This is a genomic window from Psychrobacillus sp. FJAT-21963, assembly GCF_001420585.1.
Classification (GTDB): domain Bacteria; phylum Bacillota; class Bacilli; order Bacillales_A; family Planococcaceae; genus Psychrobacillus.
In genome coordinates, this window is record NZ_LJIY01000001.1 from 802,836 (window position 1) to 860,506 (window position 57,671).

At 35.4% G+C, this 57,671-nt stretch carries 52 protein-coding genes, 4 pseudogenes, 1 riboswitch and 1 other annotated feature (1 of these 58 only partly in view); of the genes and pseudogenes, 15 read left to right on the forward strand and 41 right to left on the reverse strand.

All coding sequences use genetic code 11. The features are described 5' to 3' along the window. Positions 1-187: 187 nt before the first annotated feature. A complete protein-coding gene (locus AN959_RS03855) occupies positions 188-685 on the reverse strand; it encodes a flavin reductase family protein (RefSeq protein ID WP_053590673.1) in 498 nt (165 codons plus the stop codon). Positions 686-835: 150 nt separating this feature from the next. On the opposite strand from AN959_RS03855, the gene AN959_RS03860 reads away from it, so the two are divergent. After that, positions 836-1,156 (forward strand): general stress protein, encoded by a 321-nt coding sequence (locus AN959_RS03860; protein WP_056828441.1) that lies wholly within the window; start codon positions 836-838, stop codon positions 1,154-1,156. A gap of 128 nt (positions 1,157-1,284) precedes the next feature. Next, positions 1,285-3,432 carry a type IA DNA topoisomerase gene (locus AN959_RS03865; RefSeq protein ID WP_056828443.1) on the forward strand — a complete coding sequence of 716 codons (2,148 nt, stop codon included), beginning with the start codon at positions 1,285-1,287 and terminating at the stop codon, positions 3,430-3,432. Positions 3,433-4,335: 903 nt separating this feature from the next. On the opposite strand, the gene AN959_RS03875 is transcribed toward AN959_RS03865, so the two are convergent. The 7 genes from AN959_RS03875 to AN959_RS03905 form a co-directional block, all read right to left on the reverse strand. Next, complete coding sequence (locus AN959_RS03875; protein WP_056828447.1) at positions 4,336-4,740, reverse strand: GNAT family N-acetyltransferase; 405 nt, start codon at positions 4,738-4,740, stop codon at positions 4,336-4,338. Positions 4,741-4,948: 208 nt separating this feature from the next. Then, positions 4,949-5,563 (reverse strand): thiamine phosphate synthase, encoded by a 615-nt coding sequence (gene thiE / locus AN959_RS03880; RefSeq protein ID WP_082460751.1) that lies wholly within the window; start codon positions 5,561-5,563, stop codon positions 4,949-4,951. After that, complete coding sequence (locus AN959_RS20525) at positions 5,553-6,029, reverse strand: energy coupling factor transporter S component ThiW (RefSeq protein ID WP_082460753.1); 477 nt, start codon at positions 6,027-6,029, stop codon at positions 5,553-5,555. The genes thiE and AN959_RS20525 overlap by 11 nt, the downstream gene beginning before the upstream one ends. Before the next feature lie 17 nt (positions 6,030-6,046). Continuing rightward, entirely contained in the window at positions 6,047-6,730 is a 684-nt protein-coding gene (gene tenA, locus AN959_RS03890; protein WP_056828449.1) for a thiaminase II, read from the reverse strand. A 21-nt stretch (positions 6,731-6,751) separates the two neighbouring features. Continuing rightward, positions 6,752-8,029 carry an acetylornithine deacetylase gene (locus tag AN959_RS03895; RefSeq protein WP_056828452.1) on the reverse strand — a complete coding sequence of 426 codons (1,278 nt, stop codon included), beginning with the start codon at positions 8,027-8,029 and terminating at the stop codon, positions 6,752-6,754. A gap of 96 nt (positions 8,030-8,125) precedes the next feature. Further along, positions 8,126-8,230: riboswitch (TPP riboswitch) on the reverse strand. 68 nt (positions 8,231-8,298) lie between these two features. Beyond that, the gene (locus tag AN959_RS03900; protein WP_056828454.1) at positions 8,299-9,345 is read right to left on the reverse strand and encodes a P1 family peptidase; all 1,047 of its coding nucleotides are present in this window, start codon (positions 9,343-9,345) and stop codon (positions 8,299-8,301) included. Then, a complete protein-coding gene (locus AN959_RS03905; RefSeq protein WP_056828456.1) occupies positions 9,342-10,736 on the reverse strand; it encodes a bifunctional UDP-sugar hydrolase/5'-nucleotidase in 1,395 nt (464 codons plus the stop codon). The genes AN959_RS03900 and AN959_RS03905 overlap by 4 nt, the downstream gene beginning before the upstream one ends. A gap of 155 nt (positions 10,737-10,891) precedes the next feature. Between AN959_RS03905 and AN959_RS03910 the strand changes: the two genes are divergently transcribed. The 7 genes from AN959_RS03910 to AN959_RS03940 all read left to right on the forward strand — a co-directional run bounded on the left by AN959_RS03910 (position 10,892) and on the right by AN959_RS03940 (position 20,244). Further along, a complete protein-coding gene (locus tag AN959_RS03910) occupies positions 10,892-11,323 on the forward strand; it encodes a hypothetical protein (protein WP_056828458.1) in 432 nt (143 codons plus the stop codon). Between the two features lie 147 nt (positions 11,324-11,470). Then, a complete protein-coding gene (locus AN959_RS03915) occupies positions 11,471-12,016 on the forward strand; it encodes a helix-turn-helix domain-containing protein (protein ID WP_056828460.1) in 546 nt (181 codons plus the stop codon). Between the two features lie 224 nt (positions 12,017-12,240). Continuing rightward, positions 12,241-13,509: a hydroxymethylglutaryl-CoA reductase, degradative gene (locus AN959_RS03920; protein ID WP_056828462.1), complete on the forward strand. Its 1,269-nt coding sequence runs from the start codon at positions 12,241-12,243 to the stop codon at positions 13,507-13,509. A 1-nt stretch (position 13,510) separates the two neighbouring features. Further along, entirely contained in the window at positions 13,511-13,963 is a 453-nt protein-coding gene (locus AN959_RS03925; RefSeq protein ID WP_056828464.1) for a hypothetical protein, read from the forward strand. Continuing rightward, positions 13,960-15,315, forward strand: a complete 1,356-nt coding sequence (locus AN959_RS03930) for a tripartite tricarboxylate transporter permease (protein WP_053590687.1) — start codon at positions 13,960-13,962, stop codon at positions 15,313-15,315. Before AN959_RS03925 ends, AN959_RS03930 begins: the two co-directional genes overlap by 4 nt. A gap of 17 nt (positions 15,316-15,332) precedes the next feature. Continuing rightward, on the forward strand, positions 15,333-16,238 hold the full coding sequence (locus tag AN959_RS03935; RefSeq protein ID WP_056828466.1) for a hydroxymethylglutaryl-CoA lyase: 906 nt from the start codon (positions 15,333-15,335) through the stop codon (positions 16,236-16,238). A gap of 274 nt (positions 16,239-16,512) precedes the next feature. After that, positions 16,513-20,244 carry a DUF6359 domain-containing protein gene (locus AN959_RS03940; protein WP_056828468.1) on the forward strand — a complete coding sequence of 1,244 codons (3,732 nt, stop codon included), beginning with the start codon at positions 16,513-16,515 and terminating at the stop codon, positions 20,242-20,244. Between the two features lie 225 nt (positions 20,245-20,469). On the opposite strand, the gene AN959_RS03945 is transcribed toward AN959_RS03940, so the two are convergent. Next, positions 20,470-21,438, reverse strand: coding sequence for a DMT family transporter (locus tag AN959_RS03945; protein WP_056828471.1), 969 nt, complete (start codon positions 21,436-21,438; stop codon positions 20,470-20,472). Positions 21,439-21,578: 140 nt separating this feature from the next. Between AN959_RS03945 and AN959_RS03950 the strand changes: the two genes are divergently transcribed. Next, positions 21,579-22,436, forward strand: coding sequence for a LysR family transcriptional regulator (locus AN959_RS03950; protein ID WP_056828472.1), 858 nt, complete (start codon positions 21,579-21,581; stop codon positions 22,434-22,436). Positions 22,437-22,803: 367 nt separating this feature from the next. Here AN959_RS03950 and AN959_RS03955 read toward each other — a convergent pair whose 3' ends face one another. The 16 genes and pseudogenes from AN959_RS03955 to AN959_RS04025 all read right to left on the reverse strand — a co-directional run bounded on the left by AN959_RS03955 (position 22,804) and on the right by AN959_RS04025 (position 36,005). Then, entirely contained in the window at positions 22,804-23,175 is a 372-nt protein-coding gene (locus AN959_RS03955) for a VOC family protein (protein ID WP_043931838.1), read from the reverse strand. Between the two features lie 218 nt (positions 23,176-23,393). Then, positions 23,394-24,026, reverse strand: a complete 633-nt coding sequence (locus tag AN959_RS03960; protein WP_082460757.1) for a CatA-like O-acetyltransferase — start codon at positions 24,024-24,026, stop codon at positions 23,394-23,396. A gap of 234 nt (positions 24,027-24,260) precedes the next feature. Then, positions 24,261-24,893, reverse strand: a complete 633-nt coding sequence (locus AN959_RS03965; RefSeq protein ID WP_056828474.1) for a pentapeptide repeat-containing protein — start codon at positions 24,891-24,893, stop codon at positions 24,261-24,263. A gap of 236 nt (positions 24,894-25,129) precedes the next feature. Then, complete coding sequence (locus tag AN959_RS03970) at positions 25,130-25,357, reverse strand: ClbS/DfsB family four-helix bundle protein (protein ID WP_253278865.1); 228 nt, start codon at positions 25,355-25,357, stop codon at positions 25,130-25,132. A 144-nt stretch (positions 25,358-25,501) separates the two neighbouring features. After that, positions 25,502-26,134, reverse strand: a complete 633-nt coding sequence (locus tag AN959_RS03975; protein ID WP_056828476.1) for a type 1 glutamine amidotransferase family protein — start codon at positions 26,132-26,134, stop codon at positions 25,502-25,504. Between the two features lie 75 nt (positions 26,135-26,209). Beyond that, positions 26,210-27,172, reverse strand: a complete 963-nt coding sequence (locus AN959_RS03980) for a YafY family protein (RefSeq protein WP_056828478.1) — start codon at positions 27,170-27,172, stop codon at positions 26,210-26,212. A gap of 63 nt (positions 27,173-27,235) precedes the next feature. Next, positions 27,236-27,471, reverse strand: a pseudogene (locus AN959_RS20530) (helix-turn-helix domain-containing protein); the annotation flags it as partial. 81 nt (positions 27,472-27,552) lie between these two features. Next, positions 27,553-28,323, reverse strand: coding sequence for a GNAT family N-acetyltransferase (locus tag AN959_RS03985; RefSeq protein WP_056828479.1), 771 nt, complete (start codon positions 28,321-28,323; stop codon positions 27,553-27,555). A gap of 87 nt (positions 28,324-28,410) precedes the next feature. Next, positions 28,411-28,695: a hypothetical protein gene (locus AN959_RS03990; protein WP_056828481.1), complete on the reverse strand. Its 285-nt coding sequence runs from the start codon at positions 28,693-28,695 to the stop codon at positions 28,411-28,413. 621 nt (positions 28,696-29,316) lie between these two features. Next, the gene (gene phnX, locus AN959_RS03995) at positions 29,317-30,132 is read right to left on the reverse strand and encodes a phosphonoacetaldehyde hydrolase (RefSeq protein WP_056828482.1); all 816 of its coding nucleotides are present in this window, start codon (positions 30,130-30,132) and stop codon (positions 29,317-29,319) included. Then, positions 30,129-31,223, reverse strand: coding sequence for a 2-aminoethylphosphonate--pyruvate transaminase (gene phnW, locus AN959_RS04000; protein WP_056828484.1), 1,095 nt, complete (start codon positions 31,221-31,223; stop codon positions 30,129-30,131). Before phnW ends, phnX begins: the two co-directional genes overlap by 4 nt. A 29-nt stretch (positions 31,224-31,252) precedes the next feature. Beyond that, entirely contained in the window at positions 31,253-32,095 is an 843-nt protein-coding gene (locus tag AN959_RS04005) for an ABC transporter permease subunit (protein WP_056828486.1), read from the reverse strand. Further along, positions 32,095-32,880: a phosphonate ABC transporter, permease protein PhnE gene (phnE, locus tag AN959_RS04010; protein ID WP_056828488.1), complete on the reverse strand. Its 786-nt coding sequence runs from the start codon at positions 32,878-32,880 to the stop codon at positions 32,095-32,097. The genes AN959_RS04005 and phnE overlap by 1 nt, the downstream gene beginning before the upstream one ends. A 12-nt stretch (positions 32,881-32,892) precedes the next feature. Continuing rightward, on the reverse strand, positions 32,893-33,657 hold the full coding sequence (gene phnC, locus AN959_RS04015) for a phosphonate ABC transporter ATP-binding protein (RefSeq protein ID WP_056828490.1): 765 nt from the start codon (positions 33,655-33,657) through the stop codon (positions 32,893-32,895). A gap of 108 nt (positions 33,658-33,765) precedes the next feature. After that, the gene (locus AN959_RS04020) at positions 33,766-34,794 is read right to left on the reverse strand and encodes a PhnD/SsuA/transferrin family substrate-binding protein (RefSeq protein WP_056828492.1); all 1,029 of its coding nucleotides are present in this window, start codon (positions 34,792-34,794) and stop codon (positions 33,766-33,768) included. Positions 34,795-34,871: 77 nt separating this feature from the next. Continuing rightward, entirely contained in the window at positions 34,872-36,005 is a 1,134-nt protein-coding gene (locus tag AN959_RS04025; protein WP_056828494.1) for a phosphonoacetaldehyde reductase, read from the reverse strand. A gap of 232 nt (positions 36,006-36,237) precedes the next feature. Between AN959_RS04025 and AN959_RS04030 the strand changes: the two genes are divergently transcribed. Beyond that, complete coding sequence (locus AN959_RS04030; protein ID WP_253278882.1) at positions 36,238-37,011, forward strand: DeoR/GlpR family DNA-binding transcription regulator; 774 nt, start codon at positions 36,238-36,240, stop codon at positions 37,009-37,011. A gap of 988 nt (positions 37,012-37,999) precedes the next feature. Here AN959_RS04030 and AN959_RS22010 read toward each other — a convergent pair. The 9 genes and pseudogenes from AN959_RS22010 to AN959_RS04070 form a co-directional block, all read right to left on the reverse strand. Next, positions 38,000-40,642, reverse strand: a pseudogene (locus AN959_RS22010) (LamG-like jellyroll fold domain-containing protein); the annotation flags it as partial. Between the two features lie 502 nt (positions 40,643-41,144). Next, entirely contained in the window at positions 41,145-41,345 is a 201-nt protein-coding gene (locus AN959_RS04040; RefSeq protein WP_056828500.1) for a hypothetical protein, read from the reverse strand. Between the two features lie 477 nt (positions 41,346-41,822). Next, a complete protein-coding gene (locus tag AN959_RS04045) occupies positions 41,823-42,170 on the reverse strand; it encodes a hypothetical protein (protein WP_056828503.1) in 348 nt (115 codons plus the stop codon). Between the two features lie 140 nt (positions 42,171-42,310). Then, the gene (locus tag AN959_RS04050; protein WP_056828506.1) at positions 42,311-42,682 is read right to left on the reverse strand and encodes a VOC family protein; all 372 of its coding nucleotides are present in this window, start codon (positions 42,680-42,682) and stop codon (positions 42,311-42,313) included. 139 nt (positions 42,683-42,821) lie between these two features. Further along, positions 42,822-43,010, reverse strand: coding sequence for a hypothetical protein (locus AN959_RS04055; RefSeq protein WP_056828508.1), 189 nt, complete (start codon positions 43,008-43,010; stop codon positions 42,822-42,824). Between the two features lie 27 nt (positions 43,011-43,037). Then, the gene (locus tag AN959_RS04060) at positions 43,038-43,286 is read right to left on the reverse strand and encodes a hypothetical protein (protein ID WP_056828510.1); all 249 of its coding nucleotides are present in this window, start codon (positions 43,284-43,286) and stop codon (positions 43,038-43,040) included. An 82-nt stretch (positions 43,287-43,368) separates the two neighbouring features. Further along, positions 43,369-44,214 (reverse strand): DUF1028 domain-containing protein, encoded by an 846-nt coding sequence (locus AN959_RS04065; RefSeq protein ID WP_056828511.1) that lies wholly within the window; start codon positions 44,212-44,214, stop codon positions 43,369-43,371. Positions 44,215-44,353: 139 nt separating this feature from the next. Then, positions 44,354-44,722, reverse strand: a pseudogene (locus AN959_RS20535) (transposase); the annotation flags it as partial. 297 nt (positions 44,723-45,019) lie between these two features. Beyond that, entirely contained in the window at positions 45,020-45,865 is an 846-nt protein-coding gene (locus AN959_RS04070) for an MBL fold metallo-hydrolase (RefSeq protein ID WP_371256499.1), read from the reverse strand. Positions 45,866-45,994: 129 nt separating this feature from the next. Next, positions 45,995-46,214 (forward strand) — a binding site (T-box leader). 42 nt (positions 46,215-46,256) lie between these two features. Between AN959_RS04070 and argS the strand changes: the two genes are divergently transcribed. Continuing rightward, positions 46,257-47,921 (forward strand): arginine--tRNA ligase, encoded by a 1,665-nt coding sequence (gene argS, locus AN959_RS04075; protein WP_056828513.1) that lies wholly within the window; start codon positions 46,257-46,259, stop codon positions 47,919-47,921. A 354-nt stretch (positions 47,922-48,275) separates the two neighbouring features. After that, entirely contained in the window at positions 48,276-49,268 is a 993-nt protein-coding gene (locus AN959_RS04080; RefSeq protein WP_056828515.1) for a collagen-like protein, read from the forward strand. Between the two features lie 473 nt (positions 49,269-49,741). Here AN959_RS04080 and AN959_RS04085 read toward each other — a convergent pair whose 3' ends face one another. The 7 genes and pseudogenes from AN959_RS04085 to AN959_RS04110 form a co-directional block, all read right to left on the reverse strand. After that, positions 49,742-50,656 carry an exonuclease domain-containing protein gene (locus AN959_RS04085; protein ID WP_056828517.1) on the reverse strand — a complete coding sequence of 305 codons (915 nt, stop codon included), beginning with the start codon at positions 50,654-50,656 and terminating at the stop codon, positions 49,742-49,744. Positions 50,657-50,754: 98 nt separating this feature from the next. Then, a complete protein-coding gene (locus AN959_RS04090; RefSeq protein WP_056828519.1) occupies positions 50,755-51,588 on the reverse strand; it encodes a general stress protein in 834 nt (277 codons plus the stop codon). Positions 51,589-51,795: 207 nt separating this feature from the next. After that, complete coding sequence (locus AN959_RS04095; protein WP_056828521.1) at positions 51,796-52,794, reverse strand: hypothetical protein; 999 nt, start codon at positions 52,792-52,794, stop codon at positions 51,796-51,798. After that, positions 52,781-53,128: a PadR family transcriptional regulator gene (locus AN959_RS04100; protein ID WP_056828522.1), complete on the reverse strand. Its 348-nt coding sequence runs from the start codon at positions 53,126-53,128 to the stop codon at positions 52,781-52,783. Before AN959_RS04100 ends, AN959_RS04095 begins: the two co-directional genes overlap by 14 nt. A gap of 119 nt (positions 53,129-53,247) precedes the next feature. Next, positions 53,248-53,469 (reverse strand): annotated as a pseudogene (locus AN959_RS20540) (IS5/IS1182 family transposase); the annotation flags it as partial. A 333-nt stretch (positions 53,470-53,802) separates the two neighbouring features. Then, positions 53,803-54,237 (reverse strand): YusW family protein, encoded by a 435-nt coding sequence (locus AN959_RS04105; protein WP_056828524.1) that lies wholly within the window; start codon positions 54,235-54,237, stop codon positions 53,803-53,805. A 72-nt stretch (positions 54,238-54,309) separates the two neighbouring features. Next, entirely contained in the window at positions 54,310-54,531 is a 222-nt protein-coding gene (locus tag AN959_RS04110; protein ID WP_053590736.1) for a hypothetical protein, read from the reverse strand. A 150-nt stretch (positions 54,532-54,681) separates the two neighbouring features. Between AN959_RS04110 and AN959_RS04115 the strand changes: the two genes are divergently transcribed. Together AN959_RS04115 and AN959_RS04120 are read left to right on the forward strand one after the other, a co-directional pair. Continuing rightward, positions 54,682-54,870 (forward strand): hypothetical protein, encoded by a 189-nt coding sequence (locus AN959_RS04115; protein WP_053590737.1) that lies wholly within the window; start codon positions 54,682-54,684, stop codon positions 54,868-54,870. 248 nt (positions 54,871-55,118) lie between these two features. Further along, on the forward strand, positions 55,119-57,671 hold the 5' portion of the coding sequence (locus AN959_RS04120; RefSeq protein WP_056829130.1) for a S8 family serine peptidase. Its footprint extends 1,158 nt past the window's final position; the window shows 2,553 of its 3,711 coding nt (coding positions 1-2,553); it begins with the start codon at positions 55,119-55,121; the stop codon falls past the right edge of the window.

The window sequence follows — 57,671 nt, forward strand, 5'->3', positions numbered from 1 at the left end:
ACAGATAGATAACATCTTTTTGAAATCCTTTTTACAATTAGGTACTGTACTATCACTATTATGTAGAGTACATTTTTAGTACACTTCTAATCGCCTTTAACATCGGTCTTTTCGATACATTCTCACGCAAACTCGGTGACTATAAATTAAACATGAAAAAAGGATATCTCTTTAGATATCCTTTTTCTTATTTATAAAACTCTTTTGGAATAGCTCCAATAGTTCTTCGATGATATAGTAGCGGTTCTTTATTATAATTTTGAATATCAATTACTTCTCCAATCATAATTGTATGATCGCCAGCCTCCACTTGCTTAAATACCTTACATTGCAATACTGCTAGCACATCGGTGAGTATAGGTAATTTTAAATCAGACTCCTGCCAGTCACATTGACCAAATCGGTCCTCTACTTTACTTGAAAATAAATTACATAAATCACTTTGATTCTCAGCTAAAATATTTACACTAAATTTATCTACTTTGAGAAAATCGTTATACGAGTTTACTCTCTTATCTATAGACCATAAAATTAGCAAGGGTTCTAAAGAAACCGATGCAAAGGAATTAACCGTCAATCCCATTGGTTTACCTTCTGGATTAAATGCAGTCACAACCGTAACACCTGTCGGGTAATTTCCCATAGCAGCTTTAAAACTAGCTATTTGTTCCAATTTATTTTCCATTAAGCAACTTCCATTCTCTTTTCTTTTTAGAATATCAAAATCAACCTTTTCTTTCACACATTTAGATTTCTACCCGACTCTTTGTTTAAACAACCCTAATGAAGGGTAAAGATAGATATAGCAAATAATACAACAATGGAGGAATTTAATATGACAATTAAAGTTTCTGTAGAAAATGCCGTTCAAGCTAAACAAGAAATTGAAAAATTTGAAACACAAGGATATTCACGAGATAATATTCATATTTTCGCTCATTTTAAAGAAAGAGCAGACAATATTAACGACGCTTTAGATACAAGTGATGTCGGAATAAAAGAACAAGGCATTTTAGAGTCGATGAAGAACCTATTTACTTCTCGTGGCGATGAGTTACGAAATAAAATGGAAGCAACTGGCTTATCAAAAGAAGAAGCTGCGGCTGCTGAAAAAGAGCTCGATGAAGGTAAATTAGTAATAGTTGCTCATAATTGATTCATGTATATGTAAATCCCATTCCCCTTCATTGGGCGAATGGGATTTTTATTTGTATTTTTTAAAAATTTGATGCACAATTATAAGAACGAGTGTTTTATTTTTTTACAACTGTGAGGTGTACTTGTTTGAAACCAGTTATTCTAGCTGAAAAACCTAGTCAGGCAAAAGCATATGCTGATGCTTTTTCAGTCAAAAAACATGAGGGCTTCTTAGAAATCAACCCATGCCCTATTTTCCCCGAAGGAGCCTATATAACCTGGGGAGTAGGTCATCTTGTTGAACTAAAGGAACCGAAAGCATACGATCCAAAATGGGATAAATGGTCTTTGAATAGTCTTCCCATATTACCAGATCATTATGAATTCCAAGTGGCAAAGGGGAAATACAAGCAGTTCACCATCGTGAAAAAACTTATGAAAACAACGGATACAATCATAAACGCATGTGATGTTGACCGTGAAGGATCAAATATATTCTATAGTATTTACAATCATACTGGAGCAAAAGGAAAGACGATTAAACGATTATGGATTAATTCATTAGAAACTGAAGAAGTTCGTAAAGGTTTTGCTAACTTACAGGATAACCGAAAAGATTTACTTTTATATGATGAAGCAAAGGCACGCCAAATTAGTGATTGGCTTGTTGGAATGAATGGATCTAGGCTGTATTCTCTTTTATTACAATCACAAGGTATTCGAGAAGTCTTTCCTATCGGCCGTGTTCAATCACCAACTATTTACTTAATTTATCAACGTCAATTGGAAATTGAAAACTTTGTATCTGAACCATTTTTTGAAGTAGAAGCAATATTCACTGCAACAAACGGGAACTATAAGGGAAAAGCAAAAGTAAAGGAGCCAAAACGAGAAATCATTCAGGAGCTTCTTGCTAAACATGCTATTCAACGGAATTCACCTGGAGAAATAACTTCTGTAGAAAAGCAGGAAAAACGTATTCCTCCACCCCAACTCCATTCATTGTCGACGCTACAAGCTACAGCGAATCGATTATGGAAAATGAGTCCTGCTAATGCTTTAAAGACAATGCAGGGATTGTATGAGAAAAAACTTGTTACCTATCCTCGTACGGATTCGCGTTATATTACACCAAGTGAATTCTCTTATTTATCATCTAAAGTATCAGAATATCAACAGCTAATTGGACATTCCTTCCCTATTACTTCACTCGCTCCTAAAAAGCGATATGTGGACAGTTCAAAAGTACAGGAGCACTACGCAATTATACCGACGAAGAAAATCCCTTCTCAGGCTGTACTTGCTGGCATGTCTAGTATGGAAAGAAATCTTTATGAGGAAATTGTCCGTACAACCCTTGCGATGTTTCATAGTGATTATTTGTATACAGAAACTAAAGTGACGACAGATGTTAATGGGCTTTCCTTTTTCACAACTGGAAAAACGGAAAGAGACAAAGGCTGGAAAGCGTTATTTATTCGTTCTGATAAAGAAAGTGAAAAAGAAGAACCAACACTCCCCCCTCTATATAATCAGGAAAAAGTAGAAAGTGATATTAGTATTAAAGAAGGAAAAACAATGCCTCCCAAACCTTATACAGAAGGTCAACTTATTGCTATGATGAAAACCTGCGGTAAATTGGTAGAAGACAAAGAGGAAACAGAAATATTAAAAGAAGTAGAAGGACTGGGAACAGAAGCAACCCGAAGTGGTATCATTGAAACAATTAAGAAACACGGATATATTGATGTTACAAAAAATATCGTTTCTATCACAAATAAAGGACGAGTTCTATGCCAAGCAATTGAAGGAAATCTTCTAGCAAGCCCATCCATGACAGCAAAGTGGGAAACCTATTTACGGAAGATTGGTAATGGCGAAGGTTCTCAGGAACGTTTCCTAAATAGCATTGGAAAGTTCATAAATAGTTTATTACAAGAAGTCCCTAATCAACTAAAATCTAAAAATATTGATATCAAACTCATTCCGTCTAAAACATCAAGTTCTAAATATACTAAATATAAACAAGAACCGATTACTCCATGCCCAAAATGTAAAGAAGGTTCTATCGTTGCACGAAAAGGTTTTTACGGCTGTACCAATTATAAACAAGGTTGCACCCAAACCTTTAATGGATTCTTTTTAAAAAAGAAGATTACGCCAAGTCAGATTAAACTGCTCTGTACAAAAGGAAAAACAAATATTATCAAAGGATTTGTTGCAGAAAACGGGCAAACCTTTAATGCTAGCCTTATGCTAGTCGAAGGCAAGTTAAAACTAGACTTCAAGGAATAAATGGTTAAGAGTGGCCATTTTTTTATATAATACAATTTTCAAAACGCTTGGACAAATATCCAAGCCCAGATTGTCGACAAAAGTTATCAAGAGGTCGTCCTCTCGATACCTTTTGTCATTATAATATTTTACCGGGGGAAATCTTAACTTATATCATATATGTAATTATTCAATATATTAATCGGAGCGGAGGAGGCAACTCCAACGGCAAAAGCGGGACTGTCGAGATCCTGGATTGAGCTTTGTAGGGCACTGAAAAAGTCCATAGAATTTGACTTTACTAAATAATGTCGTCCGATAAATAAGGAAATCGTTGAAACGGCTCCCTTTCCGCAGGCGTTGCCTTTGCCTCCTCGCTGCGCTGCGGGGTCTTCAGCTAACGCTATTCCCACAGGAGTGTCGCCTTTTTCAACGATTTTCTATAAATACTAATTGAAAAAATGTAAGTGATAAAAACTCGCTCTATTAATGGCATGATGATTTCCTAATTGAAAAGCGGATAATAGTTAATTGGAGTGGAAGGCGGCGACTCCAGCCGGAAGAGCATGAGCTGAAGACCCTGGACTGAGCATAGCGAGGGAAGCGGCTGAAGCCATGCCGGCGGAACGCGTCCGCCTGGAACGTAAATTAACGGATTCAAAATAAAAACGAGTATGTGAACAATTTGTCGTTCACATACCGTTATGAAATCTCATGGAGGACTTTTTCAGTGCCCTAGAGCTTTGCGAAGGAAGCGGCTCGGCCCCGCCCGCGGAAAGCGTCCGCCGGAAGCGGAATCCCAATTCTATTTATCATATTTTTATCTTAAAAGAAAAAAGACTATAGATAAACTCAAAATCCAGAGTCTACCTAAAGTCTGACGCTTGGACAAATAGCCAAGCGCTTTTTCTTGCATAAATTATTTTATCTTCCAGATTGCATTTTATAGTTCCTGAAACTCATACCATTCGATTTCAGCATTCCAAACTTTTTATAATAAGGAACTAAGTCATCGTCACAGCATAAATCAATCATATATATGTCTTCAAGCTCTATGAGCATTTGATTTACTAATTCCTTACCTATACCTATACTTTTATACTCTGGTAAAACTTCAAGAAAAGGAATGTAGGCAGAAAGAACCCCATCGCTTATCGCGGTAACAAATCCAACTACTTGATTAGTATTTTCATCAATAGCAATAATCACTTTACTGCTCTTTTTTAACAGCTTTAAGTGAGTTTGTGGATTTGGCGGATTCGGCCAATCTACAAAAAAACCCTTTAACATATCAGATGAGATACCCTCGAGCGAATTCTTGTAAATCATTATATATCAGCTCCTAATTTAAATTAAATTATTAGACAGATGATATATATCAAAAGTAAAGTAACAAAAGTATTACCTCCAAGCTTTATAAGAAATACTTATATGTTATTCTACTTAAAGTATAGAATTCCTTTCATTTATAACAATTTATTTAGTAATTCTATTGTTTCTCAACGATACCTGATCTACTTAACTTCAATGGAGATTCTTATTTTAGTTTCAGTCTAAACTGCTGAGCAGCATAAAAGGGATCCGCCGCTTTCATTATCGCTGAAACTACAGCGACTCCAGCAATTCCTCTATCTTGCAACGAGGATACATTTTCAAGTGTTATACCCCCTATTGCAACTACAGGAATGGAAACAGTTTTCGTTATTTCTTCTAGGATACCCTTACTTAAAAGCTTTGCATCACTTTTTGTACCAGTAGGAAAAGCAGAGCCGACGCCTATATAATTAGCGCCTTCAAGCTCAGCATTTTTTGCTTCTTCGAGCGTTGCCACGGAAACTCCAATTATAAACGAAGAAGGTACAATTTCTTTCACTATCCAAATCGGTAAGTCTGTCTGACCTACATGGACCCCAGCCGCTTTCACTGCAATTGCTATATCTATACGGTCATTAATGATAAGGGGTATTTGATAATAATCTAGTAATCTCTTTAATGCCTTTGCTTTTTCATAAAAGTCTCTTCTAGAGCTATTTTTTTCCCGGAGTTGAACAATTGTTACCCCACCTTTAATAGCCTGTTCCACAACTGTTAGCAATGAATCTATAGAAATCGATTCTTCTGTCACTAAATATAATGTCATATTATGTTTCAATTATAGAAACCTCTTTTCCCCATACTTCTTCATTCATATGAAAAATTTCATCCATCAATTGAGCTTTAAAATGACCAATCCCATCTTCCTCAGACATACTCTTTTTCGCTCTCTCCCCAGCTAAACTCATTACAGACATGCCAGCTATGCTTGCCGAAAAATAGTCGGCTGTCGTTCCAGTGAAAGATGCTATTAAAGAAGTAGTCATGCATCCAGTACCAGTCACTTTGGTTAACCAGTGGTCCCCGTCAATAGATCCTGTTCCTAACAAATTTCGTAGAGTGGATACAATTAATGCACCTGCAAGCGCATACCATGGTCCTAGTAAAACCGATAAGAGTACATTTGCAAAATGTTGGATCGGAAAGATTTTTGCAAAACCTACTGGTATAAATATGAGATGGCTTGATATCGTCGTTATAGCGATAATTAGTGATGTTAATGTTAGTTTCCTAGTTTTATTCATTTATCCCTGCTTCTCCTTTAAATCGGCCACTTTTCTAATTGATAATTCATCTCCCAAAATAAATACTCAAACTTAGAGGTCATTTGAAAATGTTCTTCTATGCGAGCCAGTTCTCTTTCCGGTTTCCCTTCTGTTAACTGATCCATCAACTGTATTAACCACTTGGCACCTTCTGCAAATTCTTCTGAATCATAAGTTTCTATCCATTTTGCGTACTTGTTGATGGACAAGGTGTCCCCATACTGTTTGCGCAATAGTTTCCCTATTTCCCAGTAATCCCAAGCACATGGAAGTAAACAGGAAACTAATTCTACTAGCGAGCCATTTTGAGAAACATTTAACATATAACGCGTATAAGCTAAATTGGTAGGTGCAGGTTTCGTAGATTCCAGTTCTTCCGGAGTAATACCAAACTCTGCCGCAAACGTACGATGTAAATCCATTTCAAAATGCAGGGTGTCATGAAGAGTTTTGGAAAATTTTGACATCATCTCTAAATCAAGTGATTTTTGAACTCCTACCGCAAACAACTTAGAATAGTCGAGTAAATAGGCGTAATCTTGTTTCATATAATGAATAAATTTCTCTTCAGACAACGTTCCTTTTCCCAACTCTTGTACAAAAGGATGCTGATGATTTTTTTCCCAAATAGGTTTAGCGTTCTCAAATAATCGGTCACTAAATTTCTTTGTAGATATCATAAAATTTCCCTCCGGTAATAATTATTTTTTTGTATTACACCATCGACAAATAAATAAAAAGAGTGTTTTTGTAAATGTTAGTAACTCCTCTACATTTAATTTTTCATCTACAGAATGCGCTTCTTCCAATTTACCTGGTCCATATATAACAGTGGGAATACCTGCTTCACCTAACCATCCTGCATCCGTCACAGATTTAGACATTCCAATTTCGACCGGCACTTTCTCTATCTCTTCATGGCATTGCCCAAGCAATTGAACTGCTGAATGTTCAGCGTTCATTTTTAATGCGGGAAATATTTCGCCACGTTCTTCTATCATCGATTTGCCACCCCAACGGTATTGTAGTGGGTTTTCTCGTAACCAAGGATCCGCCATTGCGACATTATTTAAATGCTCTTCTATTTCTTGTACTACTGATTGATACGTTTCATTTGGATAAAAATGAACGGTGATCCATAGTCGACATTCATCGGCCACAAAAGCAGCGTGTCTCCCTCCCTCAATAACCGCGGGATTAATGGTAGTGGTTCCAGGTGAAAACCCTGGATATTCTTTCGTTACTGCCCAATGACGTTCAAGCTCCTGAAGTCCAACAACTACTTTCATCATTTTTTCAATTGCGCTAGCACCCTTAACTAGACCTCCTGCATGAAGCATCTTCATCCTCATCGCATCATGGAAAACCTCTTTGCTTTTTATTGTTATCCATCCAGTTATTACGCCACCTTGTCCATGGATTTGACGATTGCTTCCATCTACTACTAGTGCAAAATCAGCTGTATAGCCCTTTTCAACACACGAAAGAGTACCAGCCTCTCCTGCTTCTTCCCCAATAACAGATTGTATTTGTAAGCTCCCTTTTAGATTAATATCCATCTCTTTTAATAGTTTAGTGACAAATAATGTTGCAGCTATCGCACCCTTCATGTCCGAAGTTCCCCTGCCATAAACGTTTCCGTCTTTATTTGTCAGATTAAATACTGGCACCGTCCACTCACTGATATCACCCACTTCTGCAACATCAATATGACCGTTAATAATTAAGCTATTAAAATTTTGGTCATCGCTTCCTTTTTTGGTGGCTACTACATTAGGATCGTTCGGATAAACCTCCCAGCTATCAGTCTGGAATCCTTGTTCCTCTAAAAAGCGAGCAATATACATTTGTGCATCCACCGTATTTCTCGCTGGCGGACTAACGGTCTGAAAACCAATTAAATCCGCAAGTATTTGTAAAAGCTGCTCTTTCTGTTCATCTACTACTTTAGAAATTTGTAGTTCCAGTATTTGCGTCATCCTTCTTCCCTCCATCAATTATTTTTGAAAACAAAAAACCGCTCTCCATAAACGGAAAGCGGCTGTTTTCTACATAATTAACCAAACATACGACAGTAGGGGTCCCAGCTGCTTCCCTCCGCTAGTATTAACTAGATCAGGTTCAAAGGGTTTACATCAATGATGTGTCTCAGCCTAACAAAGGCTCCCCTAGCAGTCATTTATTTAGTTATTAATTGCATTTAAATCTTACCATAGGACTTAAAAATTACAAGATTGTTTTCTTAAACTTAATCAAAAGGAAAAGCATATGCGGTATTCCCCATACGCCCAGCAGTTGTTTCAGCCTGTGACAAAGAATTTAATATTGCCTCTTCTGTAACTTCCGCTGCACCTTGAAAAAGACTATTCATTATAGGTTGATCATCTCTCAATTGCTCTCTTGTTTCCATATTTTCTGATGAAAAATGAGGAATCTTATGTGCGGTAGAAAAAGCAATAACAATATCCCCGCTTCCATTACTAAAATGACTACCTGTTCTACCAAGCCCGATACCACATCTTTTCGCCAATCGCTTTAACTGTCTACTACTCAGCGGAGCATCTGTAGCCAGAACAATCATAATCGATCCATCAGCTGGTTTAAGAAAATCGGTAATTTCTTTCTGTTTTACAACCTTATAGTTGTCACTTTGAAAATCATCCTTACTCCCAAAATTACTTAGAACGATACAACCAAGTGTATAGGTTAAGTTGCTATTTTCTTCTTTTACAAGTCGAGAAGAAGAACCTATTCCACCTTTATAGCCAAAGCATATCATGCCTTTTCCTGCCCCAACAGCACCTTCTAGAGAGACATTTGATGAAGCTTTTTTAATACACTCTACTGCGTGCTTCGGCTGAATCGGTAATTTGCGAATGGAGTTTAATCTACTATCATTGCACTCCCCCACAACGATATTAATCGTTCCGGTAGTATCCCCTATTTCCGGATTGCCCTCTAGCATATGTTCCAATGTTCCTTGGGTAACTGCTGGTACAGCAAACGTATTGGTTAGCATAATAGGTGATTCAATAAGTCCTAATTCATCTACTTGTACAAGACCTGTTGTTTTTCCAAATCCATTTAATACATAACTAGCTCCTACCACTTTTTGTTTAAATAAATTTTTTTCGTGCGGCAGTATTGCTGTCACTCCAGTGCAAGCATGCTCCCCTTCACCTAAAGGAATATCAAGTGTTACATGACCCACTTTTACACCTTTAACATCTGTAATACAATTTTCTTCTCCTACTGGAAGACGACCAATTACAATTCCTCTTTCTCTTATTTTCATTGGAATACCCTTTCTTTTGATAAGTCCTTCCATCTGTTCTTGTATGCTTTTTCAATAAAACCACTTTGATCTGCATAAACACGAATGACATCTTTTATTTCCTCGGGCCGATATTTTTCGTTTCGATTGTTTGCAAGACAAGGATATCCAGAACCTCTTTGTAAATAATCGGAGCTAGCCACTGTGTACCAGGTTTCATCTTCAAGTGGTCTGTTATTTACAAAAACTGTATCAATCTTTCCTTCTTTATATTCAATTTCAGCTCCTGCTATATGTAATCGCCCTACAAATCTCCCTCTAAAACCAGGTCCACGTCCATCCGCTAAGCAAGCTTGAATATCAAGTGATTGTTCCAAAGCCTCTTTAATATATTTCCCTTGTATTTCAAAAGAAGTTGGATTTAATGGAGACGGGCATACTTCGATCAGTTTTTTATTCGTCATTTTATGGAATATTCCTGCGTTACAAATACCACTATTGATTAAACCAATGTCACAATGTAGCATATCCTTTAGCCCATCTGCTATTAAATTAGTTAAAGGGTTTTCTTCCACAACATCATGCCATAAAGCTTTTTCTAATGGATAAAGAGGCTGACTCAATACTTCAATTGCTTTTTCTTTATTCAATTTTAATATAGAAAGCACTCCTTCATTCTTTTCCACATCTATTGAAGAAATGGTAGCAGAGTGAAGTAGTGTCACCTTACCTTCATTGATTTCTAGTTCTAGTATTCCTAAATGTTCGCCATAGTTCCCAGCACTGTTCATAATAATATTGTTTATAACTTTAGCTTGAGGGAAAAGTTTATGGTCATGGGCAGAAATAATAATATCAATTTCCGGTATTTCCAATGCAAGTGGTTCATCCGCAAATGTGCCAATATGACTTAGGAGAATACAAATATCAAATTTTCCTTCATAGTTTTTTATCTCATTATGTATCGCTTCTTTATATTCGGTCATGTAAATACCAAGACCATCATTAAATTCTCCCATATTAGGAGAAGACCCAGTTAATAGAATTCGTACACCACTTTTCTCTATGATGATACTTTTATAAACACCATTTATAATACTTTTATCTTTTTTAAATAAATTATTGCTTATAAAAGGGAAAGAACTATTACTCGCCATATACTCAAGTGTATCCACCCCATTAAACATTTCGTTATTACCTATCGTAAGCGCATCGTAGCCTACTGCTTCTAATAATTCAATAGCAGCTAATCCTCTTGTGCCTTGCAACTCGATACTTTTAAAGTCGGCAAAGTCTCCAGCATCCAATAATAACGTGTTTTCATCTTTATACTCATTAATAAGCGTTACTACTTTAGCAAAATTTTCAAAGTTGCTGTGAACATCATTTGTATGTAGAATTTTTAATTTCATAGGTTCCTCCGATTTATATGTCTGTACATATTCTACCATATTCTGATAATTCTATAAAAACGCTCTAACAAATATTTTGTTTTCAACTATGAAATTCCCTTCTTGCATGTATATAATTTTGGTAATATAGGATAAAAGCTATTAGGGGGCTTAAAATGAAAAACAATAAACTTTCAATGATGGATGCTATTTTACTTGAGACAATTCGTAATAAAGGCATTTCCAATGATGAAATACTACAAAAACTTGAGGAAAAAGAGACGCACTTATTTGATAGAAACACTGAACTCACTTCGTTAATCTCCTTATATGAAGAAGATAAAACGAAGTTTGCTTCCATCCTTCATGATGGTTATACTGTTAAGTTCGTAACAAGAAACGGCCTTATAAACCTATTGAAATTAAAGTTCAATAAAATTGCGGAGAGAGATTACCAATTACTAGAGAACGGAATAAAACAATTACAAATGGATGAACAACAGCTAGCTTCCTTAAAGCAACTTCTGTCCATTAACTGGGTTATTCAAGAAGAGACGAATGAAAGTTCCTTAAAATTTATTCATATAATTTCTGCCGCTACGATTTAAACCACTTTACCTATAATAAATGAGGCGTATGATTAAAAGACAAAGTCGATTATATGAGTACATGTATTAGACTTTGTTTGTTAAATGGACTGATTATTAATGGAGAGCATTATCTAGGAGGAGAGTACAATTTATCTTCAACACAATATTGGAAAAAAAGTTAAAGAGGCTAGATTAAGTAAGTCATTCACTCAACAGGAACTAGCTGAGAGATGTAGTTTGACTAAGAGTCATATTTCAAAAATAGAAAATGGACAAGCTGCCCCTGCTGTAGCAACACTTTCAAAAATAGCTCAGGAGTTAGACACACCCTTATCATGGTTTTTAGAATCAAATCTCCACAATACATTATCTATCGTAAAAAGTAATGAGAAGACAGTAAAGGTCGGAAATAAAGAAATAGGCTACACTTACGAAGCTCTTGCAAATCGTTCTCGTTTTAGCAAAGTAGAACCAGTAATTGTCACCGTCCTACCAGAAGCAGAATATGTAGAACCCTTTACACATATAGAAGATGAGTTTATTTATATTCTTTCTGGATCTATTAATCTTTATTATGATGGCGAATTACATTATTTAGAACAAGGAGATAGTGCTTATTTTGAAGGAAATGTGCCTCATATCTTTCTTTCAGCAGATAAAAATAGCGAGGCGAAAGTATTAACATTATTTATTCAAACGAATCCACTATAATAATCATTTTAAACATATTCTCGCCCTTGAAAACACTCGTATCTTTCTTTTCGTTCCCCTGTATTCGCAAGATCCTCATTAATAATTATTTTTTGTTATCCCAGAAATATTTTCAGAATAAAATTTAAATTTANGTATTTACAATTAATAATTATTAATGTACTTTTGTGTAATAGGATTCAACTAAGTTGAATCCTATTACACAAATACAAGGGGTGTATGTAATGACAAATTCAAGAGTTCCAGGTTTTTATCGTCTATCAACTAAAGAAAGATTTGATATTGTTACCAAGGGACGAGATTTAACAGAAAATCAATTAAAATATCTTTCTGGAGACCACGCTTTATCTATGGATTTAGCAGATTCAATGATTGAAAATGTTATTGGACAAATAGGAATCCCTCTAGGGATTGCAACTAACTTTAAAATTAATGGAAAAGATATGTTTATTCCTATGGCAACGGAAGAACCTTCTGTTGTAGCTGCAGCTAGCAATGCAGCAAAAGCTGCTTATGATCTTGGAGGATTTTTCACATCCATGAGCGGAACAATTATGCGTGGACAAATTCAAGTATTACATGTTGCGGATCCCTATGCTGCAAGAGCAAAGATTTTTGAGCATAAAGAGGAAATTTTAAATTATTGTAACGAAAAAGATCCTACTTTAGTCTCTTTAGGTGGAGGAGCTAAAGATTTAGAAGTCCATATTGTTCCTACTACTTCTCAAATAATGTTAGTAATCCATCTAATTGTTGATACGAAAGATGCAATGGGCGCGAATGCGGTTAACACTATGGCAGAGGCAGTTTCACCTACTATCGAAACAATTACAGGTGGTAAAGTGGTACTTAGAATAATTTCGAATTTGGCAGATCGCAGGTTAGTTCGTGCTAGAGCTGTATTCTCTACTGAGGCACTTGGTGGTAAGGAAATCGTTGAAAACATTGTAAGCGCTTTCGAATTTGCAGACTTTGACCCATATCGTGCAGCTACCCATAACAAAGGAATAATGAATGGTATATCAGCAGTGGTTTTAGCAACAGGAAATGATACTCGAGCAGTAGAAGCAGGCGCACATGCATATGCATCTATATCAGGTCACTATAAATCACTAACTAAATGGGAAATAAATGCAGATGGTAATTTATCTGGATCTATTGAACTTCCTATGGCAGTTGGTATTGTAGGAGGAGCTACGAAAACACATCCAGTAGCACAGGCTGCCCTAAAAATTATGGATGTAAATTCAGCTGAAGAACTTGCAGGCAGCATAGCCGCTGCAGGTTTGGCACAAAATGCTGCTGCTTTACGTGCATTATCTGCTGAAGGTATTCAAAGAGGTCACATGTCTCTACATGCTAGAAATTTAGCAGTAATGGCAGGTGCGGAAAAGTCCGATATTGATAGAATCGTAGCTCAAGCTATAAAAGAGAAAGACCTTAGATACGATCGTATTTTAGAGATAACAAAAGCAATTCAAAGAGGTGAATAAGATGTCAAATAAACACGAAACATCCACAACTGAATTGAACGAAAATAATAATACTAAAACATATTTAGAGATTCTTGGGGATACTATTTTACCTAACCAATTACTTCTAGCAATTTTGTTAAGTGTAGGTGTTAGTTTAGGAGGATACAATATTGGTCTTTGGTTGCTCCCCTCTTTCGCTAGTGAGAATATGGTAGCTTCCTATTCCCTTCTTATTGGAATTTCTGGAAGTGTCATATCACTTGTTATATGCTCAATTATTTTTAAGCCAAAAAGATTATTAATCGAAGAGGAAACCTCATCAGAGAGTATGAAACAAGTTTTTGAGGATCTACAATTAGATCCAATAGAAGAATTGAATCTCATCGAAAATGATCCTGTTACTAAAAAAGAATTAGAAGAATTAGGAGTTTTGAATAGCTTTCGAGCACTTGGAGGTGAGCAGAAAAAATGAGTTTACTAGTTACAGCAATTTTATTTGCATTAATTGGTGCAATCGTATTCTCTTTAATCGGATTAATATCGGGTACGGATGAGACAGCTATTATGGTACCACTTACTTTATTAGTAATCCTTTTAGGTGCACCTCCAGCTGCTGTATTTTCATTTTTCATGGCTGCAGTTCTAGCAAAACACCTTACACATGCAGTTCCAACTGCATTAATGGGTATTCCTGGAGACACTACTGCGGTACCATTAATCGACCATGCAACTACTTTAAGAAGAATGGGTATGCCACATATTGCTCTTAGAAAGATGATTTCTGGTGGAATTATTGGTGCTTTTATCGCACTACCGACAGCTGTACTTTTAGGACAATTTTTAGGACAATTCGCTGACTTTTTCAAGTCATCCACAGGAATCATTTTTACACTGGCGGCAATTTTAATCGCCTTTTTCTCAAAAGGTAAATGGGTAAGTGTTTTGATGATTATTCCATTCGCTTTCTTTATTAAAAGCTTAGACTTGATGAGTTTTAGTATATTGGACAAGCATTTATCTATCAGTTTCTTCTTAGGAATAGCAATAGGACCTATTTTTTGTGATCTTCTCTTTGCTACTTCCTCAAGTGCTAAAAAAACAATAGAAAGAGATAATCCCAAAGAATATCATTTGGCTCCTGAAACAAAGTCTTGGAAAGGTTACTTCCCTAATCCACTTAAAATCTTAACGGGAAGACAACAGATATTTACTTCCATCACTACTTTTATTTCATCTCTTACTTTCGTTTTTAGCCCAGTAGGTATGACCTCTCTAATGGGTGAAATTGTCGGTTCGCGTACAAAAGGTACGTATAAAAAATCTACTACAAGTTTGGCAGTTATGAATGGTGTAACAGAGTCTACATACATTGCTGAAGTAATTATTCCATTAATTGCTTTTGGAATTCCTTTAAGTCCAGTTGCATTAGGACCTGGATCGCCATTATTTAATGCACCACCAGTTTTCTCAGTAGATCCTATAAATAATCTACACACCTATTTAACATCTTGGGAGTTTTTCCTTTACGGTGCAATCGGTCTTATTGTAGCCTCTTTGATTGCTTATCCTTTCTCTATGAACTATGCAAGAAAGGCTTCCGTTCTAGTTATGAAATTTGTAAGTCAAGAAGCAATTGTTGCTATGTTCATAGGTCTTGCTTGTCTACTTGCATTCCATGAAGCGCAACTTGTTGGTATTGTACTTACATTCACAGTAGCAGCAGTAGGCGGTCTCTTAAATCGAATTCTTGGAATTGGTGCTGGTGTACAATTTATGATTTTCTACGCATCGACTTGGATTATGATGACTCTATTTGGAATGTAAGAGAAAGGAGTTTCTATATGATAGAACAAGGATATCCTAAAAAAGTACACATTAGAGAAGTAGGACCAAGAGATGGCCTGCAAAATGAAAGTAGCTTTATACAAACAAAAGATAAAATTGAATGGATAAACCTTTTATCTGATACCGGACTTAAATATATAGAAGTTACTTCTTTTGTAAATCCTTCGTGGATTCCTTCTCTATCAGATGCAGAGTCTGTAGCGAAACAAATCAGCAAATCTCCAGAAGTGACTTATGCTGCCCTTGTACCAAATATGAAGGGTCTAAATAGAGCAATAGAGAACGAAATCGATGAAATCTCTGTTTTCATTTCCGCAAGTGAAACACATAACAAAAAAAATATTAATAAAACTATCTCGGAAACTGAAATTGTATTATCAGAAGTTGTAAAAGAAAGCTTGTCCAATCAGAAGACCGTTAGAGGGTATATTTCAACTGTTTTTGGATGTCCCTATGAAGGTAATGTAGAAATCGATCAAGTAACAAGATTGGCAGATTCCCTCTTTGAAATGGGTATTAATGAATTATCGTTAGGAGACACGATTGGTATTGCCACCCCTCTTCAAGTTAAATATGTATTAGAAACGTTACTAAAACGCTATCCAAGTGATAGCATTGCTATGCACTTTCACAATACTCGTGGCACTGCTTTGGCAAATGTGTTGGCGTCTCTAGAAATGGGTATTTCTAAATTTGATAGTTCACTTGGAGGTTTAGGTGGTTGTCCGTATGCTCCAGGAGCTTCTGGTAACTTAGCAACGGACGACCTAAATTACATGCTTACAAATATGGGTATCCAAACAAATATAGATTCAGACAAACTTAATACAGCAGCACTCTTTATACAAAATAGGCTACAAAAACCATTAGAAAGCCATACAATGAAATTTAGTTCATCCTAACAAACATAGCAAAGAGAAACTACTCAGTCATCCTATCCTGGCTGGGTAGTTTTTATTATCCCTCATTAGCCTTTAACATTATTTCCCTACTTGTATAAAACTTTCTAATCACTCCACTATAATCTATTTTTCATAGAAACTATTAGTCTCTTAGCTACTTCTCACCTGTTTTTATTTTAATTTTAAAAATTTTACAATATCTTATTAAAACGGTAATTTTCTTTTGCTATAATCGATGGGCAATACCAAACAAATTATGAGGAGTGGATTGTAGATGTCAAAGGAAAGCTTTTGGAATAATGCTTTCAGTAAGGTAGCCCTATCTCTCTTATTAGTTCTATCATTATTTTTACCATTCATCACTGTTCCAAATGTACAAGCAGCTGAGCCTATTACTGTAACAGAGGCTATTGCGAACAACAATGGAACGGCAACGGTAAAAGGATTCCTCGTTGGTACCGCAAGTTCAGGTACTTCTTACGATCAAGAACCACCGTTTACAGTAGCGACCAACGTGGGTCTAGCTGACTCTCCTAATGAAACAGATCCGTCAAAAATTTTACCAGTTCAGTTACCAACTGGAGCGGTACGAGCTGGATTAAATTTAGTTGATAATCCTAACCTATTTAAAGGTGAAGTAACAATCACTGGCACTCTTTCAGCCTATTTCTCTGTACCGGGCTTAAGAAGTGCAACCGCATATACTATTATTTCCGAAGGTGAAACTCCCCCTCCTTCACCTGAAGCGGAAGTTATGGAAAATATCGCTGCTGCTCGTGCAGTAACGGACCCGAACAAATTAATTAAAGTAACTGGAACTGTCACAACAGGCACTGGTTTCTGGGGTGGAAAAGCGTTTTACATCCAAGATGAAACTGCAGGAATTTATGCATTTACTTCAACATCGGATGTAAATCCTGGAGATATAGTAGAATTGGAAGGAAAAGTTAGCCCTTATAGCGGTGAGCTTCAGATTCAACCGACTAAAATTACTAAAATTTCTTCTAGAAATGAACTTCCACCAGCGCAAGATATTACACCAGCTGGAGTAAACGAAGAAACCCAAGGCGAAAGAATTCAATTAAACAATGTAACTATTACTAATCTAGTTAAGTCAAACGACTTTGGAACATTTGAATTTACAGCAACACATGAAAATGGAGAATCTGTCGTTATTCGTAACGACAATCGAAACGGATTAGATTATGATACATTTTTGAAGCAATATAAAGTTGGTGATTTAGTTCATGTATCTGGAATTGCCTCTAAATTCAATACAACCTTTCAAGTGAAGACACTTGGTTTAGAAAGCTTTGATTTAGTAAACAAACCGGCAGTGTACACGGATATTTTACCTGGAACGGTAGCAGAAGGCACAGCCATTCAACTAATCTCACCAATAGAAGGTGCGACAATATATTACACATTAGATGGTTCTACACCAACTTCAAATAGCACAGAATACACAGCACCAATTACATTAACAAAAGATACGACTATTAAAACAATTGCAGTAAGCGATACTACTTCTGAAGTATTCTCGTTTACTTATAACGTATTAAAATCAGACAATCTTGTAATCCGTGACATCCAAGGACAAGGTCACTTCTCCGATTACGAAGGGGCGACTGTACAAAATATCACTGGAGTTGTAACGCATCTATATAACTCAGCAAATTTTGTAATCCAGGATACGAATCCAGATAATAATAACTCAACTTCTGAGGCAATCATCGTAAATAAGGCTTCCAATGGACTTAAAGTTGGTGACCTTGTTACTGTTGCCGGAACGGTAGAAGAATGGTACTACGAAGGCTATTCAGATATGAAAGCGAACGACTTACCAATAACACGTATTCGTGCAACTACTACTACAAAATCTGGAACAGCTGAATTACCTGCTCCTTTAGTAATCGGACAAGATATTATTCCGCCAACAGAAAACATTGATAACGATGGGTTAACCACGTTTGATCCACAAGAAGATGGAATCGACTTTTGGGAATCTGTTGAATTAATGCGTCTTGCAGTACCAAATGCAAAAGTGGTTGGACCTCAAGAATACGGTGAAGTTGTCGTAGTGGCAGGCAATTCTGCAAATACAACTTTTAATGTATTAGGCGGAATTAATATTTCTGCAAATGACTATAACCCTGAAAGAATTACAGTAGATATCGATAACGAAAAGTACGATGCAAAATCAGGAGACTACTATACTGGCAATATCGTTGGAGTAATGGGCTTTGGTTTCGGTAACTTTAAATTATGGTCTGAAGAATCATCTCTTCCACCAATTACTCGCGTCGAAAAGCCAGTTGTAGTAACAGATATCAAACCTTCAGAAGATAAGCTGACTGTAGCTTCTTATAATGTGGAGAACTTCTCAACGAATATAGAAAATACTCCAGATGATAAGGTTGCAAAAATCGCCAAATCATTTGTAGAGAACATGAAATCTCCTGACATTATTACATTAGTAGAAGTGCAAGATAATGACGGACCAACAGCATCAGGAAACACGGATGCATCCGCTAGTTATGAACGATTAATCGCAGCTATTACGGCAGCAGGTGGCCCTGCATATAAATGGACTGATATTGCTCCTGAATATAATAAGGATGGTGGACAACCTGGAGGGAATATCCGAGTTGGTTACTTATACAATCCTGAACGGGTAACACTTGCAGAAGGAACAAAAGGTGGTTCTACTGAAAAAGTAGCATGGGATGAAAATGGAAACTTAACATTAAATCCAGGTCGTGTTCTTGACTTACCACAAGAAAACACACGTAAACCGCTAGCAGCTCAATTTGATTTCCAAGGAGAAAAAGTGGTTGTTATTGGAGCACACTTAAATTCTAAAGGTGGAGACCAACCGTTATTCGGTAAAAACCAGCCGCCATTATTAGGCTCTGAAGCAGAACGTATTGAACTTGCAACGATGATAAATAACTTTATTAAAGCGGGCCAAGCAAAAGATCCTGACCTAAAAGTAATTGTTGCTGGTGATATGAATGATTTCGAATTCACACCAACACTCGCAGCTCTTAAAGGTGGAATCTTAACGAATATGGTTGAAAAAGTACCAGCTGGTGAACGTTTCTCTTATTACTACCAAGGAAACAACCAAGTATTAGACCATATTTTAGTAACAAACAACCTGGCTGATAAAACAGCTGTAGACATGATTCATATCAATGCTAACTATATGGACATTCACGGCCGTGCATCTGACCACGACCCTGTTCTTGTTCAAGTTGAATTCAACCAACCAGACACTTATACACTTTCAGCTAATCAAACAGCTTTTGAATTAGAAAAAGGTCAAACTAGTAAAGTGATTTTAACGGAAACAACTACAAAACATGATGGCTCTAAGTCTACGAAAGACGTAACGGCGGAAGCTACATATGGTGGCTTCGATCCAAAAGTGATTTCAGTTGATAAAGGCATCATCACTGCAAAATCAGCAGGAAAAACAGTTATCACAGCAACTTATGGTAGCAACAAAGTTTCAATAGAAGTTACGGTTGAAGCTCCTAAAAATGGAGAAGCGATTATTACTCCAGATGAAGTAGATACTTCAAAAGCTAAAATTACTGTCGACGGCTCAGTACTACATGACGCAGGAAATGTTTATATTCGTTTCACTGAAGGTGCAGTAAGCAAAATTGATGCTGCCAATAAAGACGTAGTGATTAATCTAGTTACTGGGTCATTCACAATCACTGCTCAAAACTTTGATACCCTTGCAGATAGTGGTGAATTTACATTACACCTAAACTATCATGTACCACCTGGATTATTAAAAGAGAAGAATAAACATAAAATTAAAGACAATCTAAAACTTAAAAATATTTCTTTCCTAGACGTTAACGACAAACAAATAACAAATGGTTTTAAAGATTATTTTGTAATTGTTAGTGGAGACGGCAAAAAACAAACAGTTGAAGGCGCCTACTACGATAGCAAGTCTAAAAAATGGAAATTCAAGAATCTGAAATAATCACAAATGATCTAGCCAGAAATAATCTGGCTAGATCTTTTAATTTCGTTTCGTTTAATTGGCATGCTGTATACAAATTTACTTAAACTAAATTAAGAAATTTAGTAAAAGTAAAATAAATAAAAAGTCGATTTCCTAAAGAAGAAAGAAATTGACTTTTTTTAATCTGAAATTTACATGACGAATTATATCCATGTTTTGTCGGCAGGAAATAATTATATTTGGTTAGGATATACTTTCACTAAAATTTGCTTGAACATGCTGAAATGATTCTTTCTTTTGTAACATCCTTACAAAAACATTATTAAATAAAAGTGCAACGATGATTAGGACAGTACCAAGAAGATCGAACATAGTTACATGATTCCCTTGAAAAATGGAAATTAAGAGTGTTGTAACTGGAACAAAATTAATGAACAACAGTGCATTTAATGGTGTTAATAAACTCACTCCGATGTTCCAACCAAGTAAAGCAATGACGCCAGGGAATATAATCATAAACAATAAATGCGGACTTACTTCTTTGATGCCATCTACTGATGGGATGGATATATATCCAAACAGCGTTGCCCCTACTGTAATAACAACTGCTGTGATTGTTCCAAGTAGACAGCTTAACGTTGAATACCGTAAAGCTGACCAACCACTAAACTCACTACCACCAATCGTGTAAATGACCCATCCAACAACTGCAATTAGTATGAGCATTGAAGGTATTAAATGATCCGTCGCACCAAGAAATGCTTTAATATCACCTTTTGTGATTACTAACGCAGCACCGATAAATGACACAAGCACACATATTAATGTGAATAGATGGGGCCGTTTTTTATAAATCGTCCATACAATCACAATAGAAATCATTGGCATTAGTGACTCCATAATTGATGCTACCATCACTCCTGATTCACCTAATAAATCTTCTCCCCAGAAGATGAAAAGATTATAGACCGTAAATGCCATTGTACCGAAAAACCATAACCGGAGGCCTTTTCCTTCAAATCGAAAAGCATGCTTTCCTTCTTTCCATAATAGCATCGCTACTAAAATTATCGTAACAAATCCATAACGAATGATTGTAAAATAGAAAGGATTAATATGTTTGAAAGCCGCATGCGCTACAGGAAACATTGCTCCCCACGAAACTGCAGCAATAAAACATAAAATAGTTCCTAACAATACACTATTTCTCAATTCCCTCTACCTCCTTCTAAGATGACATATTTCATCATCTATCTATTTGAGTATCTTGTAAAGTGAATAATAATAATGATTATTATCACTTTTATTGATATCATAGATATTAATATGAAAACATTAAAGGGTGGAAAATAGTGGAATTTAAGGACTTAGAGATATTTCAGATGGTAGCTGAAAAAGGAACCATCACAGATGCGGCAAAAGAGTTTAGTTACGTGCAATCGAATATTACAGCGAGAATTCAAAAGCTCGAAACTGAACTGAATACCCCTTTGTTTAACCGACATCGTCGTGGTATGAGTTTGACACCTGAAGGAAAAAAACTATTAATATATAGTAAAAAAATATTATCGTTAACAGATGAAATGAAAAAAGCCGTTCAAAGTAAAAATGAACCGTCTGGAAAATTAGAAATTGGAACAGTTGAAACCGTAATTCATTTACCAAAAATATTATCTACTTATATTAAGAAATATAAAAATGTCGATTTATCGTTATTTACTGGCGTCACAGAAACATTAGAAGAAGAAGTATTAAATCATAAGTTGGACGGAGCATTCGTTACAGAGTCAGACTTTAATCCCGATCTTGTATCGCATGAAGTGTTTCAAGAGGAGCTCGTTTTAATTTCAGATATGCGCGCCTCCACACTAGAAGAGTTGAAAGAGGAACCGTTAATATGCTTTAGTGAAGGCTGTGGATACCGAGCACGTCTGGAAGCTTGGTATAAAGACCAAAACATCACACCACAAAAAGTCATGGAATTCGGTACATTAGAAACAATCTTGCGTAGTATTGTCGTGGGACTTGGCGTTACATTCGTTCCAAAGTCAGCAGTCATTCATATGGAACAAAGTGGACTCATCCAATGTCATACACTTCCAGATCAATATAGTAAGATTAAAACCGTTTTTATAAGAAGAGCCGATAGTTACTTAACTTCAACAATCGAAAAATTTATCGAAACGATCGAAACGAATAAACAAATATAAATCGAACCTCTGAGCTACTAAAAATGATGTTATCTAATAAGTCCCTTAATTTAAACAGGTGAAGAAAAACAAATTGTTTTTCTCCACCTGTTTCCGTTTTAGTAAATTATGTACTCTTGCCCCGATTGCAAACTCTGTTTGGACTAACTGCTTCACAATTTGTTTCAAATTCTCCACTCCAACATCTTTCACTAAAGCACCCGTTAGTTGAAGTAGAATCCTTCACAATCTCCTTTAAAAATATGCTTTGTTAAATAGTATTGTTGTTTTTCAGGCAAAAAATATGGGAACGTCTGATTTGGACGTTCCCGTTCTTATTCCGTTAAAGCACCCGTTAATGAAATAAGGTAATTTATTTATTATAATCTTACCAGTGTACTTGAAGTTTATTACCATTTGGGTCATAAAAATGGAAAAAGGCATGACCATTATCTTCTTTTATATCCTCGACCTTAACTTGATTATCAATTAAGTGTTGATGAAATTTAGATAATTCTGGACTTGTAAAGCCAATGCTAAATTCTTGTTCATTATCAATTGTAAAATGTGCAAATGTTTCATCTTCGGTAGGAACTAAGATAAGTAAGAAAGGTCCTTCATTTACTTTTAAAATTGCAAGTTCCTCAGTAATGTTTAGTAACTGGAGCCCTAATACATCTCTATACCATTGTGCAGACAGTTCTAAATCTTTTACAGGAATTCTAATATAATGTACTTGTTCAATGAATGATTTACTCATAGCCTTCTCTCCTTTATTTAATCCGGGTATATCAAATAATTCCCTTTCTATATACCTTTTTCCTTCCGATTAAAATCCCTTTCTAAATTAAAACCCAGCTACTTTTATAAAAATCATATCGATTCTTCTGCTAAAGCACCCGTTAGTTGAAGTGTATAAAAATGTTCAGTACCTTATCCGTGTAAAGCATAATGTCTATTCCCTATTTCTCCTAAAAGTTAACTGTTCATTTCACGTTGCAGTATCTCAAAAAATAACGTCACATGATAGCCATCTACTGTTGCATGATGAACCTTAATATTCACTGGCATTAGTAATTGTGAACCAACTTTTTCGTACTTCCCGCTGGTAATCATTGGTGTTAAATTATTTTTGATAGCTCCTGTTTGAGATGAAAAATGTTCAAAATGCATCCAAGGAATTGATGAAATATTCACCACGTTGGGTGGAACAACTCCCATTGGTGCGATGTCTTTTGTGTTTGCATAATCTTTTATAAGCTTTTTGTACTCACGGTCAACTGATTTATAATCTGTTAATCCTTCCAACCATAAACTATAAAATAACTCTGTTTCTTGATTAAAGTTCGTAAACGTTGGCACTAATTCTTGCCATTCTACTAATTGCTTATCTATGTGTGCATACCTCAAATTCGGAATCATGTTAACCGATTTAGTCAAATTAAAAATAGAGTAAGCATAAAAACTTATAGATTCGTCTTTGCATTTTTTAACTGCTCGAGTAACATCAATTTTTACTGTCATTTCAAACGTTGTGTCTGTCGCCATAAAATAATCATAATAGTTTCTTCTTGGAAAACTTTCTAAATCAATGACTTGATAAGTTGTCATCTATTTCAACCTCTCATTTAATATATTCAATTATTACAATATCACTACATTTATTGATGGTAAGACAGTATTTTAGCGCTGTCTTACCTGCTAGAGCATGTATAAAACTTTGCATAAATATCATCAAAATTTTATTTTTGCCCTATAATAAACAAAATATTTTAAGCCTTCATACGTCATTTTAAGCCATTTAAAATTAAAGTACGAAGTTAAGGGGATTAAACGGTATCAATACTATTGAATTTTTAGTCCCAATAACGAAGCAAATTGTATCGCTTGAGACGTTGATACTATACATCCTTTTAAGCTCTCTATTGAAACCGTTAAAGAATCAAAATCGGATGAGCTTATATCAATTCCTTTTAATGGTGTCTCTTCAAAGCTCGCGCCATTAAGATTGCATGAAAGAAATTCTACTTTTTTGAGCTTACAGCCAAAAAGGTCAGCGCTTTCTAACGTAGCATCATCAAAAATCACCTTTTCAAGTTTTGAGTTACCGAACATAACCATATTAAGAATTGATTCCGCAAATCTTGTATTACCGATATAAGACTCTGTAAGGCTGCTGCCTAGCAACTTACAATTAAGAAACTCAACTCGATTCATGGAGGCATTACCCAAATTAGCATTGGATAAATCACAATTCTCAAAGCGCACATCGGTAAGATCAATTCGGCTAAAATCCGTATTTGTGAAATTACAATTCCTAATCACTGTTTTATATAGTCGCAGCCGATCAAGTGCTTCGTCGGTAAATTCTGAATCGGTAATCATACACATTTCAAATTCAGGAACTTCTTCGTAAAAAATATCTGTAAATCTTCTCTCCGTTAGATTTTCCGGAATCTTGGGTGTGTCAATCATCACTATATACCTACTTTCAAACGAATTTAATTCATTTATAAGGTCTCTAGATACAAATATAAAGGAACGCATGTTCTTTTCAAGACTTGACTTTTATGCATTTTCTGATACAAAGGATTCATTGTTAAATTTATAAATAATTTACTCACTAACCTGCTGCTTTAGTTAAATAAGAAAAAGCTACCCTTATAGGCAGTCACTTGTTGAACTAAAGCACCCTTTAGTTTAAGTACATTATTTCACAAACTTGTCTTTTTTTCTTCTATAATAGAATTTGCAATAACTTCACATTTTTTTATAGCCCAAATATAATGGTTGGAAGTGTTTGCTGCAAAATAGCTGTATAAATTACTTATTTTTGTCCACTTATAGTATTTTTTTGTCATGATTTCTTCATTGGTATGTAATTTAATCAGGTCCATTACTCTTTCATGGCTTAACTTCAGTTTTTTTCTAGCTTGGTTCAATGTGACATGTTGATAGTTTTCCCAAATTTGCTTATTAAGGGGTAGCGTCAGAAAAATGCGGATTTACAACGATAAGGAAATTCCAAATTAAAAAGCCCAGCTTCTCTGCAAATCAAAATAGAGAAATTGAGCTTTTCAGTTACTTCATTTATTTATTGAATTCATTAACTGGAAGAAGTATTCAGGTTTATGAGTCTTATTTAGGTTATACCATGAATGTAATGTATCCGGTGTAAATACATCTATTTTTTTGAGTACTTCCATTGCAAATTCCAGAGGAGCTACTCCTGATGCAGTAACTAAATTCGCATCAGATACCGCAGGTCCCAACTCATAAAACCTTTCTCCTTTATAATTAGGACATACCATATTAATATACTCTAAGTTATTACTTGTATGCTTTCTAGAATCTAGGTATCCCATATTCGCGAGGGCCTCAGTTGCACCACAAATTGCAGCAACAATAGTGCCAAGCTTTAAAGCTTGGCCAATTCTTTCCAAGATAGGTTGATGAATATCTTCTCTCCAAGTAGTCCCTCCTGGTAAAATTAAAAGATCTTTACTCTCAAGAGTACATTCATCAAGGGAAATATCTGGTTTTATGCTCAGTCCTCCCATGGTAGTAATAATTCCTTTATTAGCTCCCACTGTAATTACTTTTAAAGGTGCTAAATCCTTTTTGAAATATCTTCCTGAGTTTAATTCAGCAATTAAATATCCATATTCCCAGTCTGACATTGTATTAAATACATAAAGATAAACTTTTTTTGTTTGCATACAATAACACTCCAATCACAATTGATATAGCCTATTATAAAATAACTTCCCTGACAGCTAACGTCAGGGAAGTTATCATACTTGATAAAATTTTATTAGTTCCGACAGAACTTCAACAAGTCTTTTCTTAAGACTTATTGGCTCAATAACTTGAATAGATTTACCGTACGGTAAAAGTAAATAAGGTACATATGTATGTATTATATCTTTTTCAAGAAGAAAAACTGCTTGATTTGAAGTCCGTTCTTGTAAATAATGTCCTAAAAACCAATGTTGGCAAATATCAGCCAATACACTTTTATCCCCATTAATAACCAAAGAAATAATCCCTTCCTTATCTTCTATAGTTGGAAGAAGACTTTTTATAAAAAAGTCACTTGCTGAAAAATTTTCTGGCCGGTTAAACTTATTTTCGGTTAGCATTAGACTTTCAATTCGATCTACTCTAAAACTACGGATATCATTCCTAAGATGACAAAATCCAATCACATACCACTTATTATTCCAATAGATAATTCTGTACGGATCGACCAATCTATAATTTAATTGCTTTTCGCCACTTTTATGGTAAAGAATTTTTACTGAGTACCCGTCAGCTACGGCCTGCTCCAACTCCTTCAAAAAAGGTTCCATAGAGAGTGAACTTAATCGACTTATTACTTCAAGACTAGTTAAATGTTGGTTTATCTTTGTTTCCTGCTCTTGATTTGAGTATTTACTTAGTTTTGAAATGGCCCTATTTAGTGCTTCACCTCCATAATATCCGGCTTCTTCTGCAAAAACGGCAGCGTGAAATAGTGAGGTTTGCTCTTCAAAATCAAAAAATAGAGGTGATTCAATAAAATTGTTCAATAAAGTGTATCCACCGTTATGTCCTGATTCTGAAATTATAGGTACGCCACTTGTTGAAAGTGTGTCAATATAACGATACACAGTCCTTATATTCATCTCTAACTTTTCTGAAATTTGTTTTGCAGTAATTTTTTCACCTGAACTAAGCATCCATAGAATTGCAAGTATATTGTCAATTTTAGGCATATAATTCCACCTCTATATGGAATTTATTTTCTACTATATTTTTCCGATTTTTAGTATAACCCATCAACTGTTCCCTTCTGATAGCTTTCTATATAATGAGGCCCTAGACACATTTGTAATTTCACAAATTTGATTTACAGTCATATTTCCTTCTTTATATAGCTTCACTGCATTCCAGCATGATTTTTATGATATTTCTTTAATCGGTCTTTAAATTTTCCTTCTTTCTTGGCCAGATCAATCCCTTCACGTTGACGTATATGAATAAGATCTCGTTCTAATTGGTTAACACCAGCCAGGCAGCCACTTGTTTAACTAAAGCACCCGTTAGTTGAATAAGAATTTTTATTATTTGCTTAACTAATGTCCACCATAATGAACTATATTTTAATATAGACAGTATATTCTTTTGGATTATTAAACCCTAATTTACTACCTAAATTGATTGAAGCAACATTATCAACATCACAATCCCAACGAGGTTGAATATTATGGGAAAGACAATAATCTATAAATTGTTCAGCTACAATACTTGCTAACCCTTTTCCTCTGTAATTGGAGTCGGTTATTATATCTACTTCCGCATAATTACTAGATTTAAAAATGGAAACTACTTCGCCGATAATCCTTTCTCCATCCTTCACACAAAAACCAATCCCATTTTGAAGGAAATTCTCCGTGGAATCCCAATATTCCTCATAATATTTTTTATCAAATTCCAAACAATGTTCAATCAAATATTGATTAATTTTTGTAACATCATACTCACTATTAACGCTTCTTTTTCTATTTTTATATGCCACTAAATCATAAGAGAAACCATAACGTTGTATTTTTCTTACTTTATTATCGAGGCATTTTTCAATTGCTTGATTCCAAGTAGTGTTAGTAGAAAATAATGTAAATCTTTTCCCTTGATTTACTGACTCCTCATTTATTCTAACTATGTTCTTAAGAAATAGCTCATCGGATGATTGCCCTGTAACGTAATACAACCCTGAATCGGTTTTAATAAGCAATGATTCATAATTGGTGGAATCTGCAAGTACAGTTCCTTTAATAATGTAATCTAAAACGCTAAATACAAATGTTGGTGCTTCTTTAATTTTCTCTTTTATTATATTAAAATGTTCTTTTGGCACTATAATCATTTAGTTATACCTCCATCAAGTGGTTCTTTATAGCATTACCTGCTCCTTTAGTTCAATAAGAAAAAGCCATAATCGTGATTTACATTTTTAGTTCCTAAATTTCTTTATTACAGTTACTAAAATTGCAATTAAAAAAACGATGACACTATTTACTATTAGATATTGTCCAACTCGGAAACCATAAAATATTGCAAAAGCATCATTAATGATAAATACTGCTAATGCACCACCAAATGCCCCCAATAAAAATGCTAATATCAATATTATAAAAGCAGCAAAATATAAATTTTTCTTTTTTTTGTAAAATATAAATCCAATAATATTTGCAATTACAATAAAAAAGCCCATAAGTATTAAGAAAAAATTAGTCATTTAACTCTCCCTCCATAAACACATTTTACCATTAAAACCAAAAACCTTATTAAACTAACCTGCCCCGTTAGTTTAAGTGTAACATTTCACAAACAATCGTCGAAAACTACTTGATAATCTAAAGATAAAAATAGACCATCAAAATGATTGTCTTGTTTAACTAAAGCATCCGTTAGTTAAAGAACAGAACTTATCATTCCCCCGGCATAAAAGAGAAACATCAATAGCCGTTATTTGCTGCATACGACACATGCTATTTAAGTCTTTGTAATTCATTCAGATTAACGGATTATTTTTATCCTGTATTTATTCACTTGAACCATCTGATACTTTTTAAATTTTGCATTTTTAGGAAATAAAACAAGAGCAAAACCTGTATTAAAGGTTTGCTCTCAGTTGTCCGATATAGAATATTCATTTTCCTAACAGGCTATTACCTATTGACTTTAATTATATAACTTTATATCAGCTATATAGTATTCATCCATCGTATATCTTTGTTACTAGCCAGACAACGTGTTGACGTGGTTGATTTAAACTTTTCTAAACCTTTAGCATTAATTGATTTAACTATAATGTCCATAGCTTAAAATTACTAACCCCGTCAATCTTTTAGTTAGCTTATTTAACATTAGGTCTTTTTCCATCTGAAATAAGGTAATTAATTCTCTCAATTAATGGTGGCAATTCGGTCATCGATTTGATTGTAAAATCTGCCCCATTTTGTAAAAAGGATTTTTCTGTTTTAGAGATCACTTTCTCTTGACCTTCTTTAGATAGAGCATTAAATTCATCTATACTTAATCCCATTTCAGAGCTACCTATCACGATACCCACTGACCAAACACCTGCATTAACCGCCTCTTTAATATCAGAGGTAGTATCTCCTACTTTTACTACCTTCCATGATGCTGATAATTCTAATGCTTCCATATTGCGATATATCATATAAGGATACGGTCTTCCAAAAGAATTTGTTCCATCCGGTGTAATATAAAAATCTGGACCATAGCCTTTTTTCAAAGCATTAGGAACTACAACATCCATCATAGTTTGTGTATATCCTGTTGTTGAACCGACTTTCAATCCTTGGTTTCTTAATATTTGCACAGTCTCCACAACCTCTGGAATTGGATCTGTATACTCGATTAAAGAAGACATGAGGGCAGTTTCAAATTCAGAATATAGATTCGCTACATCTTGTTCATTAAATGGTCTTTTGTATTTTTCTTCCCATTTTGTGGAGATTCTAGGCATGGACAGCATCGCGCGAATATGGTCAATTTTCAACATTCCCATTGGTTCTCTTGCTTCTTCCATGGTTACTTCAATTCCTGCATTTTTAAAAATATCAATAAATACGTTTACTGGTGCAAAGCAACCAAAATCGACTGTTGTACCAGCCCAATCAAAAATAACTCCCTCTACTTTGTTCATTTTTTCACCACTCCCATGTAAGATTCTATAATATTACATAATTCTTCAATATCGGCTTCATAAATCTCACCAATATTTCCGATTCGAAATGTATTTTCATTTGTCAATTTACCCGGATAAAGTACATAGCCTCTCTTCTTAACAAATGTATAAAAGTGTTCAAAATTAAAGCAATCATCCGGAAAAAGAAAGGTTGTAATAATAGGAGATTGTTTTTCATCTGATAAATAGGCTTGAAATCCTATTTTTTTAAGTCTCTCTCTTAATATCCGATTATTACTCTGATAACGGGAAAACCTTGCTGGAATGCCACCTTCTTCATCTAATTCATCAAGGGCCTTAGAAAACGCAGCCACTACATGTGTCGGAGAAGTAAAACGCCATTTCCCGTCCTGTTCCATTTCCTTCCATTGATCATATAAATCGAATGACAAACTGCTTGAATTACCTTCACAAGTTATTAGCTTCTCTAATCTAGCAATGACAAAAGCAAAACCAGGAACCCCTTGAATGCATTTATTGGCACTGCTAATTAAATAATCAATCCCTAGTTCAGGAACATTAATCTCCATTCCACCGAAACTACTCATGGCATCAATGATTAACGATTTCTCAAATTCCTTTGACAGTTTTGAAATCATCTCAATTGGATTTAATATGCCTGTTGTTGTTTCACAGTGGACCATGACTATATGAGTAATATTTTGTTCCTCTTTTAAGATACTCCTAATTTCCTCTTCATTTGGATATTTATTGTAAGAAACACTATACTCCATAAATGCTAGTCCAATGTATTTGGCTACTTTAACAATTCTTTCTCCATATGCACCATTCGTGATAATTAAAACCTTATCTTTCTTCGAAATAGTAGAATTCATCACAGCTTCAACGGCAAACGTACCACTTCCTTGCATAAGTACTGTTGTATATTCTTCATGATTAGCTCCTGCTAATTCGAGAAGCTTAGCTCTTATTTTTTGCGTAATGATTTTATAGTCATTGTCCCAAGTACAACGGTCTAACAGCATTTCCTCTTTTACACTGCTTGTCGTCGTCAAAGGCCCAGGTGTTAAAAGTTTGTAGTGATTCATGGTTATCTATATCCTCCTACTTTTATGATTTAGTCAGAAGTTGCTGGGAAGTATCGTCTTTTCAAACGGGTTGAAGTCACCTCTAATAGAAAGGCAATAATGAGAATGGCATAGGTAATAAAGCCAACCTCGCGTAGATCGAAGTAGAATCCAGAAGCCATGAAAAGCTCAAATCCAATTCCGCCTGCACCAGCTGCTGCTCCCATTGCTACGGCTACTCCAAAATTAATTTCGAATCGCAAGAAAACCCATGACAATAAATAAGTTATAGTAGTTGGTAAGACACCACTTCTCACGATATGCCACCAGTTAGCACCAGTTGATTGCAGCGCTTCAAAGATTCCTTTATCGACTTCTTCAAATGCCTCTGAAAATGCTTTAACTAAATAAGCGATAGAATGAAATAGCATCCCAAGAACCGCCGCTTCACTTCCTAACCCAGCGGCAATCGCAAAGATTAACACCCATAATACTGTTGGAACAGCCCGAATAACAGCAACAAATATACGAACGATTCTCGATACCCATGCAGGTGCTAAATTCGTTGCGGCCATTAAAGAAAGGAAAAAGGCAATAATGGCTCCGATAATCGTAGCCAAAAATGCTAAACCAAGTGTAATCCCAACTTGATAGACGGCTTCTCCTAAATTAAAATGACTTAATGTCGGTTCAAAAAACATCACTTTCAAGTTATAAGCTGTTTCTGCAATCGCTGAGCCTAAATCCAACCCGGTATAGTTAAATAATAGAAAACCAACAACCGTTAAAACTAAGAGAATTAATAACGTCCATCTTACGACTTGATCACCTTTGCTACCTGATTTTATATGAATACGACCGTCTTTCGTTCTTCGAATATAAGATGCTTCCATTATAAAATCACCTTCCGTACATAATTTGAAATAAGATCCACAATAATCACGGTAATGACAATACATAATGTCACAAGTGCTACGGCATTATAATTTAACATCTTGTAATACACATCAAACGTATATCCAATTCCCGTACCCGTTAAGATTCCTACCAAAGTAGCATTTCTAACATTGGTTTCAACCATAAACAACACCCAACTGAGCATCTGTGGTAAGCATTGCGGTATAACTGCCTTACTCACAATTTGGAAATAGGTTGCTCCCGTTGCGGTTAATGCTTCAACAGAGCTTTGACTGGCTTCATCAATCGATTCGATAAATGCCCTTGTTAAAAATCCTACTGTCCCGATAAATAGAGCGAGAAATCCTGTCACTGAATTTTGCCCAAAAGAAAGAAGCAAAACCAAGGACCATGCAACCACTGGAATATTTCTTGATACGGAAGCAATAAAACGAGCAAAGACACTTAAAAAGTTGTTTACTTTTGTTGTTTTTGATCCAAATAGTCCCAAAAAGAGGGATACAACAGCTGCTATAGTTGTCGCCGCAATGGACATAAAAATGGTTTCAGCTAACTTTTCTAGTATTTTAGGTAATTTATCCATCGACTCCTGCGTTACCATTAAATTAGAGAAAATCCAACCTATTGCTTCAGGGATTGTTGCCATTCCCTCTACAAAATTAAATCTTGTAATAGCTGATGATAAATAGGTAAGAACGATGATAATGAGGAGAAATATTACTGTCTGCCATCTGCTTTTTCGCATTGTTTTTTCATTCACGTTTTTTTCTCCTTACGCAGTTATTAGGTCTTTCGTATTTGTTTCATAAATTTTTTGAATTTGTTCATCAGAAAGTTCACTGCCCTCTCCACGAAATACAACTTCACCTTTATTCAACCCGATGATATGATCTGAATAATGCTGTGCAACTTCTACTTGGTGTAAATTCACTAAACATGTAATGCCCATTTCGGTACTTATGGATTTTAAATGGTCCATGATAACCTTAGAAGAACTCGGATCAAGTGAAGCTATTGGTTCATCACAAAGAATCAATTTCGGCTCTTGAATCAGTGCTCTGCAAATCCCTACCCGCTGTTGCTGACCACCACTTAATTGGTCACATCGCTTATAAGCATGTTCATGAATTCCTAGTTTCTCCAGCAAGTAAAAGGCACGTTCTTTTTCCTCCTCCGTATATCTGCCTGAAACTCCTTGTAGCGTTGTTTTATAACCAAATCTGCCGTGGAGTACATTCTCAATCACTGTCAAACGAGGGACGAGGTTATAGTGCTGAAACACCATCCCAATATTCGTTCGTAATTTACGTAACTCTTTGTTATTCAGACTTCCAACATCCTGATGATTAAAAATAATTTTTCCTTCATTAAATTCAACCATTCGATTAATACAGCGCAACATAGTAGATTTACCAGCACCTGATGGACCAATGATGGAAACAAATTCTCCCGCTTTTATTTTAAAATTAACATTCTTTAGTATTTGTTTATCTGCCGTATATGATTTTCCAAGTCCCTCTATCTGTAACAAAGACATTTGAAGTGGCTCCTTTTTGGTTTAATTAGCAAGTAAGAGTGTGTATAACAAATATTCTCATATACACACTCTTCTTCCTTTCGTTGTTCCTATTAACGAATTGGTGTATTACTTTGAAAGTTCTCGGATTGGATCATACCATTCATCTTCTACAGCAATTAGTCTTTCTTTATCTTTTTTAGTGAATAAAGCTGCCTGTTCTGAACCTTCAGGAGAAAAGATTTTTTCATTGTTTGAAAATTCATCTGAAGTTAATAAGTCTTGAATTATATCAAAATCCTCTTGACCGATTAAATCCATGTTTACTACGAATGGTTCATTTAATACTGGTGTTGCATTCATTAATGTAAATTCCTTGTCTGCAACCGTATTAAAAGGTTCTGCTGCACCATCTTTAACACGATAAACAGCACCGACTGTATTTTCATCCCCTTCAGCAATCTCCACATAATCCTCTACACAAGTATCACAAAATGCTGCAACATCGGCATTACCAGTTAATAAATTGACTGCCGAACCTTGGTGAGAGTTACCAAATAATACTTGGGAGAATAACTGGCCGCCTTCCATTAAATCCTCTTCTGTTAAATTTGCATATTTTTCTTGTTGTGCGAAATGAGCAATAATACTTGATGACGGTACTTTAAATCCCGATGTTGAGCTGTTTGATACGAATGAAAATTTTGTATTGGCAATCGTATCAAGTGAAAATTCACCATTTACTTTGTACTTGTCTTGTTCGTCCACATTAACTGCTAACCAGCTATAATATTTAGCATCATCCAAACTTCCGGATTCACCAGATCTTACTGCAATTGTTTGAATCGCATCATTTCTATTTTTTGCTTGAATATAACTTTGGGATCCCATAAATGCAAAGTCCGCATTGTTATTCACTAATGTTTCAATTGCAATAGCATAGTCAGTTGTTAATTGATGCTCCACTTTTTTCCCTGTAGCCTCTGAAATCAGTCGTCCAATTTCTTCACGAGATGATTTTATGTCTTCACCAGATTCATTCGGATACCAAACAATTTTTATCACATCATCCACTTCTGCAACATCATTTCCTCCAGCGCACGCCGTTAACAAAACAGTGATTATTAAAAGCATTGTAAACATAAATTTAGTCTTCATTTTTTTCTCCCTTTTTTAAAAATAAATTTTTTATATTTTTGAACTTAGGTTGTTGTCTAGCTTCCGTATCTTTCTTATTAATAAATAGATAGTAGAATTTGAGTGACATCTTCTTTTGTTAAAGCAACTGGGTTATTATCCATCCGGTCCTTTGTAAAGGCGTTACTGGCTATTTTTTCAATTATTTCTTCATTCGCCTTGTAGTCTCTGAGCTTGCTTGAGAAACCCGATAGTTGATGGAAATGCTCGATAAGCTCCTGGATTTCACTCACACTGTTTACTCCAAAGGCTTGAAGCAGCTTATCGTTTTCAATAATCGATTCAAAATTGATTTCCATCACTTTCGCCAAAGTAATACTTGCCGCAATCCCGTGAACCATTCCAAGTTCCAATGTGAGCGGATATGAGATGGAATGGCATGCCGTTGTTCTTGTATTGCTAAAAGCTAGACCTCCATACAAGCTTCCTATAGCAATTTCTTTCCTTAATGTAATATCATTCGGATGATTTAATACACTTTCAAAATTGTTGACTATTCGATTAATCGCTTCTAATGAATAGATTCTTGAAATTTCATTGGAGCTTTTTGACCAGTAAGCCTCAGTAGCATGACATAAAGCATCTAAAGCAGTTGCAGCCGTTAATTCCTTCGGTAATGATGCTGTCAGAGTCGGGTCAATGATAGCGGTATGTGCATATAGTTTTTCCCAATCCACTGACAATTTCACTCCATTAGCGCGATCCCAAATCGTTGCCCAGCAAGTAACCTCGGAACCCGTACCTGAGGTTGTCGGAATCCCTATCCATGGGACGAAATTTTGATTTTCTATATAAAGCTTTTGTTTAATTACAGAGCGTAAAGTAGAAGTAGAATCTATTTTCATATTCTTTAAGGCAGCTAAAGATTTAGAAAGATCAAGAACACTGCCGCCCCCAATCCCTACTATGCATTGATAATCGAAGCTTTCAATTTGTTTATAGTAGTGAAACAAGTCTTCTACATCAGGATTGGATATGTTCACTGCTAATTGTTTAACCTCGTAACCCTCAAGAACTTTGTTGAGTGTACGTCCAGCCTCCATTTCTAAAAAATTACCTCCTCGATGTAAAAGGACAATATTTTTAAGTGGAGGATTGATTGTATTGAAGACATCCTCGATAACATCTATTGCAGCTATTTTAATTTTGACTGGATTATAATAGTTTCCCATTCAGTTTTTTCCCTTCTTTTTCGGTTTTCATTTGCTTACAATGCAAGATTAATCCGTTTTTTGCAGTTTTACAAGGGCTTTTACACTTTAATTACATAACCTTTACACTGTTTTCATAAAGAACATATACTTTTAACTTTACAAATTGCTTTTTTATGCATTGTTTTGCTTTTTTGGGATTTGTGTTACTATTTTTATACAAGTTATATTAAAGTAGGGGGAGTACTTCGTGATGTTACAAGAACAAAGACATCAAATGATTGAATCCTTTTTAAAACAACAAAAAGCTGTAAAAGCTTCTGAGCTTGCTACATTATTGGATGTCTCAATTGATACTGTAAGAAGAGATTTAGAGGTTCTTGAGAATAAAGGCAACGTAAAACGCGTTCACGGCGGGGCTATTTTAATCCAAAATACGGATAATGTAGTAAATAAGCTTTTTAATGAAAGAGAAGTCAAAAATCTAGAAAAAAAACAAGAAGTTGCGTCATTAGCAATTGAATTAATTGAAGAGGGGCAAGCGATTGCTCTAAACGGAGGAACTACGACGATCGAAATTGCAAAAGTACTTGTTGAAAGTTTTAAGAGATTAACCATTATTACAAACGATCTTCGCATTTTATCGATTCTTGGAGCGAATAAACATTTCAATGTCATCCTCACCGGCGGCTTTTTTAATCCAGATGAATTTACTTTATATGGGAAACAATGTGAAGAAATCTTGTCTAATTTCAATATTGATATTGCTTTTATCACGGTGAATGCATTATCGCTTGAACACGGTTTAACGGATTTCAGAATGCATGAAATAGGCGTTATTCAAACCATTATGTCACGGACAAAATATAAAGTAGTCGTTGCTGATGCATCAAAGTTTGAGACATCTTCTTACATCAATATTTGTCCACTAAAGGATATTGACCTGATCGTTACTGATAGTTCATTATCTTCTAATATGGTAGAGGAATATAGCAACCAGGATATTCGGATTCTTTCTCCACATTAAGCCACAATGTGTTAGAACTCTAATTTCATTTTGCAAAAGGAATTGTTATTTAGCCTCAGTATAAAAAGCACAAAATGTCCTATCTAGCATTGATATTTGTTCAGCAGTCTGGCCCAATTGTTGAACACAAGTTAAACAAAACTCTTTAACTAACCTGCGTCGTTAGTTCAATAAGAAAAAAGAGTTCCTAAGCAACTTCAATTAAAGCACCCGTTAGTTGAATAAGAATTAGGGCTAGATATCTTTCAATTTCGCTAAAACTCAACTATCTTCCTTTGTCCTCTAAGAAACTCTTTCAACGTGATAGATCGGCCATCTAAATATATCTTTTCTGCTGTCATTGAACATATGTTATCTAATTTTTTAGCCTTAATAAAACCAACAATCTCTGTAGCTTCACCCTTTGAAATATCTCAAATTCAACTGTAAAATCATAACCCTTAGGTATCAGTGCAGGAATAACCTCTTCTAACTCATTACCTAGAATATATAATTTCCTCCCATAATCCACTAATGAACTGACCAAATATTTTTTTATGTTGGGACTATCTTTAATGATAATTGCTATAATATTATCACTGTTCAACAAAGATCAGAAAAAGAAAAAAAGTAATAAAAAAACATCTATATTGTATAATGTGAAACTTTAATCAGTGGGGGTTATCGTCATCTTCACCAATCTGGCTTTTACACAATAATTTGTCTGTGCCGAAAGCATAGCAACAGGTACAATACACCCGCTTCAGAACTGTAGGTGAAACGGAAAGTTGAAGTGTGAGAACTTACATATATCGATTAGATAACTTAAAACAACAAACAATATATCAAAAGTTGATTGACAAAATTTAAGCAACAAATGCATGGTCATTAGCTTTCGATTGAGAAATTTCTTACTTATACGCAAATCAAAATAATACTACAGAAAAATCATTCCCCCAAAAAATAGAAGTCTAACTGATGAATCTATGTTAGACTTCTAAAATTTTTNATTTAATAAATCATTTAAACCTAACTCTTCAAGAATATCTTCAAGTGTTTTGCCCCCATGCTTCTCTTTTGGGACTGGCGCATTTTCTACTTTTTCATTCACACTTAAATAATTTTGAACGATAATTTTCATATCCTTAACATCGATGGTTCCATCTTGATTAATATCTGCTTTTTCTGGTCCTCTACCAGGCTTATTGATATGATTTTTTAAGAAAAAAGCATCTTTAATATCTATGACGTTGTCACCATTTACATCACCAATAAATTTTTGGGGATTCTTCTCATTATAAATGTTTAGATTCATAGTAAATTGGTTGTCAGCACGAAGCAGCCTGTCCTTCTTTACGGAATACCAGTTCACTTCGACATCATTGCTTCCTTTTTTGAAGGTCATGAGCATAACCATACCTAAATCATATGGCTTCATGAACTGAGCATCTACTAACACTTGTTTAATGGAGTTACCATGATCGCCGATGTCTTCTCTAACAACTAAATCCTCACTACCAATATGCCCAGCTGTTACTAAAATAATATTTTCATGCTTCTTTACAAACTTGTCCCAAATTTGATCGCCATTATTTGCATCAGAAATATAGCTTCCTGGGTCATCCATGTGAGAAAGAGTGTGATGATCTCCATTGTGATACATGTACGAGTGAGTATTTACAATAATTTTTTTGTCAGTATTGTCTTTTGCTATTTGGTTAGCCCACTCCAGAACCTTATCTCTTGGGCCATACTCTAGGTTAATCACCATATACTCTACCCCTTGTATTTCGAAGTAAGAGTACGTATTTTCCATTTTGCCTACTTCAAAACCTCCCCCAAACGTAGGTGCTTTTGAATATTTTTCATATGAGAAATACTGATTGAAATTCGTTGTAGTACGGTTGTATTGATCGTTATAATCATGATTTCCAGGTACAAAAACATAAGGAACAACCCCATCTAAATATGACATACCTTCCTGAACAGTCTGCCATTCCTTTATACTCCCGGGATTATTAACTAAATCTCCCACTTGCATTACGAGTTCTATTTTAAACTTGTCCGTATTGTCTTTAAACCAATTCATATAATTTTTAAATTCATTCGGGTAATGTTCAACAAAGTACTGTGTGTCAGGAATAACAGCAATAGAATAATCCCCTTCTACAAAATCAGGCTCAATCCAGTTGCTCGTCTCATTATCATATTCATATCCATGGTTCTTTTTATCTGATTGATCTGGATACATTCCACCCTTAGCATCATCTAGCTTCCAATTCCCAATTAGTCCTTCTTCATTTCCTTCTAAAGTGCTGTCATAATTCGCTTTAATTTCTTCTTTGGTTCTAGCAGTAGACCATAAACGAACATCAGCAATTTCACCTTTAAAATTATATTCAGGTTTTCCATCTGCTGTATAACCCCTATAATCCGAACCGATTTTTAGTTCCTCTCTAGGAGGGGTATTTGGAATAGGTGCATTTGTATATTGCTCATTAATTTTTTCTCCATTAATATACGTCGTTCCAATATTCTGCCCGTCATCCAATACCATTGCAACATGTACCCAATCGCCAATATTCACATTTACATTCGTTGAATAATCGAGAGTATGATCTGTATGATCTTGCCAGTAAACTCTAGGATTTCCGTTGCTTGTAATTTCAAAGTTAAATCGTGATTTGTCTTTGTAGTACTCTTGATAGAAATTCCCAATAATATTCCCTACACGTTGGTTTTTTGGTGTATCAGATGGAATCTTTACCCATGCTTCAACAGTACGTGGCGCTGCTGTAATAGGTTCATCAGTAGCAATTTCTAAATCACCATTTGTGAAATCAATACCAGTTCCTTCGAATTCACTTTCATAAGATGTTTCAATTACATACTCCTTTTGGAATCCAAAAGCAGTTCCATCATTTTTTCCAACTTTATCATGTATTATATTCAATCCGTAATAAATAGATTGGTCCATTGTCCAAGCATGCATCAAACCAGCTTCATCGCCTTTAATGTCTATATCTACATTCGCTTTAATTTCTTCCAATGTACGAACATCGGTCCATAAACGAACTTCTTTTATTTCTGCTCTGGAGTGATATTGATCTCTAGTATCTTTACCAATACTATGATAATTTTCAAATGCAAGATCTTCAACTAAATCAACGTTATCAAACGATGCTATTACTTTACCATCTTGAATAAAGGTTATTTTTTTATTCGCAACGTCTCTTGTTACAACAATATGTTTCCATTCACCCGTTGTAATATTTGCTCCATTGGTTTTTTTATCAATTGTGCCGAACTCATTTATTTCAAAATATCTAAGTTGATTATCAGCTGTTAATTCAATATTAAACGCAGTTTTATTGCCCGATCTATAATTCCCAAACAAAATTTGACGCTGATTTGGATTAGGATCAAATTTTACCAACATTTCAAATGTTGATGGAACATTTTCCAACATATTATTTAATTGCACTGAATTATTCTTTGCGGGGTCAAAAATTACTCCCTCTATATTGCTCGACAGAACAGACTGCTGAGAATGTGGTACCCTCTCAACAACTTGAGACTCCGCTAATACAGAGCTTTGACCTAATATTAATAGCGCTAAAGTAGAAGATAAAACTGCACTTGATTTATTCATGATTAACGTCCTTTCATTTCAAAGTGTTTACGAGCGTATTACTACATCAATTAGTTTTTGAATTGATTTGGTGAACATCCTAAGAATAGAGAATAAATTCGGTCTGAACTTTGCTTTCTTTTTTCATTGGAGGTTTATACTAATCTAATATTGCTCCTGCACATTCAAAATACATTTGCTTCAATTCTCATCCAATTCCATCACCTGCTTTTGCCATAACTTTTGCTTGACAGTGCAAGAATAATCGTTTTTTTGCTGTTTTACAATATGAAAAACAATATATTTACATAACATTAACTTTATTCACAGAGAAAACATGGAATAATTACAATTCCCTCATAATTATTTTTATAGGAAGAATATAAAACATTTCATTGTCCCCTTAGTACTTAATTCTGGTGCCTCAATTATTAGCCTCATCAGAGTCTATTTGTGTAATTTCTTGTGTAGATTGAATTAACTCTAAAATTCTTTGATTATTTCTATCATCATGAAGAGGATTCTAGATTTCATTCTTCGTTTTGAAAACACCATTTTGATATTTTTTCGTCTGCTTATAATCATTGTTTTCAAATAGTTCCAGTTGCATGTTTTTCATATAAATTTCTATTTCCATCAATAAACCAGTCAATATTAGTAAAATTCCAAACGCAAAATGTATCTTCTTATGATTCAAACCTATTTTTTCAAATAACATAAACAAAAGACAATACCCCTTATATATAGATAAAACTTTTCATTTTGTACTCTTCTTTAACTAAACTGCTGCGTTAGTTTTTCACACTGCATTACCAAATCTTTTTGATGTTTTGGACCTAAAAATAGACCATCGAAATGATGGTCTGATTAACTAAAGCACCGGTTAGTTGAATAAGGAATTTGATAATTTAACTATAATAGCCAACGATATATTCTCTTTGAGTCGTTTCTTCAATGTCATTATTTTCTACAAGGTCATTAATTCCTTTATAATAATGTCCCATAAATTTGTTCCTTCAAATATTTCATATGGATGTGTCATATAACTAACCTCCTTGTTTATCTACTGATAGTATTTCGTTAATAGATATGTCTTCTTCAACTAATCTGCTATGTTAATTCAAAAAGAAAAAAGAGTTGCCTATGCAACCCATAATCTTCAACTAAAGCACCCGTTTTTTCAACGAGAATAAAATATCGTTTAGTCTCCAGCAATATGTACCCTGCCTATTTCCGAACTGGACAATTGTTTTATAAATTCTTCAAATTCGTTAAGTTTATTTATCGATATATATACTTTGTAATTATTAAGTTCTGTTATTAGGTTGGAAAGTCTCTCTCCTGAAAATGTTTCATTAGTAAGATAAAAATCGCTAAGACTTCTAAGTTCCAAATAACTACGCCACAGCTTCTTAGAAGTAAATATTTCATTATGTAGACTTTCACTCAATTCGTATAATCCAATCTCTCTATCTTCTTGATCATATAAGACCACATCAAATCCCAAATGCAGTGCCCTCCTTAAATAACTATTACTTAACTTTTCCATATAGATTCCTCCTTCAACTAACCTGCTTCGTTAGTTGAAAAAGAAAAAAGAGCTGCATTGCAACTCAATGAACTCTTCAACTAAAACACACGTTTGTTCTATAAAAAAAACGATTCTTATAAAGAATCGCTCCCTTCATTTCATCTGTGTTGATCTAAAAGAATGGTATTTCCATCAGGATCTTCAATTGTGAAATGTGCTGGCCCTTTGCTTGTTTCATCTGCTTCAGACAGTAGTTTAATTCCATTTTCTTTAAGCTGATTTTGGATGTCTCGAATGTCCGTAAACGAATTTAGATTTTCGGCATTTTCATTCCATCCTGGATTAAAAGTCAGCATGTTCTTTTCAAACATTCCTTGGAATAGACCAATTACGCAACTTCCATTTTTCATAATGAGCCATTTTTGGGTAATATCCCCTCCGAATGCTTGAAATCCTAGGTTTTCGTAAAATGATTTTGATTTGTTAATATCCTTTACACTTAAACTTACAGAGAATGCGCCTAGTTTCATAATTCCTCCAACAAAAAATTAATAATTTAGAAAATTTATTTCATAAATTAAGTATACACTATTACTTTGAAAAACACCTTTCAGTTTGTTCCTTATATTAAAATCAAGTTTAGCATCACAACTCATAGAAGAGATTCTCTTAAAACGACCCATTTTGATGGTTATACCGATCCACTTCGCGAAAAGAATCGGCTTCCGCAAAGTTTTGATCCAATGACTTTTCCTGTTCTTTAAAATTATATTTCCTACCAGTAATAATATCCACAAGATAGCTGCCTACAACGAGAGTTACTATGGAACCCCAGAAAATCCACATAACCGTATGCATTACATTGCCTCCCTGATGATATTTAAGTTATTTCTCCCAAATTTCAATCCATCTATAGACTACTCTTGAAGATTTTTCAATAGGTGCATATTCAATAAACCCTGCTGGTTTGTTATTCTCTATAATTTTTATATACTTTAAACCTTCACTGAAACTTCCTTTAAGCCATTCATTTTTATTTATGTAACCTGTTGAATTTGGCTTACTACGAAGACAATAACATCCCTGATGATCTAAATTCTTTTCGTCTAACTCAACTATTTCAATTGTTTCCAACTATTTCTCCCCACTTAAGATATTCTATCCCGATAATTTATTAACAAAAGGAGGAACCCTATTTTTCTATGATTCTCCTCATTTATTTAATCCGCATATAATCCAAGACTTTTTGATCTATAAATCCCCTCTGTTGAACTCGCTCATCAAAGTTTTCCATGAGGTGGTAAGATTGCACTGCATCTAATAAATCCTCACGTTCTTCAAGAACTCGATCCAAATGGCCATTTTCATAGAGTAAATTTTGAATCTCTTCTTGTAGTTCACCTTCTATTTTTAAAACATCTTCTGGCAGAGTAGCTTCAAAATAGAGCCGATGTAATTTTAATAAACGCGCTAACTCTTTAACAGGCTCTTCATGATCATCTACTCGAAGGTCAATATAGCGATCATTAAATCCTCCATAGCTGCTATTTTCTTTTACAACTAACAAAGCTGCAGATTGTTTTCCACGGCTGTCACCACCTGCAAGATCTCCCGCATACAAAGCAGCTAATAAGCGTTCAGCTAAGGAATAACCCACTGCTTGCTCAAAAGAATTTTGCATTGCTTCTACAGTGTGATGGTCCACTAAAATATTTCCTTGTATAGCAAAATTTTCTCCAGCATAACCACCTGCCCAATCATAACAATCCTCGCCTGTAAAGGTAATACTTTTTCCCTGTGCATCTACTATTCCTACCTGCCTAAGTGCAGACCTATCATCATTTTCAACAAGTTTCTTTAAAACTTCCTTAGGTTCCAGTCCTATTTCAAGCAACTCAAGTCCATATTTACCATAATCTAAATTTGCCCAGGATTGGGTTGCGATAGCGCCTACACCGGATTTTGCAAAAGGAACGACTGCTCCTACGCTTAAAAATTTGGACGCTACTGCTACACCTAACTCTTTCGTTTGCGGATCATATCCAATAATTGAAAATGTCATTTATTGTACCCCTCTCATTTTCCACACCCTTGTATACTTCTATTTTAACTTTATATTCTGTCAATTAAAAGAACCCACCCTATCTTAAGAGGGTGGGTCCAGATTGTAAAAGTAATCTGAACGTTCGTTCGTCTCTCGAGATACTTTTTAACATGCGGTAAAAGATTTGTTCAAAGATATCGATTTCTTGAAAACTACGACCATAGTTCTTACCGAAGGTTGAGAAGTGCGATATTTCTGTATGAAAACCAAATCCTAAAAACCAACCAACGATTCCCCATATTCGTTTCAATCTCTTTTATTATTTGGCGCATCGAACGGATGCCAAATGTATATGGAATAAACGTCATTTTAAATAACATTACGAGATCAATAATTGGCCGCCCAGTTGTAGAATAAAGACGCTATACTAATGGATAAATGAATGGAAATCAATAGCGGCATCTAATATTACTGACCAAATGTTCCTTCGGTAGCCACGGTCATTGATTTGGTTTTTAATCATCATGATATTCAATACCTCAACGACTTAGAAGAAATTCAACTCTTTTTAAATTAGCCAACACGAGTCGATTGGAGTGGAAGGCGCGAAGACTCCTACGGGAACAGCACGAGCCGAAGCACCCGGACTGAGCGTAGCGAGGGAGAAGGCTGAGGCCGTGCCCGTGGAAAGCGTAGCACCTGAAACGGAAATCGACGATTTCTTGCTATTTATTATAAATAAAAAAAGACTATAAACAATTTCAAATTTCTTTGAGTTTGTCTACAGTCTGAACCCACCCTTTTTTAGAGGGTGGGTTTAAAGCTAATTTTTTATTTCATCAACATACTTTCCATAACTAGGCATCGCGATCTGTTCAAAATCTTTTACTAATAGATGTAGGTTACTAGCTAATAAATCACCAGTCATTGGTAAGCCATGCCCTGTAACAGCTACTTTAGGTTTTAATTCGGCTAACCTTTCTACTGATTCCCTTGCTGCCACCCAATCTGTTGTAAAATATCTTGGAGGGCCACTAATTTCCTGCTCCTGAGTGATTACTTTATATAAATATTCTTGTTTTACAGTAACAAATGCATCTCCAACTATTAGAACTTTATCTTCATCCCTAAACAGGGATACATGACCTGGCGTATGTCCGGGAGTATGAATCCATTTAAAACCGGGCATATGAGGAACTGTTCCATCTGATGGCAATTCCTTCACAAGATTTCCTAAATTAATTGGATCCTTTGGAAACATAGCAGACATTTTGGCTACCATACCGCCTTCTACTGTAGGATCTGGATTTTGATAACTTTCCCTTCCTGTTAAAAAAGGCAGTTCCAAACTATGTGCATAAACTGGTATATCCCATTTCTCCACTAACTCAATAATTGCACCTACATGATCAAAGTGTCCGTGAGTTAAAATAATGGCATTAGGTTTTTTATTTTCACCAAACCGTTCCTCTATAATGGAGATAATCTCCTTTGATGAATGTGGCATACCAGCATCTACTAGAACAAAATCATTAGACTGAGGGTGTCCAACTAAACAAATATTGACAATTTGAATTGTATGGCAAAAAATATCTGGGAGCACCTCAAATCCTACACCACTTCCAACTGATGTTGCAGGTATAAATTTATAATCATCACCATATGAAATAGTATGATCCACAATATCCCTCTTTTCATTTTCCTTACATTTAGTTTCTCACTACTGTATATATTTATACCACCCTATTTACTTCACTAAACAAGTTGACATCTTCTCTCTTATTTGGTAAATTCATTTTTAATATCTGAGATAAAGAGAGTAACAACATCGGAATACCAAGCGAGCTAGGGATGGTGTTAGCCTAGTTATGATGAGTTGTGAACCGCACTTTGGAGATGCTTAAAAGAAAAACGCATGCGCCCTTTTTCTTTTAAGCCGGAGACTCACCGTTAGGAGAAAGTGGCCTATTAAAGGCAAATTGAGTGGTACCGCGGAAGTTCAAGCTTTCGTCTCATCAATATGATGAGACGAGGGCTTTTTTTATTTAGGAGGAGTTTAGATGAAACAGCTAGTTGTAGACATTCTTCAAAATTTCACATCCGAAATAATCGAGGAGAATATGATTGAGGTGCCTGCGTATGCACATTTAGGTGACTATGCCCTACCTTGTTTTTCATTTGCCAAAAAACAAAGGAAGTCGCCTCATGTAATAGCAGAAGAATTAGCAACACGTTTAAAGGACGAAAATATTGAAAATGCAAAAGCAGTAAACGGTTACGTAAATATATTCATGAAACGTGTACCATTTACAAATTCCGTTTTGAGTTCTATTCACACAGAAGGTGTACAATATGGTTCTTCTTATCATGGAGCTGGAGATATAGTTACAATTGATATGTCCTCTCCAAATATTGCAAAACCATTTTCCATGGGACATTTACGTTCAACAGTTATAGGAAATTCAATTGCCTTATTACTAGAAAAAAGTGGTTACAAACCATTTAAGATCAACCACCTAGGTGATTGGGGCACACAGTTCGGAAAATTACTCGTAGCTTATCATTTGTGGGGAGACAAAAAGAAGGTGGAAAAAGCCCCTATTCAAACTTTACTAGAACTGTACATTCGTTTTCATAAAGAAGCGGAAATAGACGAAACCCTTAATGATAAAGGAAGAGCAGCTTTTAAATCATTAGAGGACGGCGAGCCATCTGCATTGGCTCTATGGGAATGGTTTCGAACAGAATCATTAAAGGAATTTCAAAAAATTTATGACCTACTTGGGGTTACTTTTGACTCCTATCAAGGGGAAGCCTTTTACAATGACAAAATGGATCCAATAGTGGATGAATTACAACAAAAAAAGCTATTAATAGAGTCTGATGGAGCACTTGTAGTAGATGTTGGAGAAAATGTACCACCATGTTTAATAAAAAAGTCAGATGGTGCAACTTTGTATGCGACAAGAGACATAACAGCTGCCTTTCATCGAAAAAAGAGTTATCATTTCACGAAGTCTTTGTATGTTGTTGGAAACGAACAAAGCCTACACTTTTCGCAGTTAAAAATTGTGTTAAACAAAATGGGATTAGAGTGGTCTGAAGCAATTCAACATATTCCTTTTGGATTGATTTTGAAAAATGGAAAAAAATTATCAACACGAAAAGGTAAAATAATTCTATTAGAAGAAGTATTAAATGAGGCTATTCAATTAGCCGAGAAAACAATAGAAGAAAAAAATCCTCAGCTAAAAAATAAAAAAGAGGTTGCAAAAGAAGTAGGTGTTGGAGCTATTATCTTTAGTGATTTAAAACAACACCGAAAGCATGACATAGAATTCGATATAAAGAAAATGCTTCAAACCGAGGGTGAAACAGGACCGTATATACAATATACGTACGCACGTGCTTGCTCTATTTTAAGAAAAGCTCAAGAAGTAGAAACTTTCCTAGTGAAAGAAGTCAATGATTATGAATGGGAAGTTATTAAATCACTTCAACAATTTCCATCCATCACTCAGCGAGCTGCTTCTGAGTATGACCCATCCTTAATAGCAAAATACGCATTAGATTTGTCACAAGTATTTAATTCATTTTATGGTAACGTGCAAATCTTAAAAGACCCTACTCACTTACCTTATCGTTTAGCGATTGTTCAATCTGTAGTAACTGTGTTAGGAGAATCTTTAAGATTGTTAGGTATGAAAGCGCCAAGCGAAATGTAAACATACAAAGGAACTGTCCATTTCTTAGTTCAGTTCCTTTGTTCCACCTTTTCATTAGAACTTATATTATCTATTAGTCAACATTTGAATACTCAAACAAATGATTAATCATTCCTTTTACCGCTTTAGTCTTGTATCCTTTATTCCTGACTATAAAAGTCTCCCTGCTCTCCTCTTCCTATGCGATGCAACTCTAGAAATTTATTGAGCCAAAGTCCCAACTATAATCAAATGCCATGCAATACATCTCCTAAATACTCATTCACTCGAATAATATTAGAATTTCCACCACTGACTAAAGTCCAACCCCCCTCACCCCTTTTGAATACTTTAATAGAGAGAGGAAGTGAACAATTGGAAAAAAGAGAACCATGCAGCAAGTGTGGAAAGATTCATCCCCCTAGGGGCAGGCGAGGACCACGAGGTTTGGAGGGGCCTTCTGGTGAGCAAGGTCCTCCTGGCGAGCAAGGTCCTCCTGGGGCAAGGGGACCTCGGGGGGCAATGGGTTATGAGGGTCCGCCAGGCAGGCCTGGACTCCAAGGAGAGCAAGGTCCTCCTGGGATACCTGGACCAAAAGGAGATAAGGGTGAAATCGGTCCTCGTGGGAAACAAGGACCTCCTGGAGTTCCTGGTGAACAGGGGCCTCCTGGAGTGGCAGGAGCTCCTGGGATAACTGGTCCAAAAGGAGATAAGGGAGATAAAGGTGAAACCGGGCCTCCTGGGAAACAAGGACCTCCTGGAGTTCCTGGTGAACAGGGGCCTCCTGGAGTGGCAGGAGCTCCTGGGATACCTGGTTCAAAAGGAGATAAGGGAGATAAAGGTGAAACCGGTCCTCGTGGAAAACAAGGACCTCCTGGGGTAGCAGGGCCGACTGGACCAACTGGAGCTAAAGGTCCCCCTGGAGTGGCGGGACCTCCTGGACCATCTGTAGGGATTTCAGAATATGCTTATATTTTTAATACCGATAAGCAACGGACTTTTCAAGAAGAAGATATCAAATTTAATAAGAATGGTATTATGACAGCAGGAATTACCCATAAAGAAGGAGAAGCAATTATCCACATAAAACATGGTGGAGTTTACGAAATTATTTATCACTTATCAGGAAGACATCCAAACCAGTTAACTCTATTTGCAAATGGTATAGAGATTGAAGGTACATCCTTTAGTGATGAAAGTGGAAATAACCAAAATGTAGGTATTCAAATTCTTCGTTTAAAGGATAATACTAATTTAACTCTCCGTAATCATACGTCCCTACCGAGTTATCTTGACCTACGGTTGGATGGAGGCGGTTCACAAATCGGTATCAATGCTGCCATCACTCTCAAGAAAATTTCTTCATAGTCACTTTATTAGGCTGCCCTTAGTGAAAAAAACTAAAGGTCAGCTTTTTTTCATTTAGTTAAGTACTCTCGTTTAAACTTTCTTTTTTATATGTAAAGATGCGTAAATTTATAGCCATTCACGCTGGCACCATGTCCGTATGAGTTGCTGTATACTCACAAAAACCTGCTGTATGATCACACCTCGGCACCTCTTTCTTTAAGGTGTTGAAACCACTTTAATGCTCGTTTTACAATTTAAAAGTCTACCGTAATAAATAACAGAACCGTAAAAAGAGTTGCTCTTTAAAGAACAACTCCCATACAATAATTATTTATAAAAAGCTTTTAAGAACTTTTTAATAAATCTTTCTATTATACTATTACAAGTATTATTTNTTTTAATAAATCTTTCTATTATACTATTACAAGTATTATTTTATTTTTAAAAAACAGTTCAGTCATAATTATTATTGTCTGAACCATTCTAAAAAATTATACTTTTACTAACCTTAAAAAATCTTGTTCCCCAACAATTTCAATTGGCAGGCCTTGACGAATCATCTCTTCTGCCTTTTTCATTTTAGTACTTTTAACCCCTTGCACATACTTTACTAAATCGTTGTCCCCAACGACTAAAACATTTGTATTGCTATCGACACTACCTTTACAGTTGGCACCACAATTAACTGCGAGTTGGGCAGCTTGCACCCTTGTCATTGAAATCATTCTACCTGTAAAAACAATGTTAGCTCCATAAAGTGGGTGCTTCCTATTTGGAGAACTAAATTCAGTTTCAAGTGATTGAATAAATACATCTGCAATACTTTTTTTAGGACGAGATACTTGTTTCTTTGTAGGCATTGGAGTACCTATTTTTAATTTGTGTAATTTTGAAAGGTCTTGAATAGAGCTTGTCTGCGTTTTCTGAAGTGCCTCAAGTGTTATTAACGCTGCGGCCCGTGCATCTTCCAAAGCATCATGATGCCTTAGGCTAATACCGAGATAATTTGATACTGTAGATAATTTATGATTATAAAGATTTGGCCAAACCTTTTTAGCAATTTGATATGAACAGCCGTACTGAAAGTTAGGATATGTCTCATGAAAGTTATTTAATGATGCCCTCAAAACACTAATATCAAAGCTAGCATTATGAGCAATAATCATTTGATTATCTATGAATCCTTTAAAATCCGGCCAAAATTCTTCGAATGTTGGGGCACAAATGACCATATCTTCTGTTATTCCATGAATTTTTGTATTGTAGTAATGAAACTCGCTTAATGGATTGATGAGAGTATGTATTTCTTCTTTGATTTCCCCATTTTTCACTTGCACAATCCCAATAGAGCACACGCTTGTACGTAAACTATTTGCAGTTTCAAAATCTATTGCTACGAAGTCCATTCCATCACTCCTTTTAACGCTTTGTTCATTATTATCTCATAAACTACTAAACACTTAAAACCCCTTGCAATTGCTGCAAGGGGTTTTAAGTGTTTTCTTTAATATAATCTATTCATTGGAGGCATTTCATCGAGACGTCTTTCTCTCTCCAATTTTTCCTCATATTGTTCAGGAGTGTGACGATTTTCTTCTTCCTCTATTGATTCATCTCCAAATGCTGCTGGCCCTAAATTTGGATCAGCACCCGGGGATTGGTTTCCATAATTTTTTTCTTCATTAGTCAGACTTTCATTAAAGCTTGGTCGTTTTTCACGCACGATTCTATCCTCTTGCATAGAATGTCCAATATGATCTTCTTCTTTTGCTAAATAGGGATCTGTTGCAAATGTTTCTCCTCGTACAAATCGATCTTGAGGTTCATCATAACGTCCATCTGTTTTATTTACAAATTGATTGGTAGATGGTGTGAAACCTTGCTCTTTCGAATAATCACTTATTGGTTCCTCTGTTTCTGTAAAACGAGATTGAACAACGCTTGTTCCAACTGTATCTGTATATACAGTATCATCTTGTCGATCTTCAAAATTTGCATCATCTGCATGAGTTAAAACGTCAGTGTACAGAACGATGCTTCCTCCTGACACTTCTTTTGCGTAGCGTTCTGTTTCATATTCATCCAAGTCCAATTTTCTTAATCCTTCTGTCACAGCATCTTCTCCAGTGAACCACGACTTAAATTTGTCCACAAACGTACCCGCTTCATGAGTAGAGACATCCGAATGACGATTAAGTGTGTTAAGGTGTGCACTTTCTCGAGAAATTACATGAATGTCATTTTCTGCGTATCCTTGTTCTTGTAGGAGTTCCAACTTTTCATACATCTCTTCTTCTGAACGAGCTATTTCAATTCGTCGATTTGATTCAATGTTCATTGTGTTTCCTCCTTTATTTGTCTTATGTATCCTTTACCCCCTCATCATTCAAAAAAACCTATAATGTATAATTTAATAGACCTGCAATATTTGATAAGCAAAAGCATAAGCGACGACCGCGGAGAGCGTCCGCCTATAAAGGAAATCAACAGCATTGCCATTTATTTTAAAAAAGAAGAGCTGCAAATTTGCACCTCTTCCATCTTCTTATCCCTTCGTATAAGCTTTTCGAAATCCTTGTATAACATCAATGACTGCAAAGACGACAAACAATAGAATAATTCCAACCATGAAAGTGCCCTTGACATTCATTGTAATATTAAACAATTCCTCAAAATAGATGATGTAATCCTCATTTATTAACTGAGTGTTTGTGAAGATAATAATACAAACTATGGTTGATACTAAATTCCTAATTAAATTCAGTATTGCAACCTTTTTAGTCCATTGACCAACCATAAACTTGTAAAATACTAAAAACATTTCAACTACAATTGCCACAACTACAATTAACCAATAAGATTGTAATACCTCCTGATTAAAAACGGGCGTTACAAATCGTAGCTCACCCTGAACGTTTTCATACACCCCAACTAAATGAACGGCATTGAAATATACAGCTGTAAAAATTGCAATCATAACGATACTTCCAAATATCTCAACATTGGGAATTTTCCTTTTCTTTGAAATAACAGGAATTTCTTTTAAGTCATCTGGGGTCCATTTCTTAAACCCTGTATTTAGCGACACACTCTCTTTTGATATATCTGTTCTCTCTAATACCGCAAATACTAATGTTATCCAAAAGAAAGTTTGAATTGCCGCATTAATAACTCCCCAAATTCCCTCTCCCATAATATCGAGAAGTATACCAATTACCGCTTCTTCCCCATTAAAGGATAAAATATTTTCAATACTCACGATTACAAGAACAATAACAGTCATAATCGGTAAAATCATTTTCAATAAAGTTACATACGCATCAAAATATATTGGACCAATCAAATGCATAGGTCGATCTAAATAACCACTAGCAAGAGTAACTGGATTACCTAGCTTTGTTAAGGCTTCCTTTACATCTACCTCTGTATAGTTTTCAGGTAACATATCCTCAATTGTTGAACGTAGCTCAAGTGCAATATCCTCCCGGTTTTTCTCAGGAAGTCTGCGCGTTACTTCTTGGATATAAATATCAATTAGATGCATCCCCATCTTCCCCTTTCAATAATGTATAAAGTTCCCTTGACGTTTTTTCCCATTCTTCCTTTAACTGTTCTAAAATTTCCTTACCATATTCACTCAATACGTAATACTTACGAGGTCTACTTTCGGTAGTGTCCCAGCTGCTGACTACTAAATCTTGTTTTTCTAAGCGACGAAGTAATGGATAGAGAGTACTTTGATCTATTACAATGTTTGACTTCTCCAATAATTGGACAAGTGAGTACCCGTACTGTGGAACACGTAGTTGACTTAATACAGCTAAAGTCAGTGTTCCTCTTCTTAATTCTGTAATGAAAGAATTTAGTAAATTACTCAATCTTAATATCACCTCTTATACTGTGTGTTGTACACTATATACTTATACTATGCATCATACACTATTGTGATACATACAGCAATGATTTTTTTACAATTAAAAAAACCAATTCATCATATGAATTGGTCAGACTCTAGACAAATCCGGGGGCAACGGGTTTTTCCGTTTTCTTCACGATCTAGATTCAGCTCTTCTTGAAGCTTTTCCACGTAGGCACGTGTTTCTTTTCTTACGAGCTTCTTGCCATACTTGCGTTTATTGGCACTCGCCTTCAAATGAGTTGAATCAATGAATACATGGTCTTCTGATTAGAGACCACGTTCCATAATCTCTTTTAAGATCACGTTCATTGATTTGGTTTTTAGTCATCATGATATTCAACACCTTAACGTCTTAGAAGATTTAGAAACTCAACACTTTTTAAATTAGCCAACACTAGTCGATTGGAGTGGAAGGCGCGAAGACTCCTACGGGAACAGCACGAGCCGAAGCACCCGGACTGAGCGTAGTGAGGGAGAAGGCTGAGGCCGTGCCCGTGGAAAGCGTAGCGCCTGAAATGGAAATCGACGATTTCTTACTATGTATTGTAAATAAAAAAAGACTATAGACAATTTCAAATTTCTTTGAGTTTGTCTACAGTCTGAACCCAATTCATCATAAGAATTGGTTTTTTCTTATTTTCTATCCGTAAATTCTTGTGTGTCTCCATCCGAAAATTCAATTTCTAATTCAAATTCTGTATAGTCTTCTACCCCGAATGCTTTCGATACTTTCTCAATTGTTTCTTCTTTATTCAGATCTTTTGTTAAGGCGAGATCTTTAAAAATCGGTTTTAACGCCTCGTAAGCCTCATCACCAACTAATTTTTTTGACTCTGATTTATTTTCATATTCTGCTTCTGTTTCCGAAACATCAATATCAAACGAGGCATCAATTGCATCTTTATGTTCTGCAGTATCAATATCTAAATCAAATGCTTGGAATCCAAATTCGCTCTGGGCATCATCTGCAGATGGAGCATTTTCCATTTCTTCATTATCCCCACATGCTCCTAGAAACAATGCAATAGATAATAACGAACTCCCATATAATGCATACCTTTTCTTCATAGCCAAATCTCCCTCTTATACATAAATGATTTTCTAAACTTAGGTTATCCATAAGTATAGAAGGATAAACGTTTAATCTGGATAACGCTTTTCGCTGGATGAAGTAGACTTTGTTGCACGATGATCTTTTTCATCCTTTACCTTTTCATTTAATTCTTCCACAGGTATCGGATCAACTGTTTGCATATCTTCATCTATATCGAATAGACTTTCCTTTTCAGTATCGACTAAATCAGGATTATCCAATCGACGACCTTCTTTGCGTTCACGATCTTCAGATGATTTCTTCGTCATATTTTTCGCTCCCTTTATATATAAATTTGTTATTAATTATATAACCTTTTTTATCTTCACTAAACATTACCGGGACAAGAATTGAAGTTTACTAATTTAAAATTGGGGAACGTATTTATTAACAAATTAATTATGAAAGGGGCAATTTATATGAAAAAGAATACGATGGCATTGACAGCACTAGGCTTGGGTGCAGCATTTTTAATGAGGAACAAAGAATCTCGTGATAAGCTATCGAAGCAATTCAATAGTTTTACAAACACTCCTATTAGAGGAACGAAAAACAACTCTACTTCGAATTCAAAAAAGGGTTTGTTCAATAGTATATTAGGTCAGTAATATTAAAGCACTGGTATCTAAAAAGATATCAGTGTCTTTTTATGTAGAAAAATTGAATTTTAACTCCAAATTCACCATTTATATATGTCTATTTTCCCTCCATTTCTATTTTTTGTCATTCTTAAGTAGGATTTTAAATCTTCTGAATATATGGTAAATTTCTATTGTCATATTAATAAGACAAGTTTTTATAAGGAACTTTGTCTAATTAATGAACCACATTTGGGGAGGAAATAACATTGGGGAAAATGAGAAATGGGACAATCATTGCACTTGCTACTACTTTGGCACTTAGCACTGCATCATTTGGCGCACCAGCTCCAGTAGCAGCTAAACAGCTAGAAAAACAGCTCACATCTATTCAAGTACAAAAATCAACGCCTAAAGTACCACAACGACTTTTAGCTCCTGAAAATCCTAAGGAAAAGGTTAGGATTATTGTCGAACTCGAACAAGCACCTGCTATAGAAACTGCAACGAACAAAGGGGTGCTTTACAAGGACCTACCAAAATCCCAACGCAAATCTGTAGAATCGGCAATTGAAAACAATCAGAAGAATGTTAAAGAAAAAGTAAAAAAGGTTTCTACTAATATACAATTTAAAGAAGAGTTTACTGCTGTGTTCAATGGTTTCTCTGCTGAAGTAGAAGCAAGAGATGTTGCAGGTATCGGTTTATTGGAAGGGGTCAAAGCTGTCTATGAAACGACAGAATACGAACGACCAATCATCGAGCCACAAATGGTTCATTCAAAAGAATTAGTACAAGCTCAATTAGCATGGGAAAAATACTCCTTCAAAGGGGAAGGTATGGTTGTTGGAGTTATCGATACTGGTATCGACCCAAGTCACAGGGATATGATTTTATCCGACAATTCCTCAGGGGACATTACTTCCTCGGAAGTTAGTTCACTTTTAGCAGAAGGTTCTATTGAACCAGGACAATATTTCACATCTAAAGTTCCTTTTGGTTATAACTATATGGATGGAAATACAGAGATTCGTGACCTTGGCCCAGATGCTTCCATGCATGGTATGCACGTTTCTGGTACTGTAGGAGCAAACGGCGATGAAGAAAACGGTGGAATTAAAGGAGTTGCTCCCGAAGCACAATTACTTGCTTTGAAAGTTTTTGGAAATGACCCATTATTCCCTTCTACATATGGGGATATATATGTAAAAGCAATGGATGATGCGATTAAGTTAGGAGCGGACGTATTAAATATGTCTCTAGGTTCTACAGCTGGCTATGTAGATAATAGCAGTCCAGAACAACAAGCAGTGACACGAGCACAAGAAAATGGATTGTTAGTAGCGATCTCTGCTGGTAACTCCGATATGTTTGGATCAGGTACTTGGTATCCATATGCAGATAACCAAGACTATGGATTAACTGGCTCCCCTTCTGTTTCGGAAGATTCTTTTGGAGTTGCTTCCTTTGAGAACGATTCCATTACAGCATCGAGCTTTAAATATTCATTGGATGGTACCGAATCTGGTCGTTCCTTATTTTTATTAGCTAACGACCAAGATCCTAGCGAACTTCCACAAGATTCCTATGAAGTTGTATTTGCTGGATTTGGGACACCTCAAGATTTCACTGGCAAAGATTTAAAAGGTAAATTTGCTTTAGTCTCTCGTGGAAGCATTTCTTTTGTTGAAAAAGGTTTAAATGCTCAAGCTGCTGGTGCTGCAGGTGTTATTGTTTACAATAATGCAGCTGGCACGATTAATATGGCATCTGATCCAGCTATTAAAATTCCATATATGTCTACACTTCAAGCAGATGGTCTTGCTATGAAAGCTGGATTAGATGCAGGAAAAGTAGTAACTGTTGCGTTTGATGGAAAATATTTGGATACGCCAAACCCTGAAAAAGGTAAAATGAGTTCCTTTACATCATGGGGTCCAACTCCCAACTTAGATTTCAAACCTGAAATCACTGCACCAGGTGGAAATATTTTCTCTACATTAAATGACAACGAATATGGGTTAATGAGTGGTACATCCATGGCTGCTCCACACGTAGCAGGCGGAACTGCACTAGTGTTAGAAAGAGTTAATGAGGAATTCGGACTTACTGGAGCTGCTCGTGTTCAATTTGCCAAAAACTTAATGATGAACACTGCTAAACCAGTAGAACTTAAAGCAGGTGAATATGTATCACCACGTCGCCAAGGTGCTGGGATTATGCAGCTAGCTAATGCTTTAGAAACGGATATAATGGTAACAAATGCTTCCACTGGCGAAGCAAAAGTAGCTTTAAAAGAAATTAATGGTGGACAATTCAACTTCGCATTAAAGGCTAAAAACTTTAGTAATGAACAAAAAACATATGACGTGAAAATTCAGTTACAAGTGGATCGCCCAGTAAATGCTGGTGCTAATTTTGTTACAATTCCAAACAACGCTGCTTATGGATCATATGTATTGGACGAAACGGATGCAACAATTTCTGTACCTGGAACTGTGACTATTCCAGCTAACGGGGAGTCAACAATTAATGTAGCAGTAGACGCTTCCGGCTCTGAATGGTTACGTGAGTATTTCACAAATGGTTACTTCATTGATGGATTTGTTAAGCTAGTGGACCCTAATGAAGAGACTTCTGGAAATGTACCATTAACAGTACCTTTCTTTGGATTTAATGGTTCATGGGATGATGCACCAATCTTCGATCAATTTGCATGGGAAGATTTAACTTACTGGGGTTTCCAAGCTCTAGCTGATGAACAAGGAAACTTTATAAATGGTTCATCTCTAAGCGATGATTTCGATCCTACTAAATTCGCATTTTCTCCA

Coding starts and splice junctions, on each gene's coding strand:
- AN959_RS03855 (WP_053590673.1), bottom strand. CDS start 685: ATGGAAAATAAATTGGAACAAATAGCTAGTTTTAAAGCTGCTATGGGA.
- AN959_RS03860 (WP_056828441.1), top strand. CDS start 836: ATGACAATTAAAGTTTCTGTAGAAAATGCCGTTCAAGCTAAACAAGAA.
- AN959_RS03875 (WP_056828447.1), bottom strand. CDS start 4,740: ATGATTTACAAGAATTCGCTCGAGGGTATCTCATCTGATATGTTAAAG.
- AN959_RS20525 (WP_082460753.1), bottom strand. CDS start 6,029: ATGAATAAAACTAGGAAACTAACATTAACATCACTAATTATCGCTATA.
- tenA (WP_056828449.1), bottom strand. CDS start 6,730: ATGATATCTACAAAGAAATTTAGTGACCGATTATTTGAGAACGCTAAA.
- AN959_RS03895 (WP_056828452.1), bottom strand. CDS start 8,029: ATGACGCAAATACTGGAACTACAAATTTCTAAAGTAGTAGATGAACAG.
- AN959_RS03900 (WP_056828454.1), bottom strand. CDS start 9,345: ATGAAAATAAGAGAAAGAGGAATTGTAATTGGTCGTCTTCCAGTAGGA.
- AN959_RS03905 (WP_056828456.1), bottom strand. CDS start 10,736: ATGAAATTAAAAATTCTACATACAAATGATGTTCACAGCAACTTTGAA.
- AN959_RS03910 (WP_056828458.1), top strand. CDS start 10,892: ATGAAAAACAATAAACTTTCAATGATGGATGCTATTTTACTTGAGACA.
- AN959_RS03920 (WP_056828462.1), top strand. CDS start 12,241: ATGACAAATTCAAGAGTTCCAGGTTTTTATCGTCTATCAACTAAAGAA.
- AN959_RS03925 (WP_056828464.1), top strand. CDS start 13,511: ATGTCAAATAAACACGAAACATCCACAACTGAATTGAACGAAAATAAT.
- AN959_RS03930 (WP_053590687.1), top strand. CDS start 13,960: ATGAGTTTACTAGTTACAGCAATTTTATTTGCATTAATTGGTGCAATC.
- AN959_RS03935 (WP_056828466.1), top strand. CDS start 15,333: ATGATAGAACAAGGATATCCTAAAAAAGTACACATTAGAGAAGTAGGA.
- AN959_RS03940 (WP_056828468.1), top strand. CDS start 16,513: ATGTCAAAGGAAAGCTTTTGGAATAATGCTTTCAGTAAGGTAGCCCTA.
- AN959_RS03955 (WP_043931838.1), bottom strand. CDS start 23,175: ATGAGTAAATCATTCATTGAACAAGTACATTATATTAGAATTCCTGTA.
- AN959_RS03960 (WP_082460757.1), bottom strand. CDS start 24,026: ATGACAACTTATCAAGTCATTGATTTAGAAAGTTTTCCAAGAAGAAAC.
- AN959_RS03975 (WP_056828476.1), bottom strand. CDS start 26,134: ATGCAAACAAAAAAAGTTTATCTTTATGTATTTAATACAATGTCAGAC.
- AN959_RS03980 (WP_056828478.1), bottom strand. CDS start 27,172: ATGCCTAAAATTGACAATATACTTGCAATTCTATGGATGCTTAGTTCA.
- AN959_RS03985 (WP_056828479.1), bottom strand. CDS start 28,323: ATGATTATAGTGCCAAAAGAACATTTTAATATAATAAAAGAGAAAATT.
- AN959_RS03990 (WP_056828481.1), bottom strand. CDS start 28,695: ATGACTAATTTTTTCTTAATACTTATGGGCTTTTTTATTGTAATTGCA.
- phnX (WP_056828482.1), bottom strand. CDS start 30,132: ATGAACAAAGTAGAGGGAGTTATTTTTGATTGGGCTGGTACAACAGTC.
- phnW (WP_056828484.1), bottom strand. CDS start 31,223: ATGAATCACTACAAACTTTTAACACCTGGGCCTTTGACGACGACAAGC.
- AN959_RS04005 (WP_056828486.1), bottom strand. CDS start 32,095: ATGGAAGCATCTTATATTCGAAGAACGAAAGACGGTCGTATTCATATA.
- phnC (WP_056828490.1), bottom strand. CDS start 33,657: ATGTCTTTGTTACAGATAGAGGGACTTGGAAAATCATATACGGCAGAT.
- AN959_RS04020 (WP_056828492.1), bottom strand. CDS start 34,794: ATGAAGACTAAATTTATGTTTACAATGCTTTTAATAATCACTGTTTTG.
- AN959_RS04025 (WP_056828494.1), bottom strand. CDS start 36,005: ATGGGAAACTATTATAATCCAGTCAAAATTAAAATAGCTGCAATAGAT.
- AN959_RS04030 (WP_253278882.1), top strand. CDS start 36,238: ATGTTACAAGAACAAAGACATCAAATGATTGAATCCTTTTTAAAACAA.
- AN959_RS04045 (WP_056828503.1), bottom strand. CDS start 42,170: ATGGAAAAGTTAAGTAATAGTTATTTAAGGAGGGCACTGCATTTGGGA.
- AN959_RS04050 (WP_056828506.1), bottom strand. CDS start 42,682: ATGAAACTAGGCGCATTCTCTGTAAGTTTAAGTGTAAAGGATATTAAC.
- AN959_RS04055 (WP_056828508.1), bottom strand. CDS start 43,010: ATGCATACGGTTATGTGGATTTTCTGGGGTTCCATAGTAACTCTCGTT.
- AN959_RS04065 (WP_056828511.1), bottom strand. CDS start 44,214: ATGACATTTTCAATTATTGGATATGATCCGCAAACGAAAGAGTTAGGT.
- argS (WP_056828513.1), top strand. CDS start 46,257: ATGAAACAGCTAGTTGTAGACATTCTTCAAAATTTCACATCCGAAATA.
- AN959_RS04085 (WP_056828517.1), bottom strand. CDS start 50,656: ATGGACTTCGTAGCAATAGATTTTGAAACTGCAAATAGTTTACGTACA.
- AN959_RS04090 (WP_056828519.1), bottom strand. CDS start 51,588: ATGAACATTGAATCAAATCGACGAATTGAAATAGCTCGTTCAGAAGAA.
- AN959_RS04095 (WP_056828521.1), bottom strand. CDS start 52,794: ATGCATCTAATTGATATTTATATCCAAGAAGTAACGCGCAGACTTCCT.
- AN959_RS04105 (WP_056828524.1), bottom strand. CDS start 54,237: ATGAAGAAAAGGTATGCATTATATGGGAGTTCGTTATTATCTATTGCA.
- AN959_RS04110 (WP_053590736.1), bottom strand. CDS start 54,531: ATGACGAAGAAATCATCTGAAGATCGTGAACGCAAAGAAGGTCGTCGA.
- AN959_RS04115 (WP_053590737.1), top strand. CDS start 54,682: ATGAAAAAGAATACGATGGCATTGACAGCACTAGGCTTGGGTGCAGCA.